Annotated in this window: 41 protein-coding genes and 1 tRNA gene (1 of these 42 running past the window's edge); 21 read left to right on the top strand and 21 right to left on the bottom strand. The window is 37.6% G+C overall.

Translation table 11 applies throughout. The annotated features are described in order from the left end of the window. A protein-coding gene (locus KEM10_RS16465) for a phosphatase PAP2 family protein (protein ID WP_212217127.1) crosses the window boundary here: on the bottom strand, positions 1-317 show its beginning. 466 nt of this gene lie to the left of the window's left edge; the window shows 317 of its 783 coding nt (coding positions 1-317); it begins with the start codon at positions 315-317; its stop codon lies off the left edge, out of view. A 201-nt stretch (positions 318-518) separates the two neighbouring features. Here KEM10_RS16465 and KEM10_RS16460 point away from each other — a divergent pair, with 201 nt between their 5' ends. From KEM10_RS16460 to KEM10_RS16440, 5 genes are all read left to right on the top strand, one after another. Continuing rightward, entirely contained in the window at positions 519-1,043 is a 525-nt protein-coding gene (locus tag KEM10_RS16460; RefSeq protein ID WP_212217126.1) for a peroxiredoxin family protein, read from the top strand. 250 nt (positions 1,044-1,293) lie between these two features. Further along, positions 1,294-2,529, top strand: coding sequence for an ROK family protein (locus tag KEM10_RS16455; protein ID WP_212217125.1), 1,236 nt, complete (start codon positions 1,294-1,296; stop codon positions 2,527-2,529). A gap of 330 nt (positions 2,530-2,859) precedes the next feature. Then, complete coding sequence (locus tag KEM10_RS16450) at positions 2,860-6,267, top strand: SusC/RagA family TonB-linked outer membrane protein (RefSeq protein ID WP_212217124.1); 3,408 nt, start codon at positions 2,860-2,862, stop codon at positions 6,265-6,267. An 11-nt stretch (positions 6,268-6,278) separates the two neighbouring features. After that, a complete protein-coding gene (locus KEM10_RS16445) occupies positions 6,279-8,021 on the top strand; it encodes a SusD/RagB family nutrient-binding outer membrane lipoprotein (RefSeq protein ID WP_212217123.1) in 1,743 nt (580 codons plus the stop codon). A 278-nt stretch (positions 8,022-8,299) separates the two neighbouring features. Beyond that, complete coding sequence (locus tag KEM10_RS16440; protein WP_212217122.1) at positions 8,300-11,449, top strand: LamG-like jellyroll fold domain-containing protein; 3,150 nt, start codon at positions 8,300-8,302, stop codon at positions 11,447-11,449. A 67-nt stretch (positions 11,450-11,516) separates the two neighbouring features. On the opposite strand, the gene murQ is transcribed toward KEM10_RS16440, so the two are convergent. Next, complete coding sequence (murQ, locus tag KEM10_RS16435; protein ID WP_212217121.1) at positions 11,517-12,341, bottom strand: N-acetylmuramic acid 6-phosphate etherase; 825 nt, start codon at positions 12,339-12,341, stop codon at positions 11,517-11,519. 3 nt (positions 12,342-12,344) lie between these two features. Further along, complete coding sequence (locus KEM10_RS16430; RefSeq protein WP_212217120.1) at positions 12,345-13,184, bottom strand: ATPase; 840 nt, start codon at positions 13,182-13,184, stop codon at positions 12,345-12,347. A 245-nt stretch (positions 13,185-13,429) separates the two neighbouring features. Here KEM10_RS16430 and KEM10_RS16425 point away from each other — a divergent pair, with 245 nt between their 5' ends. The 6 genes from KEM10_RS16425 to KEM10_RS16395 all read left to right on the top strand — a co-directional run bounded on the left by KEM10_RS16425 (position 13,430) and on the right by KEM10_RS16395 (position 24,029). Continuing rightward, positions 13,430-16,258: a golvesin C-terminal-like domain-containing protein gene (locus KEM10_RS16425; protein ID WP_244825950.1), complete on the top strand. Its 2,829-nt coding sequence runs from the start codon at positions 13,430-13,432 to the stop codon at positions 16,256-16,258. A gap of 136 nt (positions 16,259-16,394) precedes the next feature. Then, positions 16,395-17,858 carry a glycosyltransferase family 2 protein gene (locus KEM10_RS16420; protein WP_212217119.1) on the top strand — a complete coding sequence of 488 codons (1,464 nt, stop codon included), beginning with the start codon at positions 16,395-16,397 and terminating at the stop codon, positions 17,856-17,858. 80 nt (positions 17,859-17,938) lie between these two features. Further along, on the top strand, positions 17,939-20,215 hold the full coding sequence (locus tag KEM10_RS24320) for a DUF4922 domain-containing protein (protein WP_244825948.1): 2,277 nt from the start codon (positions 17,939-17,941) through the stop codon (positions 20,213-20,215). A 153-nt stretch (positions 20,216-20,368) separates the two neighbouring features. Next, positions 20,369-21,670 (top strand): AmpG family muropeptide MFS transporter, encoded by a 1,302-nt coding sequence (locus KEM10_RS16405; protein WP_212217118.1) that lies wholly within the window; start codon positions 20,369-20,371, stop codon positions 21,668-21,670. Positions 21,671-21,829: 159 nt separating this feature from the next. Continuing rightward, positions 21,830-22,939 (top strand): acyltransferase family protein, encoded by a 1,110-nt coding sequence (locus tag KEM10_RS16400; RefSeq protein WP_212217117.1) that lies wholly within the window; start codon positions 21,830-21,832, stop codon positions 22,937-22,939. 292 nt (positions 22,940-23,231) lie between these two features. Beyond that, the gene (locus KEM10_RS16395) at positions 23,232-24,029 is read left to right on the top strand and encodes a DUF3667 domain-containing protein (protein WP_212217116.1); all 798 of its coding nucleotides are present in this window, start codon (positions 23,232-23,234) and stop codon (positions 24,027-24,029) included. A gap of 557 nt (positions 24,030-24,586) precedes the next feature. Here KEM10_RS16395 and KEM10_RS16390 read toward each other — a convergent pair. The 4 genes from KEM10_RS16390 to KEM10_RS16375 form a co-directional block, all read right to left on the bottom strand. Continuing rightward, positions 24,587-24,730, bottom strand: a complete 144-nt coding sequence (locus KEM10_RS16390; RefSeq protein WP_212217115.1) for a hypothetical protein — start codon at positions 24,728-24,730, stop codon at positions 24,587-24,589. Between the two features lie 178 nt (positions 24,731-24,908). Next, complete coding sequence (locus KEM10_RS16385) at positions 24,909-29,096, bottom strand: glycosyl hydrolase (protein WP_212217114.1); 4,188 nt, start codon at positions 29,094-29,096, stop codon at positions 24,909-24,911. A 218-nt stretch (positions 29,097-29,314) separates the two neighbouring features. After that, positions 29,315-29,398 (bottom strand) — tRNA-Leu (locus tag KEM10_RS16380). A 140-nt stretch (positions 29,399-29,538) separates the two neighbouring features. Continuing rightward, complete coding sequence (locus KEM10_RS16375) at positions 29,539-31,722, bottom strand: S9 family peptidase (RefSeq protein ID WP_212217113.1); 2,184 nt, start codon at positions 31,720-31,722, stop codon at positions 29,539-29,541. Between the two features lie 230 nt (positions 31,723-31,952). Here KEM10_RS16375 and KEM10_RS16370 point away from each other — a divergent pair, with 230 nt between their 5' ends. Genes KEM10_RS16370 through KEM10_RS16360 form a run of 3 tightly spaced genes read left to right on the top strand, consistent with a single transcriptional unit; the run spans position 31,953 to position 36,035 of the window. Continuing rightward, positions 31,953-33,227 (top strand): cytochrome b N-terminal domain-containing protein, encoded by a 1,275-nt coding sequence (locus KEM10_RS16370; RefSeq protein ID WP_212217112.1) that lies wholly within the window; start codon positions 31,953-31,955, stop codon positions 33,225-33,227. Positions 33,228-33,245: 18 nt separating this feature from the next. Next, entirely contained in the window at positions 33,246-33,713 is a 468-nt protein-coding gene (locus KEM10_RS16365; RefSeq protein ID WP_212217111.1) for a QcrA and Rieske domain-containing protein, read from the top strand. Then, entirely contained in the window at positions 33,714-36,035 is a 2,322-nt protein-coding gene (locus KEM10_RS16360; RefSeq protein WP_212217110.1) for a multiheme c-type cytochrome, read from the top strand. A gap of 21 nt (positions 36,036-36,056) precedes the next feature. Here the strand turns inward: KEM10_RS16360 and KEM10_RS16355 are convergent, their stop codons facing one another. Further along, a complete protein-coding gene (locus tag KEM10_RS16355; RefSeq protein WP_212217109.1) occupies positions 36,057-36,926 on the bottom strand; it encodes a ChaN family lipoprotein in 870 nt (289 codons plus the stop codon). 258 nt (positions 36,927-37,184) lie between these two features. Here KEM10_RS16355 and KEM10_RS16350 point away from each other — a divergent pair, with 258 nt between their 5' ends. From KEM10_RS16350 to KEM10_RS16330, 5 genes are all read left to right on the top strand, one after another. Beyond that, complete coding sequence (locus tag KEM10_RS16350; protein WP_212217108.1) at positions 37,185-38,237, top strand: efflux RND transporter periplasmic adaptor subunit; 1,053 nt, start codon at positions 37,185-37,187, stop codon at positions 38,235-38,237. A gap of 19 nt (positions 38,238-38,256) precedes the next feature. Beyond that, positions 38,257-41,316 (top strand): efflux RND transporter permease subunit, encoded by a 3,060-nt coding sequence (locus tag KEM10_RS16345; RefSeq protein ID WP_212217107.1) that lies wholly within the window; start codon positions 38,257-38,259, stop codon positions 41,314-41,316. A 35-nt stretch (positions 41,317-41,351) separates the two neighbouring features. Beyond that, positions 41,352-42,710 (top strand): TolC family protein, encoded by a 1,359-nt coding sequence (locus KEM10_RS16340; RefSeq protein ID WP_212217106.1) that lies wholly within the window; start codon positions 41,352-41,354, stop codon positions 42,708-42,710. A gap of 91 nt (positions 42,711-42,801) precedes the next feature. Beyond that, positions 42,802-43,824, top strand: coding sequence for a sensor histidine kinase (locus KEM10_RS16335; RefSeq protein ID WP_212217105.1), 1,023 nt, complete (start codon positions 42,802-42,804; stop codon positions 43,822-43,824). Between the two features lie 2 nt (positions 43,825-43,826). Beyond that, positions 43,827-44,612 (top strand): LytR/AlgR family response regulator transcription factor, encoded by a 786-nt coding sequence (locus tag KEM10_RS16330; RefSeq protein ID WP_212217104.1) that lies wholly within the window; start codon positions 43,827-43,829, stop codon positions 44,610-44,612. A 148-nt stretch (positions 44,613-44,760) separates the two neighbouring features. On the opposite strand, the gene KEM10_RS16325 is transcribed toward KEM10_RS16330, so the two are convergent. The 4 genes from KEM10_RS16325 to KEM10_RS16310 form a co-directional block, all read right to left on the bottom strand. Further along, positions 44,761-45,528: a TIGR00266 family protein gene (locus KEM10_RS16325; protein ID WP_212217103.1), complete on the bottom strand. Its 768-nt coding sequence runs from the start codon at positions 45,526-45,528 to the stop codon at positions 44,761-44,763. Positions 45,529-45,545: 17 nt separating this feature from the next. Next, a complete protein-coding gene (locus KEM10_RS16320) occupies positions 45,546-46,202 on the bottom strand; it encodes a hypothetical protein (protein ID WP_212217102.1) in 657 nt (218 codons plus the stop codon). A 223-nt stretch (positions 46,203-46,425) separates the two neighbouring features. After that, complete coding sequence (locus KEM10_RS16315; RefSeq protein WP_212217101.1) at positions 46,426-46,755, bottom strand: endonuclease domain-containing protein; 330 nt, start codon at positions 46,753-46,755, stop codon at positions 46,426-46,428. Positions 46,756-46,806: 51 nt separating this feature from the next. Then, positions 46,807-47,532, bottom strand: a complete 726-nt coding sequence (locus KEM10_RS16310; protein WP_212217100.1) for an XRE family transcriptional regulator — start codon at positions 47,530-47,532, stop codon at positions 46,807-46,809. Between the two features lie 162 nt (positions 47,533-47,694). Here KEM10_RS16310 and dinB point away from each other — a divergent pair, with 162 nt between their 5' ends. Both dinB and KEM10_RS16300 read left to right on the top strand, forming a co-directional pair. Then, positions 47,695-48,897, top strand: a complete 1,203-nt coding sequence (gene dinB / locus KEM10_RS16305; RefSeq protein WP_212217099.1) for a DNA polymerase IV — start codon at positions 47,695-47,697, stop codon at positions 48,895-48,897. A 326-nt stretch (positions 48,898-49,223) separates the two neighbouring features. Further along, complete coding sequence (locus KEM10_RS16300) at positions 49,224-52,163, top strand: DNA polymerase III subunit alpha (protein WP_212217098.1); 2,940 nt, start codon at positions 49,224-49,226, stop codon at positions 52,161-52,163. A 356-nt stretch (positions 52,164-52,519) separates the two neighbouring features. On the opposite strand, the gene KEM10_RS16295 is transcribed toward KEM10_RS16300, so the two are convergent. The 9 genes from KEM10_RS16295 to KEM10_RS16255 form a co-directional block, all read right to left on the bottom strand. Continuing rightward, on the bottom strand, positions 52,520-52,951 hold the full coding sequence (locus tag KEM10_RS16295) for a UPF0158 family protein (protein WP_212217097.1): 432 nt from the start codon (positions 52,949-52,951) through the stop codon (positions 52,520-52,522). A gap of 229 nt (positions 52,952-53,180) precedes the next feature. Beyond that, positions 53,181-53,348: a hypothetical protein gene (locus KEM10_RS16290; RefSeq protein WP_212217096.1), complete on the bottom strand. Its 168-nt coding sequence runs from the start codon at positions 53,346-53,348 to the stop codon at positions 53,181-53,183. A gap of 88 nt (positions 53,349-53,436) precedes the next feature. Next, complete coding sequence (locus KEM10_RS16285) at positions 53,437-53,826, bottom strand: sensor histidine kinase (protein WP_212217095.1); 390 nt, start codon at positions 53,824-53,826, stop codon at positions 53,437-53,439. Positions 53,827-53,882: 56 nt separating this feature from the next. Continuing rightward, the gene (locus KEM10_RS16280) at positions 53,883-54,047 is read right to left on the bottom strand and encodes a hypothetical protein (protein WP_212217094.1); all 165 of its coding nucleotides are present in this window, start codon (positions 54,045-54,047) and stop codon (positions 53,883-53,885) included. A gap of 87 nt (positions 54,048-54,134) precedes the next feature. Then, the gene (locus KEM10_RS16275; RefSeq protein ID WP_212217093.1) at positions 54,135-54,452 is read right to left on the bottom strand and encodes a sensor histidine kinase; all 318 of its coding nucleotides are present in this window, start codon (positions 54,450-54,452) and stop codon (positions 54,135-54,137) included. Between the two features lie 124 nt (positions 54,453-54,576). Further along, positions 54,577-54,750: a hypothetical protein gene (locus tag KEM10_RS16270; protein WP_212217092.1), complete on the bottom strand. Its 174-nt coding sequence runs from the start codon at positions 54,748-54,750 to the stop codon at positions 54,577-54,579. 87 nt (positions 54,751-54,837) lie between these two features. After that, positions 54,838-56,889: an ATP-binding protein gene (locus KEM10_RS16265; protein WP_212217091.1), complete on the bottom strand. Its 2,052-nt coding sequence runs from the start codon at positions 56,887-56,889 to the stop codon at positions 54,838-54,840. A 9-nt stretch (positions 56,890-56,898) separates the two neighbouring features. Further along, positions 56,899-57,261: a hypothetical protein gene (locus KEM10_RS16260; RefSeq protein WP_212217090.1), complete on the bottom strand. Its 363-nt coding sequence runs from the start codon at positions 57,259-57,261 to the stop codon at positions 56,899-56,901. 183 nt (positions 57,262-57,444) lie between these two features. Next, positions 57,445-57,671 (bottom strand): hypothetical protein (locus KEM10_RS16255; protein WP_212217089.1); only part of this gene is annotated, 227 nt, incomplete at its 5' end.

The following is a 57,671-nucleotide window of genomic DNA, read 5'->3' as shown; positions in this document are numbered from 1 at the left end:
ATACGTAACTTTTCTTTGATAAAATGCTCGTTGAGTTGGGCAAAACCACCTAGTATGGCTGAAAAAGAGATAAGAGATATAAATAGGAAAAGCATTTTTTTGGCAAGGCCTTTGTATTGAAGACTAATTAATAAGCAAAAACTAATGGTAATCAGAGGTACACCAAAAGTACCTCCTGTATTTGATATAAATAACCAGAGCTCAGCAGCCCAACCATCATGAATAGCAGAAAAACCGTATGGTAATATAAATGTAGTGGACAATGTTAACAAGCAAATAATTGTACTTATTAGTAATATTTTAATTCGTGATTGCATTGTCTATAATTGATAGTAATTGTAACTGATTAAATAGTTTGAAGGCTTAATGTAAGCAATTAAAAATTTTGTGCCTATTAAGATACTCTCAAATTTGGCTGATAGTGAAACTTATTGCTGGTTAGAGGTGTATTAATTGCAGATTGTATGATAATTGTGCGAAAGCATTATATTAGCTTTGTTTTAAACAAGAATTGAAGTATGACTAGGTTTATATTAATATTATCCTTATTCACATTTGTATTAACAGCAAAGGGGCAAAAGTACGAAGTGGGAGACATAGCACCTGATATTGTGCAGGTGACACCAGAAGGTGAAACTCTTGCCTTGTCTTCGTTAAGAGGACAAATAGTATTGATTGATTTTTGGGCCTCATGGTGCAAGCCTTGTCGAAAAGAAAATCCTAGTTTGGTAAAAGCATATGAAACTTATAAGGATACAACTTTTAAAAATGGGGAAGGTTTTACCATTTATTCAGTTTCGTTAGATATGAAAAAGCCTGACTGGGAAGCAGCTATCGAAAAAGATGGCCTAATATGGCCATATCATGTTAGTGATATGAAAGGGTGGCGCAATGAGGCTTCGAAGTTGTATGGGGTTAGAGGTATACCGGCTAATTTTTTAATAGATGGCGAAGGTGTTATTGTGGCCGTAAATCTCAGGGGAGATGAACTTGAGAAGAAACTTAAAAAAATGACAAAAAAGAGTTGGTATATCTTCTGGTAAAGTGATAACAATTACTTTTCAATGAGTGTTTTGTTCAAATTAAACTAAATCTTCTACACTTCTGGAAGTAACATCTTGTTTTTTATCTTCACTATCTAGGTCATTAATACTTTTTAATGTCTGCTGATGTATTTAAAACTGAAAAAATAATTTAAGTGGGTTAACTTTTTGAAAAAAAATTAAAAACTATTGTTAAAAATAATATATAAATGTAAATTTATACTATTATAAAAGTAACCTATCCAAATTTATGAGTCAGTTAAATTTAGATACAGCTGTAATTGATCAATTAAAAGGTGTTGAAAAGAAAAAGTACCTATTAAAAATTCGCATTCTTAAAGCATTGTTTGTGAATGGGCCGCAGACTGTATCTTGGATCTGTAAAAATGTAAAAGTAAGTTCTCCAAATGCAATGAGTATTTTAAATGAGATGCTCGCCCGGAATATCATTGAGAAGAAAGGATTTGGGAAGTCTATTGGAGGAAGAAAACCTGATTTATATGGTTTTGTTTCAACAAGTTTGTTTATAGTGGCGATTGAACTGAGTGTTTATCAAATGCGAATTTCAATATTTAATGCTATTAATGAACAAGTAGTTGAAGCGGAAGAGTATTCATTGTATTTAGATAACAACGAAAGTACGCTGGATACCATCATTGATAGAACTAATTCCTTAATTAATAAAACAAAAATTGACCATAAAAAACTACTTGGTATTGGTATTAGCATGCCAGGATTAGTTGATTCAGAAAAAGGAGTCAACTACACTTTTCTTAATTATAATAACAGACCAATTACTGAAATTATTCAAAATAAAATTGGGTGTCCTGTTTTTATAGAGAATGATGCGAAAGCGATGGCATTAGCTGAACATATATTGGGAAGTGCGAAAGGTGTTAATGATTTTCTTCTGCTGTTTATAGATATGGGAGTAGGGTTAGGCATGGTGTTAAATGGTAAGTTATATCGAGGGGCTATGGGATTTGCTGGAGAATTTAGTCACATACCTATTGTAGAAGACGGTAAGCTTTGTGAGTGTGGTAAATTGGGATGTCTTCAAACTGTTGCTTCGGGAATTAATATTATTTCTATGGTTGAAGAAGGCGTGCAACAGGGAATAACTTCCATACAACTAGATGATGTTGACAAAACGTCGAAATATAAAGAACTCATTAAGGTAATAAATGCTGCAGTAGAGGGAGATCAATATGCTATACGAATATTGGATGAAACTGGTAAAATTTTAGGTAAGGGTATATCTACATTAATTCAGTTATTTAATCCTAAGTCTATTGTTCTAAGCGGTATATTATCTGAGTCAGGTGATTTAATTACCAACCCTATTAAGCAAGGAATAAATACCCATGCTATGAAACAAATTAGTGAACATGTAAAGATTGAAATTAGCAAGTTTGGTAAAGAACTGGGGCTTTATGGAGCTTTGGCTATTGTAATGGATAAAATATTTGAAGAATATATTAAATAAGAATAGTCGATTGTGTTATTGAAATGTTAGTTTGTATTAATTATTTGGAGTGTTCTTATGTCGAATAGATAGATAATGAGTTAATTATATTGATTTTATAAATGATAAAAGTTAAATTTATTAAGCTTTGAGAGAAGGTTATATTTTTAACTAAGTATAGGTGTAGAAATTTCATTCCGTTTTTTGGAATACTCTATATGAGATAAAATTTAATATTATAAATAGATGGATATGGTATTATAAGAAACAGGAGAATGTTGGCCCATTCCCCTGTTAAGATCTAAACATCCAATTGGTAGTTGGATATTTGTTAACCTTCAATACAAAATTATGAAAAAAAATGCAGAAAGTTTCTGTGTGGGGAGTTCATATACTTCCTCTTATAGAGCAATAGGGATAAGTGTATTCTTCTTGTTGCTTTTTTGCACAAGCTCCTTGCCACTCCTGGCAAATCCTTCACTTCAACAAACTTTTAATGTTACAGGTAAAATAGTCGATTCTAATGGCGATCCTTTGCCTGGAGTTAATGTTTTTGAGCAAAATAAGCCTACTCACGGCGTTATTACAGGAATTGATGGAACGTACTCAATTGAAGTAGATTCATCAGATGATATCTTGGTTTTTTCATTTATAGGATTCGATACCCAAGAAATTGGTATTAATGGAAGATCAAAGATAGATGTTGTTTTAATTGAGGAAATTACCGACCTGGATGAAGTTGTGGTAACCGCTTTAGGTATTAAAAGGGAAAAGAAAGCTCTAGGTTATGCAATCAGCTCCATTAAAGCTGATGAATTGGTTAAGAGTGGTATTCCTGTTAACCCCCTTACCTCATTATACGGAAAAGCTGCCGGTGTAAAAATTTCGGGTACAGCTAACGGTCCAACAGGAGGTATGATTATTAATATTAGAAACTCTGTTTCACTGACAGAGAGTTCTTCTACCCGTCCTTTATTTGTTGTAGATGGTATTCCCATTTTTGATGAAAATTCAGGAATGAATAGAAACGACAGAGATGGACGTGATAGAGGTACAGGTATTAATGATATTAATGCTGAAGATATTGAATCGGTTGAAATTTTGAAAGGTGCCAAAGCTTCGGTTCTATATGGGCATGCAGGAGCCAATGGAGTTGTTTTAATTACAACTAAATCGGGTAAAAGCAGAAAAGGTTTTGGAGTCGATGTGTCTTCAAGTTATACATGGGATAATACGGCTTTTCTACCTGATCTTCAAAATGAGTTTGGTACTGGTAATACAATGGCTGTAGATGGTTTAGATGCTGATTTAACAGATGAAGATGGTTTTAAGTATCAAATGATAGATGGAGTTAAAACTCCGGTTTATTGGGGTTCAGGAGGTGCTGCCGGTTGGGGACCGAAGATGGATGGTCGTCGGATATTATGGTGGGATGGTCAAATGAGGCCATACTCTCCTCAACCAGATAATTATTCCGATTTGTTTAGAACCGGACACTTAATGACAAACAGTGTTGCCTTATCAAATGCAGGTGATATTGGTAGTTTCCGTTTCTCTTACACTAACAAAGATTATACAAGTACAATTATAGGTGCAGATCAGAAGAATCATGCACTCAGCTTTAATGGTAATATTAATATCTCCGATAGAATTAAGTTGGGTTATATTAGTAATTACTATTACACATTTAATCATAATGCACCATACCGTATGCAGGATGAGTTAGTGACTTATGGTGTACATCGCGATATGAAGCCCGAATTATGGAAGGATAATATTGTGGATGAAACTGGTATTTACTGGTATTTTAGAGATAAAGAGCGTTCTGAGGCAGCAGGTCAGCAAGCAGGTCAGATTGGAGCTAATTATTTCTGGAATCAAACACAAAACGCCTTTGATGAAGAACGACATCACTTTATTCAATCAGCTAACCTGAATATTGATTTTGCTGATTGGCTTTCACTATCAGTGCGTTCAGGATTTGATATGACACGTAAATTGAATGAAGTCAAAAAGAAAGTAACACGACCATTAGCTGATGACCCAACGCAAGGCTATTATTCAGTAGCTGAAAGAAATGTGTTGAAATTAAGCAATCAGGCATTGTTGAATTTTGATAAGAAATTATCTGATGATTTTCGACTTTCGGGATTTGTAGGCGGAGTTTATGAATATAGCATGGATAGAAACCTGAAATCTATTACGCAGGAATTTTTGATTGAAAATCATTTTGCATTAGATAATTCGCGAAAAGATGTCAAATCGGAAGGAAGTGGGGGAAGAGAATCTTATAAACTTTATGGTTTTTTGGCTTCAGCTCAGATTACTTTTAAAGACTACTTGTATTTAGAATTACAAGGAAGAAATGACTGGTCAAGTATATTACCTCCAGCTAACAATAGTTACTTTTATCCTGGTGCAAGTGTGTCATGGATAGTTAGTGAATCGTTAAGCCTGCCGGATGTAATTAAGTACGCTAAGGTTCGTGCATCGTATGCGGATGTGGGTAGGCCAGGGCCTCCGTATTTCGGAAACCTGAATTTTAATTTGAGTAGTTATAACGGAATTCCATATCAAACTGTATCAAGCAGTATGCCTCCGGTTGACTTTGAAAAAGCAATTGCAGAAGGAAAATTCCCGGAAGAAAACCTAAAGCCAGAACGGAAAAGAGAAATTGAATTAGGTTTTGAGATGAGTTTCTTTCAGCGTAATCGTTTAGGTCTTGATTTCGCATGGTTCAAAGCCAATACATACGACCAAATAATGGGACTTCAGGTTCCGGCTTCCTCTGGTGTAGATAGAATTATTACCAATGCAGGAGATATTCAAAACAATGGTGTTGAGTTGCAATTGACAGGTAAGCCTGTATTGACAAACAATTTTGTGTGGGATATGACTCTTAACCTGGCGAAATATAAAACAGAGATTAAAAAACTTGCCGAAGGTATTGATGTATATCCGCTGTGGGGAGTAACTGGTGCAAGTAGAGAAGCGCGGGTTGGAGGAGAATATGGAGAGTATTTTATCAATCCTTGGTTAAGAGATGATGATGGTAATTTGGTTGTTGGTTCAAATGGTGTTTATGAATTTGATACTGAGAATCAGAAGAAAGTAGGAAAAGAATTACCAGATATAATCGGAGGATTTAGTTCTAATTTCGAATATAAAGGAATATTTCTGGGAGTAGATTTTGACTTCCAGTTTGGAGGTACTCTTATTTCTCAAACAAATATGTATTTGCGTGGAAATGGTACGGGAGTAGAGTCATTACAATACAGAGATGAGGCCAGAGGAGGTTTGCCATATTATATTGATGTAGATGGTAACAGGCATTTGCTTGACTCGCATGGCGCGCCTGCTCCTGCAGACTCAAAATATGGGTGGATCTTTCATGATGGAGTCATCTTACCAGGTGTTAAGGCAGACGGAACAGCTAATGATGTTTTGATTAATGCGCAGCAGTATTACGAAAGAACCTATTGGCAGGGCTATATGGATATTACCGAAGATGTTGTATTTAAAAGTGATTATTTGTCATTACGACGTATAACCTTGGCATACACCTTACCTAAAAATTTATTGAATAAGACTTTCTTGAATAATGTTAGGCTGGCTGTTTTTGGTAATAACATTGCTTATTTATACAAAGATATTCCAAACGTTACTCCTGAGTCATTTGCCGGAACAAACGAATTTACTGAGTATTCGGGTTTACCAGGGGTAAGAAGCTTTGGTGTTGAAGTTAAATTAGGTTTCTAAAAATGTTAATCATGAAAAAGAATAATATAAAATACCTATTTCAAATAGTCAGTCTTCTCTTTGTAATAGGCATGTCAATTGGATTTTCATCTTGCGAAGATGAATTAGAGAAAGAATTTTATGATCCGGATAAAGTTACGCAAGCTGATTTTGCAATGCTTTTCACAGGTGCTTTACAACCTACAGAGTTATTCCGACTAGAGTACGGCCCTGGATACCATCAATCAAGAGCTTTTAACCGCTTGTTTGGTTTGGGAACTTTTCCTTATGCGGGTTTTAATGGTATGGAGCCCAACTCATATACTCTTTGGACAGGTTGGTCTGGAGCAACCTTGCGTAATACGCAATTTAATAAGACTTATATCGATTTTAATAAGAATATTCCGGTAATGAATCTGCTTCTGAATAATCTTCCTGAAGAAGAAAAAGAGGATTATTCAATATATGTTCATTGTATAAATATTGTAAAAGCATATATGTTTCAACGTTTAACAGATATATATGATGATGTGCCATTCAGTGAGGCAAATGGAGCTTATCAAAAGCAATTCTGGGCTAAGTACGATACCCAGGAATATATTTATACAACATTGTTGGAATCATTAGATGAAATACAAGATGCGTTAGATGGATATGAGTTAAATAGCTCAGTGGCTCATGAGAAGTTTTTAACACACGACATACTAAATAATGGTAATGTTGAGCAATGGAGAAAGTTTGCCAATTCAATGCGTTTAAGAATGGCTATGCGTATGTCTATTGTGTCACCCAATGAAGCAAAAGCAATTATTTCAGATATTATCAGTAATGACTTACCTGTAGTTAGCGAACCGAATGATTTTATTGGTTTGGCAGAAACAGATTATGCCCATGTTATGGAATGGTACTGGCCAAGAGCAATGTCGGAAATGTGGTATAACTTTCATGCACCACGTTTTATTGTTCAGGATATTTTGGGATATACAGGTCCCGATACTCCCCAAGACCAAGTTGATCCGCGTATGTACGTGATGTTTCAACCCAATCAGTTTGGCGATTATGTAGGATGCCCAAGTTGGGGTCCTAACCAATTTGATTCGATTCAAGTTGATATGGAGGCTCTGGGGTACGATCAGGAACGAATAGATATTGCCAAAAACTGGGCTTATGACGATCACCTGGAGCCATACTTCTCTTTTTATAACAAAATGACTTACTTTAATTTTGATATGGAATACCCTGCGTTTAGTCCAACAGAAACACATCTTCTTTTGGCTGAAGCAGCTATTCGATTTGCGGATGTAGCAGGTTCAATTGATGTAGCAACAGAATATCGAACAGCCATATCTCAATCTATTGACTGGTATTACAATGTAAACGCAAGTAATACATTTAATGAAACATCAACGCCTGCCATTCCGGTTGCCATTATGGATGGTTCAAAGCCAACAAAACCAGAGGCAACAGTAATTGATGCATTTTTAGATAATAAGGTGGCTGCTTTTATGGCAATGAGCGATGAAGATAAGATCAAGGAAATCTTTTATCAGAAAATGGCGCATTTGAATATCTTAAACTATTGGGAGATATGGAGTGAGACCCGTAGATTACAGAAAGATTACGGTATACTAACACCTACCTCCAATATATTTGTTTGGATGGAGCGTTTCTATTATCCAAGTGACGAGGAAACAACCAATCCGGATAATTTTGCAGAAGTTGCCCATAAAAATGATCATGATACACCTGTTTGGTGGACCGGAAGAGAAAAATAGTCCTCAAAAAAAAGTAAAATGAACTCAAAGGCTGTCCTATCACGACAGCCTTTTTTTATTACCAGTCTGAAAACAGATGAATGATTTGTGATATTTGTAATTAATTAAATACTAGTTGGATAGAGTGGCTGATCGCATAATAGGATCAACTAATTGATGTGATTTCTTCAATGTTCTGGCGAATTTGTGATTCCTTATTGACGATATACAGATCATGTGTAACATTATTTAAAACTAATTTCGATTTATTAATTCTAGTTTAATTTAATCAAGTTGTTATGAAAAAAAGAAGTTTACTTTTTAAAGGAACTATCTTATTGTTGATGGTCTTTGTTGGATTGTCAACAATAAACAGTCAAACATTAATGCATTCATATACCTTTGAGGATGGTACGTATGATGATACAAATGTTTTTGACCAAACCGGTACATTAAATGGAGTAATTGGAGGAGATAACATTTCCATAGCGGATGGTAAGTGTACAGTATCAGGTGCTACAGTAAACACTGATGGATGGATTTCTTTTGATGGAGCATCTCTTGCTCTAAATACCTATTCGTCCCTTACTGTAGAGTTTATGATTGAAGCTGGGAATGCCGAAAATGTGGATGATTATACTATGTTGGCTTATTTTGGAACATCAACTCCAGGTAATGGATGTTTATGGTTTCAACCTACCAGACAGCCAAATGATGAATCTAAATTTGAAACGAATAATACTTCCTCAAGTATTGCAGCCTATAGTGTAGGTAATGAACTGGATGATGGAAAAATGCATCATGTTGTTGGTGTACTTACCGGCACTAGACTGGTTTATTATCTTGATGGAGCATTATTAGTTGAAACAGCAACAGGTGATGCTGATTATATTTCTACTATTGGTACCGATGTTGCCAATCTTTTCCGAGGAGTTGACGGTTGGAATGATCCAAATTATAATGGATCTATTTTAGAGTTTAACATCTATGAAGGTGAGATGGATGAAGCAACCGTATATAGTAATTATGTGAATTTTGTTGGTGAAGACTATGTAAATTCTAATTTAGCGGACTTATCTGCAAACCCAGGTGATTTAGCTCCTGCTTTTAGTACAGATGAAATTTACTACGATTTGTATGTTCCATTTGGTCAGACAGAAACTCAACTTAATATTATTAAAGACACTGAAGTTTCTTCATATGTGATTTATGATGGTCAGGGTAATCCTGTAGGAGATGAAAATGACATTGTTACATTTGGTCCTGATGGAATTGATTTAGAAATAGAAGTTACAGCCTTAGATGGAACAACCACAAAATCATACTATGTTTCAATTTACCATTATGATGAAAAAACATCCGATAGACTTTCTGATATAGTTGTTACAAATGGTTCTCTTGGTTCAGAATTCCATCCTGATACAACAGGTTATTATTTAATTGCTGATTATGGCGTTACATCAGTTACCATTGAAGGAATTGCAATGGGTTCTAATGCTGTGGTTACAGGTAATGGAGAAGTTCAGTTGACTGATGGTGTTGGATCAGCAACCATACATGTTGTTTCTGAAGATGGATTAAATGAAAAAGACTATAATCTAAGTATCTCAACTTCAGATATAAGAACAGGTCAGGATTTTTATATCGTAAATGAAGAATCAGGATTAGTATTAGAAGGACAACCTGATAGTTATATTAATCAACAAAACGCGACAGTGGGTAACACAGCTCAGTTATTCCAGTTAGAAGATAGTGGAGTTGATGGTCAATACTATTTAAAGAATGGAGAGAGTCAATACTTAACACTTACTCCAATCTCAGTTTCGGAATGGGATATGGTTATGACTCCGACTTTAACAAATGATTTAGATAGTTGTAGGTTTGGAATTAAAGAATTTGAGCCAGGAAGATTTAAGATATTAACAGTAGCCAGAGCCAGTCAGGATGTTAAGAAATATGTTGGTGCATGGGATCCTAATCCAGGTGATGGTATTTTCTCCGACCTTCCAATTAACCAAGGCAATACAACCTGGAATATTAAGTTGCCAAACGATGTGGTTGATCCTTACGAAACACATTTAAGTTCATTAACTTGCGATCAGGCAACACTTAAGCCTGCTTTTGATAGTTTCTTGACTGAATACTATATGACAACTCCAAAGGCAGCATCAACAATTGACATTAATGCTATTCCAATTGATGAAAATTCATTGATTAGTGGAGCTGGCAATGTGGAAGTAACCGAAACTGCTGGTGATTTCATTATTAAGGTATCCGGAGCTGATCCTGCTTATTTCACAGAGTATGTTATACATTATGTGCAAGATACAGAGTTGACGTTGAAGCATTCATACACATTTGAGGATGGTTCAGTTAGAGATATGCAAGGAAGTGCTGATGGTGTAGCAATGGATGGTTATGTCGACAATGGTATGTTTGTAAGTGATGGTGACGGTGGTTATATTACTTTACCAGCCGAAGAAATAGCTATCAATACGTATCCTTCAATCACAATGGAAGCATATGTTAAAGCAGGTGCTAATGACGGTTGGTCAATGTTAAGTTATTTTGGCGGATTAAGTGGATATAAATCTTATTGGGTTTCAGTACAGAATAATGATAATGTAACCAGAGCTGTTATTGATGAGTGGCAAGGAGCAAACAGTGTACAAACTGTTCCGGAAGCCTCAGATGGTGAGATTTATCATTATGTTACTACTCTAACAAATGATTCAATATCACTGTATATTAATGGACAAGCTGTTCCTAAAATAGCTATTCATGAAGATTATTATATTAATGACTTAAGTACCGAAAATGCATGGATTTGTAAGGGTGGATATCCTGATCCAACTTGGTTAGGATCTGTATATGAGTTTAATATATACTCAGGTGAAATGGATGAGGCTACTATCCTAAGCAGAGCTCAGAATTTACCGGAAGAAGATGCCACAACGGATGCTACATTAAGTGACTTAACAATTAATGGAACTACCATTGAAGGATTTAATCCTGTAAACATTAGTTATACAATTGCAGTTGATGAGGGATCAACACCTGTGATTGATGGTACTGTAAAAGTAGCGGGTGCAACATATGTTGTGAATGCTCCTGATGCAATCCCTGGAATTGGAACAGTGGTTGTTACAGCATCTGATGGGTCTACTCAACTTACTTATTCAATTGAGTTTGAAATAGCAACTGGAATTGGTAATGGAGTTAAAGAAAGTAATGTAAAGGTTTACCCAACAATTTCTTCAGGTGAGTTCACTGTTGAAGTAAATGGTCAATCTTCTATCATTACTGTATTTGATCTTTCAGGAAGACTTGTGACACAAGTTGAAACAAATAATAAACGCGAAGTTATTTCAATTGAAAATAGAGGAATGTACATTCTGAAAGTGGATGTAGATGGAGAAACAGAGCTATTTAAAGTAATTAAAAAATAGCCTTAGTTAGCTAAAATGTAAAAGCGGCTCATTCGAGCCGCTTTTTTTATTACTGTTTATTGAAAAACTATTGCTTATAATTGTCAATAACCTTTTTCACCGATCCATGTTTTAAAAGAAGGGATTTGGCTTCACTATAAGAAATTCTTAATGCTTCAATAATCATTCGGGTTCCCCTGTCAATCAGTTTGTTGTTGGTTAATTGCATGTTCACCATCTGGTTGTCTTTTACACGTCCTAACTGAATCATAATGGTAGTAGTCATCATATTTAAAATCATCTTCTGAGCAGTTCCGGCTTTCATTCGGGTACTTCCGGTCACAAACTCAGGTCCAACAATGGCTTCAATAGCGAATTCTGCAACTTCAGCTACTTGACTGTTGGGGTTACAGGTAATGCATCCTGTTAATAATCCATGTTGGCGTGCTTGTTCAATACCGCCAATAACATAAGGCGTGGTACCGGAGGCAGCAATGCCAATAACGGTATCCAACTCATCCACCTTGTATTCGCAAAGTTTCTTCCATGCCATTTCTGTATCATCTTCAGCTGATTCTACAGCCTTTCGTAAGGCGGTGTCACCACCGGCAATCAGTCCAATTACCATATTGTCAGGAACTCCGAATGTGGGTGGTAGTTCAGATGCGTCCAGTACTCCCAAACGTCCACTGGTGCCGGCTCCCAAGTAAAATACTCGACCACCTCTCCTCATTCGTTCAACAATTTGTTCAGTCAGAGCAATTATTTGAGGAAGCGCCTTTTGAACAGCCAGATGAACGCTTGCATCTTCATTATTTATATTTGTTAATAACTCTTCAACCGACATTTTTTCAAGATGATTGTAATGCGATGAAGATTCGGTGATATTAATGGGATTATCCTTTTTTTTCATTCTTTATCTTTCTAGATGATAGCGAATCAAACCTTCCATGGGAGATTGACAAATAGTACCAGGCTTTAAATTGAAACTTGAAAGAGCATCTTTCAACTGTTCTTTAAAATAAAAGGCAATGCTTCCGGTAAAATGAATGGGAAGCTGTGCAATATTATTGTATTGCAATAGGTTTCGCTGTATAAACTCTTTAAAAGATTGGATGACCAAGTTCTGTAATTCATCATTTCTGATGTTTTGCGACAAAAACTTTGTGTATTGAGCCAGATACCTGTTCGGGAAAGGCCTTTTGTAGATATGATCTAATATTTCTACCCTATCAGTTTGGTAGGTGCTGAAAAATAAATCGATCAATTCTTTAGGTAGTTGATTTTTTAAAATGTCACCCAATAACTTTTTACCCAGAACAGCACCACTTCCTTCATCTCCAATAATAAAACCCAGTGGTGATATGTTTGATGTAATCTTCTCTCCATTGTAATGACAAGAATTGGATCCCGTACCCAAAATGCAGGCAATTCCTTCTTCCTTCTGACATAACGATCGTGCTGCACCAGTCAGGTCGCTTTCGATCAAAACCTGTTTCGCATTGAAAAATGATTTTAAAGCATCTTCAACTATTTGGTTTTTATCTGTATTGGCACATCCGGCACCATAGAAATAGATGGATTGAGGTACTAAATCTCTCAGTGTTGATGATTCTTCTAAACTTTGAACGATGTCTTCTGTGCTTTGGTAAAAAGGATTTATTCCCTTTGTAAAATAGGGTTCAATTGTTGATTTATCATTCGAAATAAGTCGCCATTCTGTTTTGGTAGATCCGCTGTCTGCAATTAATATCATTATTCTACTTTGGTTTTATTAATGTAAAAGTAAGCTGTTTTAATTAGATGAAGGTATTAATTAGGGTAAGTTGAGTACCTGGTCCTAAAATTTGTGTTTGTTCCTCGCAATAGTTAATTAAATTTGGTAATTGAACAGAATTAATGGCATTCATGAGTTTTATAAAAAGAAGGGAGCTGGTTGTTTTATTTTTGATGTTGATATTAATTTCGATGTCTAATGCGCAGGATAAAAAGTCCGAGAGAATGCAGCATCGACTAAAAAAGTCAATGGAAAAATGGCAGAATCCAATGAAAGAATGGGGCGGATTGGGAGCCATTAAGTTGGATTCAATTCAGATTGACGAGTCTTCTGCACAGATAAATTTTTATTACAATTCTACCTTATCATATATTCCATGGAGAAACGATGATGTTGAAAAATTTGTCAATAGCTTGTCTGGCTTGCAAAAGAGAAAGCTTAAGAATTATTCAACCGTAGTTTATACCAATGGCTACGAATTATCTGAATTGATACCCAATATTTATCGCACTAATCAGGAGATTGATAAAAATCGATTCGCAGAAAAGAAGCAATCAGAAAACTTTATAACAAGAGAAGATCAATTATATTATTCAAAAGGTTTATCAGATCATTTGATAGCTCTTTGGCATAGTCATGGTTATCATTTCGATCAAAAACTGAATAGATGGGAGTGGCAGCGGGCTCGCCTTTACGGAACTGTTGAAGATATTTATACCATGTCGTATGTGTTGCCATACCTGTTGCCCATGCTTGAAAACGCAGGTGCTAATGTTTTCTTGCCTCGCGAACGTTGTTTGCAAACAAACGAAGTGATTATTGATAATGACTTTTCCACAGGTCATTCTGTATTTCAACTAAAAGAAGGAATAGATACTTCTTGTAAAAGCGGTTTTGCATACAAAGACACTTTGTTTGCAGGTGATAATCCTTTTCAAATGGGTACTTCTTTACTGGTGAATAATGCCAACGGTAAAGTGGCTGAATATCGATCACAAGTTTCTGAAACAGGAGATTATGCCGTTTATATTTCGTATCAACAGGGAGAAGACTATTCGAAAAAGGTTCAATATACAATTCATCATAGCGGAGGGAAAACTAGCTATACGGTTAGCCAGACAATGGGAGGTGGAACCTGGATTTATTTGGGCACATTTCATTTTAAATCAGATGAAGATGCCGTTATTGAAGTTTCAGGCGAAGGAACTATTTCGTTGGATGCTGTTCGTTTAGGAAGTGGTATGGGCAATGTAGCTCGTCAGGCAACATCAACTGTTGCAGCAAAGACTTCCGGTAAACCCAGATATATGGAAGCTGCCCGATATTGGATGCAATATGCCGGTATGCCCGATACTTTGGTATTTAGCCTGAATGATGAAAAGAATGATTATAAAGATGATTACATGAGCCGTGGTGAATGGGTGAATTACTTATGTGATCAAAATGTATCGGGCTTGAATCTACCCATTGATTTGGCTTTTGCTTTTCACAGTGATGCAGGGGTAACTCCTAACGATTCTGTTATTGGCACTTTGGGAATTTTCAGTACGGTGCGTGACGAAGGCAAATTTCCTAATGGTCAATCCAAGTTGGCGAGTCGCGATTTGGCAGATATTATTCAAACACAAATTGTAGAAGATATTCGCGTTTTATATAATCAGGATTGGACTCGAAGAGGCCTTTGGGATAAGCAATATTCCGAAGCGTGGCGTCCTAATGTACCAACTATGTTGTTGGAATTACTGTCGCATCAGAATGTCGCTGATATGCGATACGGCTTGGATCCGAATTTCAAGTTCGATGTTTGTCGGGCTGTTTATAAAGGGATGCTTAAATTTTTGGCCTATCAGGAAGGACGGGGTTATGTGGTTCAGCCTTTGCCTGTTGATCATTTGGCAATAAAAGAAACAAGTAGCGGATATGAATTAAGCTGGCAGCCGGTTGATGATCCTATGGAGCCATCAGCCAAACCAACAAAATATAAAGTGTATCAACGGATTAATGATAATGGTTTTGATAACGGAGTGATTGTGAACGGAACCTCATTTCTGTTTCCAGAACCTGATGCGGGACAAATAATCAGCTATAAAGTGTCGGCCATAAATGAAGGTGGAGAAAGCTTTGCAAGCGAAATATTGTCAATGGGTATAGCCACAGAGGATGCTGAAAAAGTATTGGTGGTAAATGCTTTTAACCGGGTGAGTGCCCCTGCTTTTATCGATGAAGGAGATTTTGCTGGTGTTGCCTGGTGGGATGATCAGGGAGTGCCAGATAGATACGATATTGCTTTTACGGGTTTTCAGTACGATTTTAATCGACAATCGCCATGGCTTGATGATGACAGCCCTGGGTGGGGAGCAAGTTATGCCGATTATGAAGGAAAGATTATCAAGGGTAATTCCTTCGATAATGTTTATTTACACGGTCAATCAATTCTAAAAGCAGGTTATTCCTTTGTTTCGGTGAGTGATGAAGCATTTAATCAAAGCTACTATGATGCGTCAGCTTATAAGGCAGTTGATATCATTTTAGGAGAAGAAAAAACAATGGTGTCGTACAAAAACAATACGGTTCGCTATCAAATATATACGCCTGAATTTATGGCAAAGCTGAGCAGCTTGACCCAGAATAATCAGAACGTTTTTATAAGTGGTGCTTATGTGGGATCTGATATTCATCTTACAAAGGATACGTTGGCGGCTCAGTTTGCAATGGATGTGCTCAAGTTCAAATGGCGAACCAATCATGCCGTAAAAAGCGGGGATGTTTATACAAGTAATTTTGCAATGCCTTATTTTTCAGGAGAGCTTAGTTTTAATGCAGCTTATCATCCTGATTTTTATAGTGTGGAAGCACCTGATGCCATTGAGCCTGTTGGAGAAAATGCGGTAACGGCATTCAGATATAAAGAGAATAATTCAAGTGCAGGAACGTTGTATGAGGGAGAGTATAAAACGGTTGTTTTAGGCTTTCCGTTCGAGACAATAATTTCAGAACAGGAACGTGATCAATTGATGAAGGATATTCTGGATCTCTTTTATAATAAGAATTGAAAGATGACGAATGATTATAATAATAGTTTAATGGGCTCTTTTAGGAATTTTGATGTATAAATGGATTATTATCTATTCCAATTGAGTAGTGAATGAACTACTGCCTACTGCCTAAAAACTAACGAACTAATAAATTATGAACAAAAATATAACGTGCATTCTACCATATGCACCAATAGATGAATTAAAATCAACTATAAAGAATCTAAAAGACTCTGCTATGGTTGAGAAGATAATAGTTGTTGCACCTGAGGTTGTAGATGTTGAAGGAGTTGATGTTTTAGTTGCAGAAGGTGGAATCTATGTATCATCCACATGGAAAGCCTTGGTTGAGAGAATGTTGGGAGGATGTGTGGCTGTTTATACCAAACCAATGGCTTTGGTATTGGGGCAAAATGCATTGGAACGAATGAGTAAAGCTTGTGCAGATACCGGTGCCGGAATGGTTTATTCCGATTTCTATGAGCGAAAAGAAGGGCAATTAGCAGCTCATCCTGTAATTGATTATCAGGAAGGCAGTTTGAGAGATGATTTTGATTTTGGATCGTTAATGTTTTTCAAGAAGGAAGCTTTTGTAAAGGCGATTAACGAAATGGATGCCGATTATAAATTTGCTGCTTTATACGATGTACGTCTTCGGGTTTCGCAAAATTATGAGTTGTTTCATTTGCCTGAGTTGTTATATACCGAAGTAGAGTTGGATACACGTAAATCGGGTGAAAAAATGTTCGATTATGTCGATCCTCGTAACCGCGATCGTCAAGTTGAAATGGAACTGGCATGTACTGCCCATCTCAAAAAGGTTGGAGCTTATTTGAAACCCGATTTTAAAAAGATAGATTTTTCTGAGTCGAAATTTCCTGTTGAGGCTTCGGTGATTATTCCTGTCCGAAATAGGGAGAAGACGGTTGCTGATGCCATTGAATCGGTGTTGAAGCAAAAGACCATTTTTGCATTTAACCTCATTATAGTTGATAATCATTCTACAGACAAAACAACTGAAATTATTCAGTCATTTAAGGATGATCGAATCGTGCATATCATTCCTGAGCGTGATGATTTGGGAATAGGAGGCTGCTGGAACAGAGCAGTTGAGGATGAGCGATGCGGTAAGTTTGCTGTTCAGCTCGATAGCGATGATTTATATATTGATGAAACGGTTCTGGAGCAGGTTGTACAAGCTTTTTATGAGCAGAATTGTGCCATGGTGGTGGGTAGCTATCAAATGGTTAATTTCAAGCTGGAAGAGATTCCTCCCGGATTAATCGATCATAAAGAGTGGACAGCTGATAACGGGCGAAATAATGCACTTCGGATAAACGGATTGGGTGCTCCGCGAGCTTTTTATACCCCGGTTATTCGTGATGTAAAAGTGCCAAATACGAGCTATGGAGAGGATTATGCTTTAGGTTTGAATATCAGTCGAAATTATCAGATCGGGCGTATCTACAATCCGTTATATCTGTGTCGTCGTTGGGAAGATAACTCTGATGCTTCGCTAGATATCAATAAAATGAATGTGCATAATTTGTATAAGGATAAAATCCGGACGATGGAATTAAAGGCACGTCAACAAGTGGTAAAAAGGCAGAAGATTTAAGGCAGAAGTTGTAAGTTTATTTAATAACGGCAGTTTAAACTTCTGCCTTCTGGCTACTGCCTGAGAACTATTAATTTAATATGGAAACATCATATAAGGTAAATCAGCTGATTAAATCTCAGCTTATCAATTGGGAAGCGGCAAAGAAGAATTATGCCGGTTTGGATAAAGTGAAAACACGCAGCTTAACTTTATCGGGAGGTAGTGAGATTAAAGTGCAATTTAATTCCGAGCGTATTCGATCGTCGGCAGCAAAGGTTGATGCCCAATCAATTGAAGCGAGGCCTTGTTTTTTATGTGAAAGTAACCGACCCAAAGAGCAGGAGGGTGTTAGTTTTGATGATTATACCATCCTGATTAATCCGTTTCCTATTTTCCGGAGGCACTTAACCATTCCACACAATAATCATACTCCACAGTTGATTCAGCCTTATTTTCAATCGATGTTGGAATTAGCATATGAGTTGCCGGATTTTACTTTGTTTTATAACGGACCTAAATGTGGAGCATCGGCACCCGATCATTTTCATTTTCAGGCAGGGAATAAGGATTTTATGCCGATCGAAGCTGATTTTAGATCAGGTAAATATGCAAAGCTAACAGGGCTGGTTGATGAGGTGGCTATTTATACCTGGGAGAACTATAACCGGGGTGTAATAACTTTTATGGCTGATGATATGGAGGCTTTGGTTACTTTGTTTAATGACTTATATGTGTTGTTGCAAAAGAACCAACCGGATGAGGTGGAGCCAATGATGAATGTGCTAACTTACTTTGAAGAAGGTGAACTGGTTGTTCATATTTTTCCACGCATTCTGCACCGACCTGATTGTTATTTTAAGGATGGACTAGATCAAATTTTAATAAGTCCCGCTTCGGTTGATATGGGCGGAGTTTTTATCACTCCTAGGTTCGAAGATTACGAAAAGTTATCGTCATCAGATGTGGAAGAAATATTAGATCAGGTTTGTATGAGTTCTTCCGATTGTGAGCAATTCGCACAGTTGTTAATCGAAAATCATAGCAATGAATATATACCCGTAATCAATGTTGGGATTCTTTTTAAACCTAAAGTTGAATTTACATTAGAAGGGATTTATCAAACCGAAAAAGGTGAAAAACTATCCGGAAGATGGAAAGTTCAGATAAAGGGGGCGGATCAGATATTAAGTAATGGTGAAATAGAGCTTGAAGTTTTATCTGGGGCCGTTCTGAACCCGATGAATGAAGATTGTCAGTTTACACTCCATAATGTTACCATCGGTATTAATTTTCATTGGCAGCGCGATGAAGATCAGGTTTTCAGGGGTGGTTTAAAGTTGCTGATTGAAGATGAAAAAATCACTGCAATCAATATTCTTTCGGTTGAGGATTACCTGATGAGTGTGATTTCATCGGAGATGAGTGCAACCTCGTCATTACAGCTATTGAAGGCTCATGCGGTTATTTCACGAAGCTGGCTGTTGGCACAGATCGAAAAGAATAAAGCTTTAGAACAAAAAGTGGAGAAATACAGTTCGACATATCAAACCGAAACCGAATTAATCAGATGGTACGATCGGGAGGATCATGCCAATTTTGATGTGTGTGCCGACGATCATTGTCAACGTTATCAAGGAATAACCCGGGCCAATACACCAATGGTTGTGCAGGCAGTTAAAGAAACCTGGGGCGAAGTTTTGACATACGAAGGAGCTATTTGCGATGCCCGTTTCTCGAAGTGTTGCGGAGGTATGGTTGAGGTATTTGAGAATGTTTGGGAACCTGTTAATCATTCTTATCTGCAAAAGCTTGTTGATAATGAATTTGATCCGAAAGGTTTTAGTTTGGATCTGAAGACTGAATCATCTGCTCAAAAATGGATTTTAGGTGAACCCGATGCATTTTGTAATACCAACGATAAGGAGGTATTGAGTCAGGTGCTGAATGATTACGATCAGGAAACTAACGACTTTTATCGATGGACGGTTGAATATACACAGGAAGAAATCAGTACGTTGGTAGCAAAACGGACAGGTATTGATTTTGGTACTATACAGGAGTTAATACCTGTTGAGCGGGGTGATTCCTCACGTTTAATCAGATTAAAGATTGTTGGTGATAAAAAGACCATGATTATCGGTAAAGAGTTGGAGATTAGAAAAGCATTGTCTGAATCGCATTTATATAGTTCTGCCTTTGTGGTTGAAAAAGTGGAAGAAAATAACGCTGTGAAGTTTATTCTTAAAGGTGCAGGATGGGGCCATGGTGTTGGACTTTGCCAGATTGGAGCAGCCGTGATGGGAGCTAAAGGTTACGATTATAATACTATCTTGATGCATTATTTCAGAGGAGCGGGGTTAGAGAAGAGATATTAGTCAGTAGAGAGTAGTCAGTGGTCAGTACTTCTAAGGAGGCAGAGGGAAATCATATAGCTATTAGCTTGAATATAAAATGGCGTCACGGACTTCGGACCTTGCGCTTCGATCTAAAATTAGCACTGTGCACTTAGCACAAAGCACTATAATAAAATGAATAAAAAATCTACATCTCCCTGGGCGTGGGTGCCCACACTCTATTTCGCTGAGGGCATACCCTATGTGGTGGTGATGACTTTGGCGGTTATCATGTATAAGAAGCTGGAAATATCAAACACAGATATTGCCTTATATACTTCGTGGCTTTATCTGCCTTGGGTAATTAAACCCATTTGGAGCCCGATAGTTGATATTTTGAAAAGTAAACGCTGGTGGATCGTTAGTATGCAACTACTGATAGGTGCTGGTCTGGCTGGTGTAGCTTTTACCATTCCCACTACTTTTTTCTTTCAGTCAACGCTGGCATTTTTCTGGTTGCTGGCCTTTAGCTCAGCTACGCACGATATTGCTGCCGACGGTTTTTATATGTTGGATTTGGATGAGCATCAGCAAGCCTATTTTGTTGGAATCAGAAGTACTTTTTATCGAATAGCCATGATTACCGGACAGGGGTTATTGGTTTATCTGGCCGGTCAGTTAGAAGAGATGACGCTGTTTGGAAAGGATGCTCCCAGCATTCCACTGGCATGGTCGCTTACTTTTTATGTGATCACAGCTCTGTTTCTTTTGCTGGCTGTGTATCATAAACTGGTATTGCCTCATCCTACCAAAGATGAAGATAAGGAAGTGAAGAGCCTGAATGAGATCATGGATGATTTCGGACATACCTTTGTTACCTTCTTTGCAAAAAAAGATATCTGGCTAATAATGGGTATGCTGTTAACCTATCGATTGGGCGAATCGCAATTGGTAAAGATGGCTTCTCCTTTTTTGCTGGATAAACCAGAAGTTGGCGGCTTGGGATTAAGCACCAGCGATGTGGGTGTGGTATACGGAACCATCGGAGTAATTTTCCTAACAATTGGAGGAATCCTCGGAGGGTTGGTTGTATCAAAAAAAGGATTGAAATACTGGTTATGGCCCATGGTATTTGCCATTAACTTGCCCAACCTCGTGTATGTGTATCTTTCGTATGCCTTACCCAATTCTATTGTGTTGATAAGTGCGGCTGTTGCTGTTGAGCAGTTTGGTTATGGCTTTGGGTTTACTGCCTTTATGCTTTATCAGATATATGTATCAGAAGGAGAGCATAAAACGGCACACTTTGCTTTTTGCACCGGTTTTATGGCATTGGGCATGATGATTCCCGGAATGATTTCGGGTTGGTTACAGGAAATGATCGGCTATCAACACTTCTTTATTTGGGTGATGATTTGTACTATCCCTGCCTTTGTTATCATTAGGTTTTTGAAGATTGATCCGTCGTTTGGAATAAAAAAAGATGCTAGCCGTTAGCTATTAGCTGTTAGCCTTTTTTGCATTTATTTTATGTATGTTTAAAGGTGAAAATTCTAAGAACAGAGTAGCAATGTTACAAATTATAGTGAAAATACAAACAAGCTATCAGCCATCAGCTAGCGGCGAGTAGCTAATAACAATTAAACCCAATTTAAAATGACAAAATCCCCGCGTTACTTAGCTCTCGATGTATTACGAGGCATTACCATTGCCGGTATGATATTAGTGAATACCCCCGGCAGTTGGTCGTATGTTTATCCTCCGCTGCGGCACTCGGAATGGAATGGCTGTACACCAACTGATCTGGTTTTTCCATTCTTCCTTTTTGTGATGGGTGTTTCTATGTTTTTCTCCTTTGCCAAGTACGGAAGCGAACTCAATAAGCAATCGTTGTATAAAATAGCAAAACGTACGTTACTCATCTTTGCCATTGGCTTATTTATGAATTCATTTCCTCAGTGGAAACACGACTTTTCGGAATTGCGCATTATGGGAGTCCTGCAACGTATTGCCATTGTTTATGGAATCAGTGCTGTGTTGGTTCTTTCGTTTAAATACCGAACCATACAGTATATAGGCGGAGCAATTCTGCTTGCTTACTGGGCAATCCTTTATTTCTTTGGAGGAACAGAACCATATAGCCTCGAAGGCAATATAGTGACTAATATTGATCGATGGATTTTTGGAGAGCAGCATATGTATCATGGTTTTGGTATTGCTTTTGATCCGGAGGGATTGTTAAGTTCTTTACCGGCTGTGGTAACCACTTTAATAGGTTATTTGGTGGGACGATCGATAAAAACCATCGAAAAAGTAAAATTACCACTTCATCTGCTGATTGTAGGAGCAGTATTAACCGCTGCAGGTTGGTTGTGGGATTTTGTTTGGCCCATCAATAAACCCATCTGGACAGGTTCATATGTGGTTTATACAGCCGGATTAGGTACCATCTTTTTAGCCATTCTGATATGGATTATCGACATCAGGGAATATAAAAAATGGACTTCATTTTTTGTAGTGTTTGGTATGAATCCATTGTTTATTTATGCATTATCTGGCATTTGGGTGAATCTTTTGTATAGTTTCCAATTCTCCGATCCAGTTAAAGTGGAAACGATGAGTGGATATCAGGCCTTGTACGAAAAGGTATTTGTTCCACTGGCAGACAATATGAATGGTTCACTTTTATTTGGCTTGGCCCATATTATTTTCTTCTGGTTTATTGGCTGGATACTTTATAAGCGCAAGATATTTATTAAGGTATAGCAATGCATAAGTACTAATTATTAAGCTCTCGGAAACTGATTCGGGAGTTTTTTAGGCTTGTAATGATATAAGATAGTTCGCATTTATTTTTAGTTTCTTGTATGTTTGGGTAGTTGAGGTAATGATGATTATAAATATAGGGTACTCAACAATATCGTAATAAATTCCTATATTGAATGCCTTTAACCATTGTAAATTAATTGGTTGTTTGGGTTGTCGAGAGCCTTTCAAGCATTATGTGATTTGAAATTTATTCTGATAACCCAAAGAGTATTGAAAAAAACAAACAAGAATGAATTGTAAAAACTGCCAAACCCCAATTAACACAGAATATAAGTATTGCAATGAATGTGGAGCTAAGATTATTAGTCAACGAATAACAGTAAAAAGCCTTATTTCAGGTTTACTGGTTTCATTAGGCTGGGACAGCCAATTTTTTGTCACATTCCGGGATTTATTGTTGAAACCTCACTTGGTATTTGAGAGGTATCTGAGTGGAACACGAAAGAAGTATACTAATCCATTTACTTTTTTTGCCATTGGAACCGCACTTTCTGTTTTTGTACTAAGCTTTTATTCTAATGAGTTAGTTGAAATTTCTTCCAAGGCAAGTTCAAAATCTTCTGAAGCTATAGTTTATCAGCAAAAAGATAAAGCTAATACTGATAAGGCTGATTTTATTAAGAAACAACAAGAGTTTAACAAGAAGATCTTCGTCTTTATGTTTAAATATTACTACTATTTGTCGTTTCTTATATTGCCAATATATGCTCTTATTGCACTAATGGTTTATGGTAAACCTGAATACTACGGAGAGCATTTGGTAATAAATGCTTACATACAAGGAATGCTCTTTTTCTTTGGATTGCCTTTATTTTTTCTAACACAACTATTACGCTATGACGTTTATAGTGTCGGCTCTATTTTATTAACAGGAGTTTTTTATTTGTATGCTTATAAAAAGTACCGAAAGCATTCGTTTGGAAAAACATTGCTTAAGCTGTTAAAATTTATTGCTATTCTCTTGGGGTTTGTTCTACTCATTGCAGTCGTTGGAGTAGTTGTCGGCATTTTTCTTAAAGTAAGATAAAAGCTTCATCTAATTATTGTATTATTTTAACTCCATATTTAAATTATACGGTTGTTCTGCTGTTGGAGTAGTATGTTATTTATAAATAAGTTGTTAGATGAGGACTGATATGCAAATCATAATCCCGAATACCTGTCTTAGAGTTAGACCTTCAGTATTCTTCAGCCTCAAACATTGTGTCTATCTTTATTGATAATTCACCTCTCCTCTAATCCTCTCCTCAAGGAGAGGAAGACATACCGTAAACAACTCCTTCTTCTTAAAGGAGAAGGCCGGAATGAGGTGATTATCAAAATCACCCCTTGCCATAGCCCTGCACACTATTTATGCTTTCCTGCAGGCTTTTTTATCGCCCTGTACCAAATTTGAGTTCTCCTGTAGGCTTTCTTATTATCCTGTTATGTTTTTTTGGCTTTCTGTAGCAAATTTTGAAGACCTGCATCATTTTTACGAGTTCCAGTGGTACAGGAAGATGTAAAAATGGTACAGGGAGGTATGGAAACAAACAGGGCGCCCTGCATGTGATACAGGACGCACCTAATTAGTACAGATTAATATTACTCAGATACAGTGCTGTTGCTATCCTTCTTATTTTGATTTTGTTTTCGCCAGTAGGCGCTTGAATAGCCATTTAGTCTTTTAGGATTTTTACGGAATACATATTTTCCGGCTTCACGAATCTCGTCTACCAGATTTTTCATATATGTATATGCTTTATCGCGAATAATTTTCGACTCATTAGAATCGGCTTTATTGTCGTTGGCTTCGGCCCACAAATCAGCAAATTTATCGGTATAGGAAGATTTATAAAAGAAAAACCCCCAAGGCCTGAAGGTCCCGGGGGTATTAATCTATAGCTAAAAATCAATCTTGGTGTAATTATTCAATAATCAGCTTTTGGGTATCTGTTTTATTGTCTGATACTACTTTAATAAGGTAAATTCCACTTGTAAGATCAGAGCAGTTAATAACTCCTTCTGCATTAACAATGGTAACCTTCTTTATCAATTGTCCGCTGTTATTATAAATATATAACAAGGCCTCATCCAGACTATTTTCAATGGAAACATTGAAGTAGTTCTTAGCTGGATTTGGATAAATGGTAACACCGTTGGAGCTGCTTTCAACGTCTCCAATAGCTGTTGAGGTACCCTCTTCAATCTGCAGCTCAGTAATACTCACCCAGTCACCAGAATATGAATTTCCAACTCCGGTTACCGTTAGGCGGGCATAGCGGGCATTAACAGCATTAAACGCGTCGCTTATTGGTTGAGTGGTTGATGTGTTTGCTGTGCGATCAACAGTATACGGATCAGAGAAGTTAACATCGTCATCTAGCTCTATGGTATATTGGTAATTTCTATTGGAGTAGGTATATACCTTGGTTCCGATAATGGATTTTATTTCGCCATAATCAATAACTAATGATTGTGGGAAATACTGAGCCGACCAACGTGTTGCAGTGCTTCCATCCAGAATATTAGAAGCATAATTACCCGTTTGTTCGTTGGTATAAGATAATATAACCGGATATGATGCTTCGCAATCGGCAGGTGTTCCATCCGTAATCTCAATATAATCGATATTCGGAAGACCTGCTGATGTAGTTGCTTCTATGCGAATATCAGCTATTCCAGGTTCAGCAGGGAAGCTCAATGAAACAATTTGGTTATAGTCAAGGCTACCTGATGCACTGATTTCTAAATCTTCCACAACCGTTACGCCATTAACAATTATATTGGCAGTTGTTGCTTCGGTTGATGCATACACAATATTAATTGTTTTTAGTCCATCAGATTTATATATCACCTTGTAATCAATACCACTTCCGGTTGCATCAGTAGTGTTAGCATAGCCATTTTCAATGGTTCCATCAATGCTGCAAAATCCTTTCGCATTTTCTTCTATTTTGGCTATATCCTGATCGTTATAGAAATCAGCAGTATAGGACATGGTTGAAACAAGATTTTGATAAGCTTCTCCTGCCGGATACAACTCACCTGTTCCTGAATTGGTCATTCGCAACTCCTCGTTACATCCATCCCAAACATAATAGCGCTCAACAAATGAAGTAGTATCCAGCATATTGATGAATTCTTCAATTACTGCTCCATTCTCTTCAATGCTTGGTACATTGCCGTCATAGGTCCAGTTACAACCATTGTTAAACTCGGTAATCCAGATTGGGCGCTTGTAAGTGTCATAAATAGATTTTAAAGCATCGTAATAGCCTTTTGCGGTGTATCCGGCTCTATAGAAGTGCCATGCAATAAAGTCAACACGATAATCCAAAGCTTCAGCCTGAGCCATAAAATCAGCTAACCAACTTAATCCGCCATCTGTAACAGCCGGTGATCCTAAACGTAATCCTGACTCCATCATGTTAGGCCAGCTGGCAATAGCCCCTTCAACTGTACTATAACCATCATCCACCGAGTTGTCAGGCTCGTTATAACCTAAAGCACTGGTAGAAGAATATTTATCGTAGAAGTTACTATATGCATTCCAGTTTGGATTATGACGCATTGGTACATATTCAACATCAATAGTAGAATAAGCAGAATTATTGTAGTCGTAGTGCGATCCGGCATTAAAACGATCAGCTCCGGCCGAACTGCCTCTCCAGCCTTTTTTAACGGTCCATCTCCATGGGCGAACTACAATAAAAGATACAGAATTGTCAAGTCCCTCAGGCATAATATTGATGGTTACATCATAGTCGTCGGCAATGTATACCCTGCTTTTTCCTGTACCATCAGTATTAGTGGCAAAGGTTGCCATGTAACCTTTTTTCAGAACAAACGATTCAATGTCGTTATCCAATTCACCCAATTGGCTTCCGGTATAATGATAGCCGCTAACAAAGTCCATTGACGATCCGCCTAATGATTGATTGCTGTATACAGTTAAAGCTGCATACGAAGTGGAATGAGGGATAACCATTGCTCCGTTTAAGTATGGAGCCACTCTTACGTTCACTCCATGTTCGGCAACTTCGCCATTAACCGTAATGTAGGTAAGTTCTGAGTTAATTACTTCAGAAGGTTTTAAGCTGGCGAAATAAATCCACGCATCGGTTGAAACCAGGTTAATGGAACTGCCGCTTAGAGGGTTTGTATTTCCGGTGATGGTTAATTGACCGTTACCACTAATTTCAGCAGCTTGATTCTGGAAAGTTTCTACTGTAGCGGTATAATTCTCAAGGCTGCTTAACTGTACAAACTCAAAATGTATCGAATAAGTTATTTCAGATCCATTACCGGCAGTAACAGTAACCTGAGTTGTTCCTGGTACCTGGGTAGCTGGTGTAATAGCCGGCTCAGCTGCGTATGAACTGTTTTTAGTGGCAGTAACAACTGGTACATCAGGTGTTTGAACCGTTGATGAATAAATATTGTAAGTATATTCCAATGTTTCTGCATCAAAGTCTCTGATGGTTATTCCATCAACCTGTAAATCGGCCAATGAAGCATCGATGTTTTGAGCAATAACTTCTTTTAATGAATTGATGGTTGATTCTAATTGAATGGTCAATTCAGCTTCATTTTCTGAAGTTAAGTCAGTTGATAACAAAGTTTCTGCTTCCGTGGTATCGAAGCTATCCGGTAAATCAGATGAGTCTTTTAATGCTGTAAGCTCTGTTTTTAAGGCTTCAGCCAATGCAGCTGCTGAGCCAAAATAAGTAAGCTCAAAATTATCTACACTCGACCATCCACAATCACCATCAAAATAAATACCAATTGAAACTGAGGTTTCCCCCTCCGGTATTATCACATAGGGTGTTTGGTAAGGATTAAATCCATAGTTTAAAGCTCCTCCAACATCACCTATACGGTTGACTTCAACATTAGCGATGGCTGCAGAGCTTAAAGTACTACCTGGTTGTGCTCCAATAAACATTTTGCCTGATGATTCAACTCTACCACGAGCAATTGCATCTACTTTATAGGCACCAGCCGGAATACCAGCTATTGTTTGGTAGTTGATGGTTGATGAATTTGGATCACCATCCATCACATGATTAGGAGATGGAGCGCCGTCAAACACAGCATTAGCACCGTTAAATACCCCAAATGTTGAAATCCAACCGTCGGTTGATCCGCCATTCGCTTCAAAATCGGGATTTATTATTTTTTCAGTGATATTGATCGGATTTTCATAACTGGCTCCTTGCAATTCGTATAGGTAAATAGCCGCCTCAACATCTGAAATAGCATCCGTTAAGTCCTTCTCTGCCTGTATAACTTCAACGGTAGTGGCAGCCTCGTTATCGTATATAGTTTGAGCAGTTGAGATGGCAGCAGATAAATCGGTATAGGCAGTTGATCCGTCAGGTATTGGTTGTTGATTTGCCAACATATCTGAAGCAGTTGCTAATAGGGCTTCCAAATCTGTTTTGTCGGCTTCCAGTTCTAAAAGTTGAACATAGTCGATAAACAACCTGCCATTTGCAGTTGAAGTAGAACCATATGCCTGCATGCCCACCTGAATTGCACCGGTTGTTGATTCGTAAGTCTTAAAGCGAATGGTGTCCAGTACCCACTGTCCGCTTGTTGAGACAGTTGTTAAATCAGAAAGGGTGCTCTCACCGCTTTCCGGAACCCATCCTGTATGGTTAGCAAAAATATTGTCGGCACCCTGTATAGTGGTTGCCACAACTAATCCATAATTACCCACGGGAAGTGTTACCTGTTGAGTATAGGAAATAATTCCACTCCATCCAACCGAGAATCCAACTGTTCCATGACCCGATCCGGTTGATCCGTCATATGAAGTTGCAGGTATACTAACACCATTAAAGGTGCCATTCCATCCAAATTCGAAGTCGCCGGCAGCACTCCAAGCCGGGCGACTACCTATGCTCCATCCTGTGATGGTAACCATGTTGCCGGGATCGGCTGAACCGATAGTAGCAGTGCCTCCGGTCAGATAACTACAATCTTCATCAAATCCTGCATTCGTAATGTAAGAACTTGTTACATCTGTTTGTGCTTTTATTATCGGAAAATATGTGATTCCAATAAATAAAAGTACTGCCCAAGTATACTTAGGTACATTTTTTATCATAGGTTGTTCTTTAAAGAAAAGATTAATAATTCAGATAGTAAAAATAGAGCGTGTGATCTGAAATTTATGTAAGAGAATTTAAATCAATTAGTAATAGAGTGATTTTTATAATAGAAATTCTACAAAAATTGTTAAAAATTTGTTCAAGGGAGGCGGTTTTAGGTTTTCTTGTGTGCTATAAAAAAAATCCCGACTGAATCATCAATCGGGAGTTGTTGTGCCCAGTAAAGGACTCGAACCTTCACGACCTTGCGGTCACTGGTCCCTGAAACCAGCGCGTCTACCAATTCCGCCAACTGGGCTTGCGGAGAGCAAATATACTATTTCAGTTTGATAATTATATGAAAGAACCGATCAGAATCATCCAATCGGTTCGTTTTATATTGTTATGTTTTGATCTGTAGGTATGTTAGAAACCTGGATTTGCTTTATTAGTTTAATCTTACAGATTGCGGAAAATATAATCGGCTTTCATTCTGTAAAGATGTGAGCGTGTGTTACCTCCGTAAATACTATGGTTGCGGTTGGTGTATGAGAACATATCAAACTGTATGCCTGCCTGCACTAAACGATCAACATATTCAATGGTATTTTGGTAATGAACATTGTCATCTGCTGTTCCGTGAATCAGGAATAAGCGACCCTTTACATTTTCAGCCAGATTCATTGGGCAGTTCTCATATCCTTTAGGATTTTCTTTAGGTGTACGCATATATCGCTCAGTGTAAATAGAATCATAATAGCGATAGCTGGTTACCGGAGCAACAGCAATACCCATTTTAAATACATCTGATTTGCTTAAGCACATGGCTGTCATATAACCACCGTAACTCCATCCCCAAATACCAATGCGTGAGGCATCAACATATGGAAGGCTACCAAAATATTTAGCCGCTTCTATCTGGTCATGCGACTCAATCTCACCTAAGTTAAGATAAGTGCATTTACGAAATTCTTCTCCACGGGCTCCTGTGCCACGAGGATCGACACAAGCAACCATATATCCTTCCGAAGCAAGGTATTGTTCCCATCCAATGCTCCAGTTATCAAGAACCTGTTGCGAGTTAGGACCACTGTATTGAACCATTAATAAAGGATACTCTTTGTTGGCGTCAAAGTTTAAAGGTTTCACCATCCAGCCGTTTAATTCAACTCCTTCGGATGTTTTAAAAGTGAAGAATTTTTTAGGACTTAAATCAAATCCTTCAACACGTTTTTTCAGATCGGCATTATCCTTGAGAGTTCTTACCAATTTTCCATTACCATCGTGAAGGGTTACCAGAGTGGGAGTTGTGGTATTGGAGAAGTAATTAATGTAATACTTGAATCCCTTGCTGAAAGACGCTCTGTTGGTTCCTTCTTTTTTCGAGAATGAAATTTTCTTTTTGCCATCAGCACTTGCTGCATAAACTTCACGTTGAAGTGGAGATTTTGCAGCGGCTTCATAATAGAACAGCTTTTTCTTAACATCATACCCAAGGTATTTGGTAACGTCCCAGTTTCCTTTAGTTACTTGTGCCACTTTTGCTCCGGCTAGTGTGTAAATATAAATGTGGTTGTATCCATCCATTTCTCCAACGTACACAAAGTGCTTATTGTCATCTAGGAATTGCAGATTATCCAACACATTCTGATCCACAAAATAATCGTTACGATGCGTAAAAATAGTGTTGCAAATGCCTGAAGCTGTATTGGCTATCATCAGGTCAAATTGGTTCTGATGACGATTAAACTTCATTACACCCAATTTACCTTCGGTTTTTGTGAATCTAACACGAGGGATGTAAATGTCGGTTTCTTCACCAATATCCATTGTTTTGGTGGTACGGTTCTTAATGTTGAAAACATGAACACTAACAATAGCGTTTTCTTCACCGGCTTTCGGGTATTTGAATCGGTATTGATCAGGGTACAACGCGTTTTCTTCGTGAGTAGGATTAGATCCCTGATAAACGGGGAATGAATATTCCTTTACATTAGACTCATCAAAACGGATGAAAGCAATTTCTTTACTATCCGGCGACCAGTCATAGGCTTTGTTAAATTCAAATTCTTCTTCGTAAACCCAGTCGGGTGCACCATTGATTATAGAGTTGTATTCACCATCCTCGGTGATGGCACTCTCGGTTCCGAACTTTAGTTTTTTAAGAAATAGATCATTGTCGCGCACAAAAGCTACCATCTCGCCATTGGGAGAGAAAGATGCAACTTGTTGTTTACCATTTTCCGACAGAGGGCTTAATTCTTTATGAACTAAATCGTAGATGTAATAGTCGGCTCGGAATGAACGACGATAAATCTTCTCACTATTGGTGTAAAACAACACTTTGGTTTCGTCAGCATTTAATTCATAACCCTGCATATGTGTTACCGGACAATCTTCAATGGCTTTTAAATCCATGATGGTACCTGCTTTTTTGCCGGTTTTATACTCATATTTCTCAATTTTAGATCCTTCTTCTAAAGTAGTAAAATGAATACCATCGTTCATGGATGTTAAACCATATACCGATTGAGCATAAAAAGTACCTTTTTTCGTAAAATCATCTAGTGTTACGGTCTTTTTTTGAGCAAATACCATAGCTGGTAGTGCTAAAAAAGCCATTAAATAAAAAAGCTTACGCATGTTATAATTAGTTTTAATTATTTCTATTAGCCGTTTTTTCGGAGACTCAAAACTAATAAAATTGAATTTGAGAGGATACAGGATTTCTCTATTTGTTTAAAAATTAATAGTAATGTTTAAAAACGCCACTAAAATTCCAAGATTGTTTTTAAAATTTATAAAATGGTTACTTTTGAATTACAAAATAATACCAAACACTCAGTACTAAGATTCTAAATACTCGAATTATAATGAATACAGCCGGGCATTCCAAGGCAATTACCAAGCTTTTGTTGCATTTACATCCTAATAAGGTTGATGAACAATCCATAAAATTTACCCGCACCTTTGGTTTGGGAGGTGTGGCAGCTTTATTGTTTGTAATCTTGTTTATAACCGGAATGTTACTGCGTTTTGCATACGTACCTTCAGTTAAAGAGGCTTATGATTCTATTATAGAACTACAGAATAATGTAGTGTTTGGTCAGTTACTGCGTAACCTGCATTATTGGAGTGGGATGGGATTGGTATTGGTTTCGTTTCTGCATGTGATTCGTGTTTTTTACTCGCAATCGATTTATTACGAGCGCCGTAAAAACTGGATCTACGGGTTGTTAATGATGTTCCTGGTTTTGTTCTCTAACTTTACAGGTTATTTGTTACCCTGGGATCAGTTGGCTTTTTGGGCCGTAACCATCATGACGAATATGCTGAGTTATATTCCATTTATTGGAGATGCATTAGCTGATATGGTGCGGGGAGGAGACGAGGTGACAGAGATTACACTATTAAGGTTTTATCATTTTCATACCGGATTACTACCCCTGTTGATGGTGTTCTTGATGTCGATTCATTTCTGGTTGGTACGAAAATCAAAAGGTGTAACCGTTCAAACCAGTGAAAAAAGAGAGATGGTTCCTACGCACCCTAATTTGCTGTATAAAGAGATTGTGGTTGCGTTGATTGTGATAGTAGCCTTGTTTTTGTTTTCGATGTTGGTGAATGCGCCCTTGCAAGATAAAGCCAATCCACTTATTAGTCCTAATCCAAGTAAAGCACCATGGTATTTTATGGGCTTTCAGGAGTTGTTATTACACATTCATCCGGGGTTTGGTATATTTGTAATTCCGTTGCTGGTAACAGCTTTTCTTGTATATATACCATACATGAAATATACCGATCTGAAGGTAGGAGTTTGGTTTAACTCTGATAAAGGTAAGAAGTTAACCCTTATAACTTTTGTATTTGCAGTGTTATTAACGCTGGTAGTGATAGTAACCAGCGAGTATTTTCTGGATTTACGTGACTGGATGCCTCAGGTACCCGTTTTAATTAGCACGGGTCTGCTTTTATTATTGTTGTATATGGTTCCGGCTGCTGCCTATCTGTATTACATAAAATCGAAATTCGATGCTGCCAAAATAGACATTGTAATGGCAATGTTTACTATTCTTATTACTGCATATATTGTTATGACTATAGTAGGCAGTTTGCTTAGGGGAGAAGGAATGCACTTATTTGCTTAATTGTTTAGAATGCGATTGATGAAACTGAAATTTACCCGACGAACATTTATAAAACGAGCTATTTACGCATTGTTATCGCTCGAAGTAGTATATATTTTTTATAGCTTATTAGGTAAAAAGAAGGATGGAGATGTAGTGGATGGATGGTTTGATGCAGGCAACATCAACTTTTTTGAAAATAACAAAGTATACCCATTTGGCTCGGCTCATTTTTATTTATCCAGATTAGAAGACGGAGGTATGTTAGCTATTTCTATTCATTGCACTCATCTTGGATGTGCCGTTCAATTTAATCAGAATAAAGATCGGTTTGTGTGTCCGTGTCATGCTTCAGCATTTAATAAACATGGTGAGGTGCTGTCGCCACCAGCAACGCGAGCTTTAGATATTTTTCCTATCAGTATTAGAGATAATAAAGTATTGGTCAATATCAATAATCCTATCAGACGAGATAAATATGAGGCTTCACAATTAACTTATGTTTAAATGACAGATATATCAAAATACAATAAGCTAATACGTATACTGGGAATCCTGGCTGTTTTGCTTTTGCCCTTCTACCTGGTTATTAAAACATATGTGAGTGCTGATGTGAGTAAAAGTACAAAGGCTGAATATACGGGAGTTGAAACCTGTATTGAATGTCATCAGCCTGAATACAATGACTGGTTGCAATCACATCATAATAAAGCCATGGATCATGCCAATGATGAAACGGTATTGGGCGATTTTAATGATGTGACATTTGAGGCACAAGGTTTAAGGCATCGTTTCTTTCAAAAGGATGGTAAGTTCATGGTTAATACCGATGGAGCCGATGGAACTATGCAGGATTTTGAAATAAAATATGTTTTCGGATATTATCCTTTGCAGCAATATTTGGTAGAGTTTCCGGGGGGGCGATTACAAACACTGGCGCTAACATGGGACTGTGACCGAAATAAGTGGTATCATATGGCCGACTATGTGTATGCCGATCAGAAACCTATCCAATCTGATAACTGGTTGCACTGGACCAATCAGGCGCAAAATTGGAATAGTATGTGTGCCGATTGTCATTCAACCAACCTGAAGAAAGGTTATGATCATGTTACAGATACATATAATACTACCTGGTCGGAAATTAATGTGAGCTGTGAGGCTTGTCACGGACCGGGTTCAAAGCATCTCGAATGGGCTGATTTACCTGAATATGCGCAGGAAGATATACCTAATTACGGATTGGTGGTGAAAACCAGCGGTATCGATCATACCGAGTATGTGAATAACTGCATTCGTTGCCATAGCCGAAGAGCTTCGTTACAGGATTTTGATCATCATGCTGGTAGTATTTACGACCATGTTATACCTAATTTACCCGAAAACCCAACCTGGCATATCGATGGTCAGATTTTAGAGGAAGATTATGTGTATGCTTCATTTATGCAGAGTAGAATGCACATGAAAGAAGTGCAGTGCAACGATTGTCATAATGTGCATAGTGGTAAGTTGTTATTTGGAAACCAAGGAACGCAATACAACCAATTGTGTGCTCAATGTCATGTGCCTGATATTTATGATACTCCTGAGCACCATTTCCATAAGACAGAAGGAATGGAAGGCGAGGCGTTGATTTCAGAAGCTGGTATAAAAATGGATGTTGGATCGGGTGCTTTATGTGTCAATTGCCATATGCACGGGCAAAATTATATGGGAGTGGATTATCGTCGCGATCATAGTTTTAGGATTCCTCGCCCTGATTTAACCATGAAATATGGCGTTCCTAATGCCTGTAACCAGTGCCATACGGATGAGACGCCTCAATGGTCGGAAAATCATATCACCGAATGGTTTGGAAAAAGCCGACGTTTTCATTTTGCTCAGACTTTTAGTGCCGCTCAGGATGAAGATACGGCTGCCGTTAAACGATTGGAGATTATTGCCAACGATGAATTGTATCCTATGAATATTCGCGCTTTGGCAGTGCAACATTTGGGAACCTATTTTCAGGATTCATTAAAAAATCAGTTGGATAATTACCTTCATAATCTTGATCCTACAATGAGGGTGGCGGCTGTGCGAGCTGATCAGTTGCAGTCGGAAGACGACATTAAGCGATTATTGCCTTTATTGAGCGATGAGACTAAAGCTGTGCGCACCGAAGCTTATAGGATTTTAATGGGCGTAGGTAAGGATAATATTCCTGTCAATTACCAGAAGACCTATGAGAAAGTAAAGGAAGAGTACGAGGAAGTGTTAAAATATAATGCCGATTTTCCTGTTGGTAAATTCAATCTGGGTAATTTCTATTACAATCAAGGGATGACTGAAAAAGCAGTTGAGCATTATAAAAAAGCCTTGAAGCAGGATAAAGAATTGCATTTTGTAAAGCTTAATCTGGCTCATTGTTACAATCGTTTAGGTGATAATAATAAGGCAGCACTTTTATTCTCCGATTATTTAAAGAATGAACCAACAGATGCCAATGCGATGTATTCCTTTGGATTGTTGTTATCAGAAATGAAAAGGTATGATGAATCGTTAGAAATGCTTGAAAAATCGTACCAAGCTGATGCTACTCGTCCGCGTGTAGCCCATAATATTGGTATGATGTACGATTTCAAAGGTGATAAAGTCAAAGCTGAGGCTTATTTGAAGAAAGAGGTACAATTAATGAATGATTATAACAGCAATGCGGGATTATTACAATTCTATCTGAATAACAGGATGCAGCAAAAAGCACTTCCTCTTGCACATAAAATGCTAACAGATTATCCGGAAGCATCGCAGGATTTGAACCCGGTAATTCAGCAGCTGGAAAGGAATTAATCTTTTTGTATTGATGATGTTTTAATAAGTAGTGGGCATATTATCATCAACAACTATAATGAAGTCAGCTTTTCCTTTAGCATCATCATTTAGTTTTTTAAGCTGACTTTGATTAACTGTTGAAATACTTACAATATTAAGTTTTTGATTGGTTTGACGAAGCTGCCAGATAATGCCCTCGTAGTAATCGCTGTGGTAGGCACCATTGAAATGTAGAAAAAGCTTATCAGCTTTGTGGTTTTTGAGTATAAAATGGGCCATTGTAGCATCTTTTAACGCCTGGGCTTTAGGAAGGTTATCGCCGCCATGTCCGGCACCCATACTTAACATTTTTTTATAACAGTTTACTTCAGCATCATATGCAAAAGGCAGAGGAGCTATCCATGCTTTTTCTTTAGTACTGAGTGTATCCAGCGATTTAACGCCTTTTTTATAAACCATACTGGCATATCTTCGAGGTACATTTGTGGCAATAAAAGGGAGTTGATTATTTTTAGCAATTTCAACTAAGGGTTTATAATCCGTATTATAATTAGGCCAAAGTCTTACTTTTTCACTCAATTCTTTTTCTGTAATTGAACCTTTCAAATATTGGTTTAATGCATCCTGATTATCTGCTTCTATCATTTCGGCACCCAGAATCAGTTCTCTTTTTTGCAGTAAATCATTTGTTGTCTCATATTGCAGCCAATGCGCAATAGCATTGTTATGAAGTTCACCAAAAAACACAATATCTGCTGCCGATAGTTTCTTCAGTATCTTTTTATATGTTACCTTTTTCCCTTTAGAAGTAAATATCTGATAGGCTTTCTTCTTTTGAGCGAAAGCCGGATTGATCATTGTAAAAAGGAGGAAAACGAAGATGGTTGGTTTTACGTGTGCTAGATTCATAATTTAATATTCAAAGGTGCAGTACTTATCAAACCAACTTCTTTGTTGAATGTTTACAGGCTTTTTGACCTCCGATATTAACCCTTTGATCCAATTTCTTTCCTGTAGAGGAGTTTAATGGGTTTGGTTGATACTTATAATGAACAGTTTCATACTGAATATTCTCCGTTTCCTGCAATTATACTGAATATTAGTTGTTTGCTGATCTAGTTTTGTTGTAGAGTTTTAAAACATTAACTACAATTTATTCAACAAATCATGCAAAAAAAGTTTAAACAGGTTTTATTGTTCTCAACCTTTGTTTTAGTTCTAACAGGTTGTGGTAATAAAACAGAACAGGCAATTCAAAAAGCACGCTATGTAAAAGTGATGCAGCTGGATAGTAATCAGTCAGGTAATCAATTACATTTTAATGGTCAGGTAAAAGAAAAACGTGATGTAAATGTAGCGTTTAAAGTTGGCGGTCAGGTAGTTGATTTGTTGGTTGATGAGGGAGATTATGTGAATGAAGGCCAATTAATTGCACAGATTGAAAAACGTGATTATGTCATTCGTTTACAAGGAGCTAAAGCTCAATATAAGCAGGTAGAAGGAGAATATACACGCTACAAAGAGTTGTATGAAAAAAACAAACTTCCGGCTAATACATTGGAAAAATTAGAAGCAGGTTATCTGGGAGCTAAAAGTCAGTATGAGGCAGCAGTTAATGCGCTGAATGATACTGAACTGAAGGCTCCTTTCTCTGGATATGTTTACAAGCGTAATATCCATAAGTTCGAAAATGTTGGACCCGGTCAACCTATTATTTCACTATTGGATGTAAGTCAGTTGGAGGTTCATTTTAGTCTTTCGGAAAGACAGGTGGCACAAGCTAAGGATTTTAAAGTAATCACCTGTGATGTGGCCAATGCCGGTGTTTCCGGAGTAACGGCTGAATTATTGTCGGTGAATGAAAAAGCCAATGGCAGCGATATGTATGATGTTCGTCTTGCATTGTCCAAAGGGCAAAGTACAAAGCTCCGTCCGGGTATGTCAGCTAAAGTAAATGTTCAATTATCCAGTGCCGGAACGCACCATATGCTGGTTCCGGTTGAGTCTGTTTTTCGACAAGATGATGATTCATATGTTTGGATATATAATTCAGATAAATCACAGGTAAGTAAACAAAAGGTTCAAATCAGTCAATTAGAAAATAAAGGTTACGTGGTGGTTGATAAAGGACTGCAGGGGAATGAAGTCATTGTGACAGCCGGAGTGCACAGCCTAAGCGACAATCAGGAAGTAAGAGTCCTGGAAAATAACACACTTTAATCTGAAACAAAGCCAGTATATGTTAGATAAAATATTAAGTCAAAAAGCTTTTTTAAGCTTCTTCTTTGTGGCTTTGATCATTGGTGGGATTGGATCATTCAATGGAATGGGAAAGCTCGAAGATCCTGAAATTCCTATCAAAGCAGCTGTTGTTATAACTACTTATCCGGGAGCTTCGGCCGAAGAGGTAGAAAAGGAAGTGACCGAGGTATTAGAAAAAGCTATTCAACGCTTAGAGAATATCGATTTTATCGAGTCTCGTTCTATTCCGGGCATGTCGGAGATTACCGTTAATATAAAAACGGGCGTGCGTTCCAACGAAATGCCTCAGTTGTATGACCACTTGCGGCGTAAGGTACACGATGCAAAAGGATCATTGCCGCAAGGTGCCGGAGAGCCCATTGTAAATGATGATTTTGGTGATGTGTCAGGTATCTTCTTCGCTATAAGTAACGATGGTTATAAATATCGCGAGTTTCAGGACTATGTTGATTATGTGAAGGAGGAAATGTTGTTGGTAGATGGAGTGAAACGAATTGAAGAGTTTGGTAAACAAACCGAAACCATCAACATTACTTTCGACAATGAATATTTTGCTTCATTGGGTATCAATCCAATGATGATCTTTCAAAAGTTTCAGGATCAGGGAACAGTAATGGCTCCCGGGAATTTTAAGTCAGGAAGTGAACGTATTAGTATTGATATAGGTAAGAAGTTTCAGGATTTGGACGAAATAAAGGATTTTGAAGTAGTCTTACCCAATGGAGGTCGTTATAAATTAGGCGAAATTGCTAAGGTGGAGCGTGCTTATTATGAGCCTACCATGCAAAAATTGAAGTTCAATGGAATGGAGGCTATCAGTTTGGCCATTTCAATGGAAAAAGGTGGGAACGTTATTGAGTTAGGAGAACGGGTAGAGCATCGTTTAGCTCAGTTGCAAAACGATTTGCCGGTAGGAATGGAGATTCATCCCATCTTTTATCAGCATAAGAATGTAGATGATGCCATTAGCGACTTTATGGTCAATTTGGTTGTGTCTGTACTAATTGTTATTGCTGTTCTATTGGTTTTTATGGGAATGAAAGCCGGATTGTTAATTGCCAGCGGATTGGTGTTTACTATTCTGGGTACTTTTATTGTAATGGAGAGCATGGGCATTGAACTTCACCGTGTGTCGTTAGCTGCCATCATCATTGCCATGGGTATGTTGGTTGACAATGCTATTGTGGTTGCCGATGGTATCTTAATCGATCTTCAAAAGGGGATGAAAAGAAAAAAGGCCTTTGTTGATGCTGCTAAAAAATCGGCCATGCCATTATTAGCTGCTACCTTAGTAGCCATCCTTGCTTTTATGCCGCTAGGGTTTAACAGTACAGGCGCCGGTGAGTTTTTAAAGCCCTTGTTTTTTGTGTTAGCTATTTCATTGTTCGTTAGTTGGATCTTTGCCATGATACAAACACCTTTTATGGCTCAGTTTTTTTATAAAAAAGGAGTTTCGAATAAGGGTAAAGATAATGAGAGTAAAGATCCGTACGATACACCATTTTATCGTTTCTTCGAACGAATTGTTAGGTTCTCTTTATGGCATAAGTCATTGGTAACCATAGCAACCTTTGTTATTCTGATTTTGTCATTTATGTCATTTCGTTTCGTAAAGCAGAATTTCTTTCCTGGTGCAAACTACGATCAGTTTATTCTTGAATATAGATTGCCTGAAGGAACCGATTTGTCGCAAGTGGAGACTGATTTAGAGATTATTCAGAAGGAAATAGTAAACTGGGATGAAATCAATTACGTAGTAACTGGTTTGGGTAGTACTCCAACTCGTTATACCTTATTACGTCCTATGAATGGTTTAAGTCAGAGTTATGGTGAGCTTATAATTAGTGTAGAGGATGCAGAATATGCTGGACCTGTTATGGAGCGCCTTCAAACATATGTAAATGAGCATAATCCACAAGCATATGCCAGGGTTAGAGAATACATTGCTGTGGGTGGAGATGCTAAGATTGAAGCAAAGTTCTCGGGGCCTGATGAAATGGTATTACGTAACCTTGTTGAACAGGCCAAAACTATAATGACAGAGGAGCCCACAGCAGAATTTGTAACGGATAACTGGAAGAATGAGGTGAAGGTGCTAAAACCTGTTTATTCTAATGTAAAGGCACGTGAGATAAATGTTAATCGTCAGGATGTGGCTCGCGCATTAGCTATTGCTTCCAATGGAACACCTGTTGGATTGTATTATGAAGGTGATTATCAGTTGCCGGTTATGCTCCGACTAAAAAATACCTTATCTGATGATGTTGGACTGGTAACTTCTGTACCTGTTTGGGCGCAATTACCTAATAGTGTACCATTAAATCAGGTAGTTGATTCAATTACTATTGAGTGGCGTAACAACCGTATTATGCATTACGATGGCCAAAAAGCCATTAAGGCACAGTGCGATCCTGTTGTAAGTTCATCAACCGGAGAGGTAATGGCCAAAATCAAAGATAAGGTAGAGGCAATTCAATTGCCTGAAGGTTATCAGTTAGAGTGGTTAGGTGAAACAAAAACAAGCGAAGATGCCAATGCCGGATTGGCTGAGAATTTACCTTTGGCTTTATTTTTAATGGTAATTATCATCATTGGCTTGTTTGGCAACTTCCGCCAACCTGTTATCATTTTCTTATTGGTTCCATTGGCTTTTATTGGTGTGATATGGGGATTTGTGGTGACACAAACCTACTTCACATTCTTTGCTTTGGTTGGATCATTAGGGTTAATGGGTATGATGATTAAAAATGCTGTTGTACTACTCGATGAAATCAACCTGGAGATAAAGGCCGGTAAAGATACACTTCAAGCTATTATTGATTCTGCCATATCAAGGGTCCGTCCTGTGATGATGGCTTCATTAACCACTATCTTGGGTATGTTGCCATTGGTGTGGGATAAGATGTTTAACAGCCTGGCTATTTCCATAATGTTTGGATTATTAATTGGGTCGCTCATCACTTTAATTGTGGTACCGGTGCTGTATGCAGTATTCTATAAGGTCAATACCCGATCATTACATAATAAAGAAGAATAGGACAGATAGAGGTGGTTGCCAAAAAAAGGATAAATATGAAATTGAGAAACATATATATATTAATTTGTATTCTAACAGCTTCAGCAGTTAATGGGCAAGAGGTTCTTACCATTGATAAGGCAAGGAACATGGCTTTGGAGTATAATCGAACTTTGAAAGTAGCGGACCTGAGAGAGAAGGAGGTTATTTCGAATCAAAAAGAAGCTCGTACCGCTTATTTACCAATGATTGATGGAACAGGTACGTTAACTTATCTGCCTGATATGGATGACATTGAAATACCCGGCATGTTTATGCCAACGGCTGATGCTAATGGTAATATTACGGGAGAAAGTGATGTTTATTTTCCGGGCATGGCTCTTGAAACAGCCGGCTTAAGACTGTATCAGGCTCAGGTGGCGGCTGCGGTTCCAATTTACGCCGGAGGTCAGATACGCTATGGTAATAAAATGGCCGATAAAGGTGTTGAAATCGCTCATCAGGATTATCAACTAAAAACAGATGAGGTGATTTTAAATACCGATAATGTGTATTGGCAATTGGTTGCTTTGAAAGAAAATTTGATTGTGGCAGATAAGTATGTTGAAATGTTAGACTCATTGCAAAGTCAGCTGCAAACCATGTATGATGTTGGTTTAACGCCAAGAAGTGAATACTTAAAAGTTAAAGTACAAAAGAATGAGGCTGAATTAAACCTGATAAAAGCACGTAACGGATATAAAATACTGCAAATGAATCTTTGTCAGTTAGTTGGATTGCCTCTTTCTACACAAATCGAACTCAGTGAGTCGCTCCACGATAACCCTGAGATGATCAATGTGGGAGATGCATTAAATTTGGCATTGGATAACCGGAATGAACTGAAGATGCTGGATGGACAGGTGGAAATAGCTGAACTTCAGAAAAAGTCAACAGCTGCAGAATATCTTCCTCAATTGGGAGCTCAGGTTAGTTATGGATACATGGATATCCCAACATTTGAAACGAGTCGTTATATGACTCAGGTAAATGCTCAATTATCCATTCCCATTGTACATTGGCGCGAGCGTAAGCATAAGATGGATGCAGCCCGATATAAAAAACAACAGGCGCAACTTCAATTGGATGATACCAAAGAATTGGTGCAACTGGAAGTTCAGCAATATATGCTTAATCTGATGGAGGCATATGAGACAATTGTGTTGGCAAAGAGTGCCAAAGAAGAAGCGGAAGAGAGTTTGGAAGAGGTAAAGATCAGTTACGAAGCCGGATTGAATTCCACTACCGATTTGTTGGATGCGCAAGCCAGCTGGCAAAGTGCTCATGCCCAATTGCTAACTGCTTTGGCCGACTACGAAATTGCCAAAACCAGTTACTATAAAGGAATTGGTCAGTTAAACCAGATGTTAAATTAGCATTGGTATAAATGCATTCCTGATTATTTTTAACGGATAGCGGCAAGAAAATCCATACTTGTCGCTACCTTTAAAGCCAATATTAATAATGATGATGAGAAACTGCCAGCCAAAGAAAATAAGATACAAAGCCCGGCTTCTTTTTGAGGTGATTATCGGTATTGTTTTTAATATGATTGTTGTAAAAACATTCTTTGCGGGGGCAGTCTTTTCCATAGAAGGTGTTGCGTTTACCATCTGCCTTTTTGTTACTATTTCTGAAGGAATTTTTGCATTTAATAAGCTCCTTGATTATAAGTACACCTGGCATCAACATACCTTAAAACGCCTTATTTTGTTGCTGCTTTTTACCATATTTTGGTATGCCATAGTAGCTTATGTTGCTAATATAACAAAACCTTTAATTGAAAAGGAAACAGAGATTCCTAAGACACTCTTTCTGGCCAGTATGGTCATTTCCATTTTGTTTGTTTCTATTTATGTCAGCTTACTAATTGCGTATAACTATCACCAAAGTCTTGCTATGTTTATTAAAGAGAACGAGGCTTTAAAAAACGAAAAACTGCAGTTGGATTACAGAGCATTGCAAGATCAGATCAACCCTCATTTTTTGTTTAATAATTTAAGCACACTTATTGCTATTATCCGGCACGATCAGAAAGCTGCTATTCGTTTTGCAGAAAATTTTTCTGATGTGTACAGGTATGTATTAAAAAGTAAAGATGATATATCTGTTACTTTAGAAGAAGAATTGGGTTTTATAAAGTCGTACCTTGATTTGCACAAAGAACGTTTAGGTGAAGGACTTCAACTATTCTATAAAGTAGATCAAAATGCCAATGCGAAAAAATTACCTGTATTGAGTTTACAGTTTTTAGTAGAAAACGCAATCAAGCATAATGTAGCTACTATTGGAGATCCTTTGAAAATAACTATCGAGGCCAGTAATGATATGGTTAGAGTGACTAATAATCTTAACTTGAAAAATACTACTTATTCGACCAATACCGGACTTAAAAACCTAAAGAAGAGAATTGCTTTTTTAACCGATCGTCAAATGCATGTTGCACAAGATGAAAATGAATTTATAGTAGAATTACCTTTAACGGATTAGATATGCAGATAAACGTTATTATTGTAGAGGATGAAGTACACAGTGCCGGTATGCTAAAAGAAATGATTCTTTCGTTACGTCCTGAATGGAATGTGATGGCAATTTTACAAAGTGTATCTGAAACGGTTGAATGGTTGAAGGAGAATACCGAAAATATCGTAATTTTTCTGGATATTGAATTAGCTGATGGTAACTCATTCTCTATTTTTGAGCAGATGAAGGTGGAACACCCTGTAATATTCACCACTGCCTACAACGAATTTGCATTAAAAGCTTTTCAGCTGAATAGTATTGATTATCTGCTAAAACCAATTAAAGAATCGGAATTGTTAAAAAGCATTGAGAAGTTTGAACGCGCCATAGAACTGTTTGAAACCAATGTGGTGCAATCAGATAAGAGTGTTGATTATCAGCAATTGGCAAAAAATATTATGTCGGCAAGTGGAGGGTATCGTAAACGCTTTCTTATTTCAAAAAGAGATTCTTTCTTTAAGTTACCGGTTGAAGATATTGCCTATTTCTACTTTGAGTCACGCGTTACTTTTGCTGTGAGTTTTGATGGAAAACAGCATATAATCAATCAAGCTTTGGATAAGCTGGAAGAGGAGCTGGATCCGCAAATGTTCTTTAGAACCAACCGTCAATCCATCGTAAACATTGAAGCCATCGATCATTTTGAGGCTTATTTTAGTGGCAAACTGGTAGTTAAGCTAGTTAATAAACTCAACGATAAAATAATGATCAGCCGAGGTAAAGCGGTTCAGTTTAAAGACTGGGTGAATCAGTAAAGTATTGAGGTGGAGTTTTCTTTACTGTGTTAATGTTATCCACATCGTCTTTCTTAAGTGAAAGAGGAAATGTTTAGGTATTTAGTTTGTAGTCAGTAGAAAATATACGGCTTATATGGTCTACTGACCACAAAATACGGGTTGAGTTTTACTCAAAAATATTATTCAACAAACCGCCACTTTCTTCCTTGCCTGAGTTTTTTCCATAAGGAGTTACAGCTTTGATTAATTTGCTGATTGGCATCGACTGAATCCAAACCGTTCCGGTACCTCTTAAGGTAGAAAGAAACAATCCTTCACCACCAAAAATCATCGATTTAAGATTGCCGGCTTTCTGAACGCTGAAATCAATACCATCAGTAAAACCAACTACACAACCTGTATCTATACGCAATGATTCGTTATTCAGTTGGCGTTCAATTAGTGTTCCTCCGGCATGAATAAATGCTTTGCCATCACCTTCCAATTTCTGAAGGATAAAGCCTTCGCCACCAAAGAAACCTGCGCCCAATCGTTGATTAAAATGCATGGATAGCTTAGTGCCCAAAGCAGCACATAAGAAGGCATCTTTTTGCACAATCACTCTTCCTCCTAACTGAGTCAAATCTAGAGGAACGATGGTGCCGGGGTAAGGAGCCGAAAAAGCTACCTTTTTCTTGCCGTAACCACGATGCGTAAAATGAGTAAGAAATAACGATTCGCCGGTAATTACACGTGATGCTCCGGCCATGATCTTACCAAAAAAGCCTTGCGAAGGATTTGAACCATCGCCCATCTTAGCTTCAAAGTCAATGCCATCTTCCATATACAACATGGCTCCGGCTTCGGCAATGACGGTTTCCTGAGGATCGAGCTCAATTTCTACAAACTGAACATCATGACCTTTAATTTCATAATCAATTTCGTGTGAATTCATAGGGTATGATTTATAGGTTAAAGTACTTCTTTAATAGTTGTTTGAAGTACTGATTTATTGCTTACTTTATAATTTTCAGGATGCTTTTTCCAATCGATGTAAACATTGGTAATGGGGTTTTTCATGATGGCTTTTATATTATCATGGCTCAAAAAACCACCTCCCAAATAATAACTTTGATTGAATTTATCCATCCATTTTTGACTGATATTCTCCGTAATAGGAATCACGATATCAACATCGTTACTGAGTTCTAATGTAATGCTTCTTTCAGCCAATGTAGGTCCGAAATAACGGTTGGCATCACCCACCGGTACATTAATCTCAAACGAAATCAGAAACTGTCCTTTGTGATTGCTGATGGTAGCATGGGTTCTTATTTTTCCTTTCTCTTCACCGAAAAAACGAGCCATACGTGGACTCACCTCATAAAACAGTTCATGCCGATCTGAAGTGACTTCTTTTGTTACATCGATATTCAATGCCGGAGCTGTAACAGCCGGTTGAGTAGGTGTTTCTTGTTGAGTAGATTCCTCCATACCTGCTTCATAATATTCCCAGGTGCCGTTTTTATGTAGTATTACCGTATTACCTGTTTCGGTAGTGGCTTTAATTTGTGCCTTTAGTTGAGTGGCGCCCAATAGTACAAGGGCTAATAAAAATAGGTTCTTCATGCAAATTAAAATTAGAGCATACAAGATAGTAAAAAGCGGATAGCCTATAGCCATTAGCTGATAGCTTTTTTAAGATTTCTTAATGCACTTAACAGGCCGTCAGCTAAAGGCTAACGTTTATTAGTTTTGTTTACCCCTAAATCCCCTAAAGGGGATTTTGGCTTTGGGATAGTCTATGTTTGCATTCAATATTTATTTTCCTTACAACATACTCAAGGTTAGATTATATCTCTAGATTAGAGAAGCGAATTACTTTAATGCCCCCATTATTTAATTCAGCCTCTCTGCCAATATCGTATTCTATTTGTTGTTGTTTTAAATGTATATCACCATCAACTTCAATAACTAGTTTTATCCGATGACAATAGAAATCGGCTATAAATATATCGATTGGATGTTGAGTCCTAAAACGTAAGTTTAGTATTTGTTTACCTTTTAATTTACCCCATAAGATGAGTTCTGCTTTAGTCATGTTTTTACGTAAAGCTTTTGCCTTTTCAAATATATGCGGTTTAGCATTGTAAAACATATTAACCTGATCACTCACGCTCATTGTTCTTTGTGTTTAAGCCCCTTTAGGGGTTTGGGGTGAATAATGGTATTGCTATAATGTTGTACCTCTCTCCACCTCAAAACCATTATAAGTAACGAATTGCCATACCTCAATTATTTTATTGGCTTCTATTTGGTAGGGTTTATAGTTCCTGTTGGTTGATACCAGTAATAAGGTTTGGTTTTTCTCAAATTGATTGTATACTACTTTAAAAACAATTCCTTCGTCGCGGGTAACAATAATGCATGGAGTGCCGTCTTTAATGGTTTTCCAGTTTTGCACGTAGCTTCCCGTAATCCACGATCCTTCGGGAATGGGTAACATCGAATCTCCTTTGATCTGAAAGGTGCGATAGGTTCTGTCCTGAGGTAAAAAAGGTAACGAAAACTTGGGTAGAGATGAAATAAACTCCATATCACCATAATCTGATGTATAACCAGCCTGCGCTTTAACAGGCACCATTTCTATATTCTCGTTTCCGTCTTTATCTACCGACACTGTCAGTAAACGTAGCTTTTGTCCTGTAACATCAATATCAAAACCATCTTCTATCTGCGATAACTGAAATTCGGATAGCTCTTGCAGGTTATAACGGATTAAAGCATCAAGTGATATCTTGAAATAATCGGCAAATTTAATTAGTGTTTTAAATGGTGGTTGCACACTTTTTTCGTACCCCGCCAATGTGGTTCGTGTCAATTCTAAGTTGGTGGCCAAATCGCTTTGAGATAGTTTTCGTCGTTGGCGTAGGAACTTGATGTTTTCTGCGAAATACATATGTTTTAGCTTTTAACAGGTAGCTCTTAGCCGATAGCTTTTTTTGTTCTTAATATTCAATTTCTTCTGCCTTCTGACTAAAAACTAACTACCTATTTATTTCATAAAGATAAATAAAATGATTAAATTATAGTCAGGAAAATGACGAAAATATCGACATAAATGCAAAAGTCAATTTTACATCTGGATTTAGACACCTTTTTTGTGTCGTGCGAGCGCCTGATGGATAGTAAACTAAACAATCGTCCGGTGCTGATAGGAGGAACTTCCGACAGGGGAGTAGTGGCTGCGTGCAGTTACGAGGCGAGGCAATACGGTATTCATTCGGCCATGCCCATGCGTATGGCAAGGCAGTTGTGTCCGCATGCTACGGTGATAAGGGGAAATAGTGGAGTGTATAGCAAGTTTTCAGATGCTGTGACAGAGATTATAAAAGATCGCTCTCCTTTGTTTGAAAAATCATCAATTGATGAGTTTTATGTGGATGTGAGTGGGATGGATCGCTATGTAAAGCAGACCTACATGTGGGCTCAGGAATTGCGTGATGAGATTATTCGCGAAACGCATCTGCCTATTTCCTTTGGCTTATCAACCAGTAAAACGGTGTCGAAGGTAGGAACGGGTGAGGCTAAGCCTAATAACTATATGCGTATCGAAGATGGTTATGAAAAACCCTTTCTGGCACCTTTATCTGTGAAGAAAATACCAATGGTGGGAAATCAAACTTATCGTTTGCTGCGAAGCATGGGAGTGGAGCGTGTAAAAACGGTTCAGGAGATGCCAGTTGAATTGATGGAGCGTGTACTGGGTAAAAACGGTAATGTTATCTGGAAAAAGGCGCAGGGCATTGATAATTCACCTGTGGTAGCTTATCACGAACGTAAATCGCTTTCGATGGAGCGTACTTTCGATAAAGATACTACCGATGTATATAAACTGCGTGCCATTGTTATGGGGATGGCCGAGAATCTGGCATTTCAGCTACGACATGGAAATAAGCTTACAGCCTGTGTAACGGTAAAAGTGCGTTACAGCGATTTTCAAACGCATAGTAAGCAAAAACGCATTCCGTATACATCGTTGGATCATACTCTAATTGAGGTGGTGAAAGATTTGTTTGATAAGGTATACGATCGTCGGGTACTGGTACGATTGGTGGGCGTTCGTTTTAGTCATTTGATTGGCGGAAGCTACCAGATAAGACTGTTCGAAGACTCGTTTAAGCTGATTAAACTCTATCAGGCTATGGATAAGGTACGCGATCGTTATGGACAACAAGCAGTGGCTCGTGCCATTGGAATGAGTTCTAAAACCATTGCCCGACCCAACCCTTTTAATGGACAACCGGCAGTACTTAATGGTTAATTATTAATGATGAATTGTGAATTAAGCTAATGGCTGATAGCTACTAGCTTGTATGTTTAATTGTAATAAAATCAACTTAACAATTGGGCAGTTCTGCAATTCATCATCTATTTTGGAGTCCCAGAGGGACGACTGTACCAGCATAGTACGTAAGTGCTATGATTAAAAATAATGTAAAACCAAAGCCCGGAGGGCTGTCTGTATTGAGAGTTGATTTGCCGATTCGTTGAATCGTTTATTTGTAAAAAATCAATTTAACAACTCGACAATTCAACAGTTCTACATATTTATCAGTCTAACGTCTAAAAAGTCTAATCTCTAAAAAAGTGCTACTTAATTGTCATACATATTATAGTTTTAAATACGGGACCATCTCCTCCGAAGATTTGCTGAAGGAAGCTTCTGAAAAAGGCTACAGTACACTTGCAATTACTGATATCAACAGTACTTCGGCCTGTATTGATATGGTTCGTCGCTCGGCTGAGTTTGGGATTAAGCCTGTGGTGGGCATCGATTTCCGGAATGGAGTGGAGCAGATGTATGTGGGCATTGCCCGCAACAACGAGGGCTATCGCGAGTTGTGCGAACATCTTACCGATTATCGTCATTCGGGAGAAGAATTGGACACCAAGGCGCCTGAATTTAAACATGCCTATGTTATCTATCCGTTTACAAACAAAAAGCGTGAGTTGCGTTATAACGAGTTTGTAGGGATACGGCCCGATCAGTTGAAGAACCTGCCTTTCTCGGTATGGAAAGATCAGAAAAGTAAGTTGGTAATCCAGCATACGGTGACTTTCCGGAATAAGCACGATTATAATGTGCATCGTTTGTTGCGTGCCATCGACCTGAATATGTTACTGAGCAAACTACCCAAAGAGGAGCAGGGAACGATGAATGAAAAGCTTCTGTCGAAAGATGAGTTGATTAGTTTGTTTGGCAGGTATCCGGCCATATTACACAATACGCAAAAGCTGATGGAGTCGTGCAATATTGATTTTGAGCTGGGAGTAAATAAGAATAAACGCTATTTCTTGGGCTCCGACGAAAAAGATTTTCTGTTGTTGAAAGATGAGTGTGAGAAAGGCTTGAAATATCGTTTCCCCAATCGTCCTAAAGAAGTAATTGAACGGATGAATAAAGAGCTGAATACCATCCGCGATTTGGGGTTCTGTGCTTACTTTTTAGTGACTAACGATATTGTGAAGTATGCCCGCAATCAGGGCTATTATTATGTGGGGCGGGGTAGTGGAGCCAATAGTTTGGTGGCTTATTTGTTGCGACTTACCAATGTTGATCCCATTGATCTGAACCTTTATTTCGAGCGTTTTATTAATCCTTATCGTACTTCACCACCCGATTTTGATATCGACTTTTCGTGGACTGATCGCGATGATGTGACACGTTATATTTTTGAGCGATACGGCTATGATCATGTTGCTTTGTTGGGAACTTATATCACTTTTAATCATAAATCAGCTTTCAGAGAGATAGGCAAAGTGTTTGGTTTGCCCGATGAGGAGATTGTGGCCCTGCAAAAAGATCCATCACCCAAAAATTACGGGCAGTATGGTAAATGGGTGATCCAGTATAGCAAATACATCGACGGATTTCCCAGTCATTGCAGTATTCATTCCAGCGGTATCATTATATCCGAAAAGCCCATATCGTATTATTCTGCTACCGAGATGCTGCCTAAAGGCTTCCCGTCAACACAATTTGATATGTATGTGGCCGAAGATGTGGGCTTGCATAAATTCGATATTCTTAGTCAGCGTGGGTTGAGTAAGATTAAGGATGCATTGGATATCATCAAAGAAAACAAGGGAGTGGAGATTGATATTCACGACATCAATAAGTTTAAAGAAGATGAGGCAATTAAAGAGCATCTGAAGGTGGGAAAGGCCATTGGTTGTTTCTACGTTGAATCGCCGGCCATGCGTATGTTGTTGACTAAGTTAAAGGCTGATGATTATCTGCGTTTGGTGGCGGCTAGTTCTATTATTCGCCCCGGAGTTGCAAAAAGCGGTATGATGCGTGAGTATATCCTAAGATTTCAGGATGAGAAACGAAGAGAGAAAGCCAGGCAGGATCTTCCGCAGTTATACGAAATATTGGATGAGACTTATGGTGTGATGGTGTATCAGGAGGATGTGATTAAGGTGGCGCATTATTTTGCGGGTCTCACTCTGGATGAAGCTGATATCCTACGTAGGGGAATGTCGTGGAAGTTCAGGCAACGTAATGAATTCTGGAAGGTGCGTGATAAATTCTACAGCAATTGTCGCAAAAAAGGGTATGCTGAGCAAACTGTCAAAGACATCTGGATGCAGATTGAGAGCTTTGCCAACTATGCTTTCGCCAAAGGCCATTCGGCCAGTTATGCCATTGAGAGTTATCAGGCGTTGTATCTCAAAGCGCATTATCCGCTGGAATATATGGTGGCAACGCTCAATAATGGTGGAGGTTTTTATCGACCCGAGTTATATCTGCACGAGGCTCGCATTAATGGGGCAGAGGTGGAAGCGCCTTGTGTGAATCGGAGTGATTGGTTCAATCGTATTTCGAGTAATCGAATTTATTTGGGTTTTATGATGTTGTACAATCTGGAGAAAGGAACGATACGGAAAATATTGGAAGATAGGGAGCTGCATGGTCAGTTTAAAAATTTGTCTGACTTTGTAACACGTACGGGAATTTCGCTGGAGCAACTACTGATTCTGATACGGGTAGGAGCGTTTCGTTTTACTGGTAAAGGCAAGAAAGAGTTATTATGGGATGCCCATCATCTGTTAGGATATACTAAAAAGGTAAAAGCGGAAGCTAGCTTATTTGCACCTGCTGAGGTGAAAGCTTTTGAGTTGCCCGAGTTGTGGAGTCACGATTTAGAGAATGCTTTTGATGAAATTGAGCTACTGGGCTTTCCGCTAATTAGCCCGTTTAAACTATTGGCTGAGAAGTTACCCAGTACCTTGCGTGCTCGTGATTTACCTATACTGATTAATAAATATGTGTCGATAGTAGGTTATCTGGTAACGCGCAAACCCACCCGAACAGCCAATGGATCAGCTATGTTTTTTGGTACCTGGCTCGATATGCAAGGAAGATGGATTGATACGGTTCATTTTGTAGAAGCGGCAGCGCGGTATCCGTTTCGTGGTCCGGGATGCTATCATATCTTCGGGACTGTGGTAGAAGAATATGGTTTTCTTAGCATTGAGGTGAGTAAGATGTATCGTTTACGCAATCGTAATTTGGATGAATAGTCTAAAAAAGGCTGATAGCTTATAGCTGCTGGCTACTAGCTAGAATGTCTATTAAGGGGGCAATGTGTAGGCCAACAATCATAGTCGCCCCTCCGGGGCTCTGATTTCCTTCTCGCTCATCACAGCACTCACTTACTGTTTTAATACAGTCAGGGCTACGCCCTTCAACTATATAGGTAGTCCCGGAGGGATGCCTGTACTAGCATAGCACGTAAGTGCTATGGAATAATGAAGCGGTATGTAAGTCCCGGAGGGACGTTTGTAACAGCATAGTACGTAAGTGCTATGTTAATAATAAATGAATAGAAAGGCTTTTGTTCTAGCATAGTATGCAAATGCTAAGATTTGTATGTTTTCTAATTAAACATCTGGCGTTTTCGCATCAATTTATTTTTAATAAAACGTTGCAGCTTTTCGTCGCGGTATTCGAGCCATTCCATTTTAATATCAGGCATTTGTTTTATGGCACTATTAAAATGTCCAATACCATCCGATTTACGCAATGCTTCAACCAGCTTTCGGGTAACACTCATATCTTCCTGTTCCTGTGCAAAATCCATCATCAGGTTAAACATCTCACGCGAATTCATTCCCTGAACCTGCAGGTAATCATCCGGATTAGCTTCTACATTATTCACTTCAGAGTTGGTATCATCATTAAAGTCAATAAAACCATCAAATTCAGGAATTGCCGTAACCTTACCAGTTGATTTATGAATATAAACCAGGTAACCGTTGTCGAGCAGACGTACAATGTTTTGTATGGCTGAGGTAGAAGTAACAATCATAGCTCAAGCATTAAGGTTTAACAATATGTTAGCTGAAAGGAGTGTGCTTTGTACTTGATAAATTTATCGATTTTTCAAGAATTATCAAGAGAAGAAAATGTTAAATTATCTGATTCTTGACTTTTAATGTAATTGCTCTGATTTATCTCTTATAAAATAGATGGGCTTTACTTTTTTGCAAAAACAAAAGAGGCAACCTATGATAAGATTGCCTCTTTTGTTTTATTACTTATGGTAATTCCGGATCTTCATATTCGATAGATGTTCCCCCCTCATCTCCATCGGCTCTTAAATTGGTATCAATTGTTTTGTCCTCTGGTTGCACATCATCCTTATCGCAAGCTTGAAATGCAAATGCAGTGGCCATAATAGCCATTAATAAAAACAATTTTTTCATGATTTATAAAGTTTAAATTAGAATTAAGGCGAATGTAATAATTATCTATAGTTATGCATGTAAATTAATAAGATAAACTAAATATAATCTAATTCATCGCCGGAGTATGCTTGTGAAGTACGCTCGTAGTTTTGGGTTGCTCGATATTTAGCGGAATGGTAAAATAAGCCTTTGTGCCTTTGTTAGGAATAGAGTCGGCCCAAATTTTACCTTTATGCTGTTCTACAAACTCGCGGCACAGTACCAAACCTAAACCCGAACCTTTGGCATTGTAACCGGCTTCAATAAAATAGGTTTCTTTCTTTTCAAACAGGGCCGACGATTGTTCGGCGGTCATGCCATAGCCTTGGTCGGCAATGCAAATAAAGGTCTCTTCATTGTTTTGGGTGGCCGAAATGGTTATGCAACTTTCGGACTTTAAAAGACCCTTATTTTGAACTTGTATTTCTATAATGAAGGTACAGGGCAAAAAAAGCACATGAAATAGTAAAACTTACTATTTCATGTGCTTTTTTATGTTGTTTAAAAGATGTGTTAAACATCACCACCTTCAAAATCTATCAAAGTTCCCCCCTCATCTCCATCGGCTCTTAAATTGGTATCAATTGTTTTGTCCTCTGGTTGTACATCATCCTTATCGCAAGCCTGAAAAGCAAAAGCAGTCGCCATAATAGCCATTAAAAAAAATAATTTTTTCATGATTTATAAAGTTTAAATTAGAATTAAGGCGAATATAATAATTATCTATAGTTATGCATGTAAAATAATAAGATAAACTAAATAAGTCTAATTCATGGCAGGAGTATGCTTGTGAAGTGCGCTCGTAGTTTTGGGTTGCTCGATATTTAGCGGAATGGTAAAACAAACCTTTGTTCCTTTGTTAGGAATAGAGTCGGCCCAAATTTTACCTTTATGCTGTTCTACAAACTCGCGGCACAGTACCAAACCGGAACCTTTAGCATTATATCCGGCTTCAATAAAATAGGTTTCTTTCTTTTCAAACAGAGCCGACGATTGTTCGGCTGTCATGCCATAGCCTTGGTCGGCAATACAAATAAAGGTCTCTTCATTGTTTTGGGTGGCCGAAATGGTGATGTAGCTCATAAACTTTAAAAGACCCTTATTTTGAACTTGTATTTCTATAATCAAGGTACAGAGAAAAAAAAGCAAATGAAATAGTAAATTATACTATTGCTCAAATGCTTCTTTATATTCTTTAAAAGATGTGTTAAACATCTCCTCCTTCATATTCAATTATTAGACCACCACTTTCTTCCGGATCTCCACCAGCTCTTAAATTAGTATCAATTGTTTTGTCCTCTGGTTGCACATCATCCTTATCGCAAGCCTGAAAAGCAAATGCAGTGGCCATAATAGCCATTAATAAAAATAATTTTTTCATGAATTATAAAGTTTAAATTAGAATTAAGGCGAATATAATAATTATCTATAGTTATGCATGTAAAATAATAAGATAAACTAAATAAGTCTAATTCATTGCAGGAGTATGCTCATGAAGTGCGGTGGTAGTTTTTGGTTGCTCGATATTTAGCGGAATGGTAAAACAAACCTTCGTTCCTTTATTAGGAATAGAGTCGGCCCAAATTTTACCTTTATGCTGTTCTACAAACTCGCGGCACAGTACCAGACCTAAGCCCGAACCTTTAGCATTATATCCGGCTTCAATAAAATAGGTTTCTTTCTTTTCAAACAGAGCCGACGATTGTTCGGCGGTCATGCCATAGCCCTGGTCGGCAATGCAAATAAAAGTCTCTTCATTATTTTGGGTGGCCGAAATGGTGATGCAGCTTTCGGGTGGCGAGTATTTTACCGCATTAGATACCAGGTTACGAATAATGGTGCGTAACATGTTAAGGTCGGCAGTTAATTTAATGGCAGGCGATATATCGTATTTAAACGAAACATTGCGTGTGTTAATTGAGCTATCCAACAGATCGATACTATTTTTTGCCAATGGTAAAAGAGGTGCGGTTAACGGTTTAAAATCAATTTGACCATTTTGTGAGTTGGCCCAGGTTAATAGGTTTTCAAGTAGGTAGTACGAGCCTGTGGATGCTTCGCGGGCTGCCTTTAGCAGACTTTTAAAATCTTCTTCCTCATAGCCCGGCATATCCATATATAGTTCAATCAATTCTTTTAAGCCACCAATTGGGCCGCGTAAATCATGACCAATAATAGACAGAATACGATCTTTGGCCAGGTTCGATGTTTTTAAATCGCTGTTAATTTGCTTAATTCTTTTTTGCTGCTTTTTAAGATGGCTCTCCGATCGTTTTAGTTTTACCCGTTGCTTATTTATAAAGTAGCCCAATACAATCAATAGCAGCAAAACAGCTCCAATAGAAATAATAACAATCAATTGATTGCTTAAACGGGCTTCTTTTAACTCATCTTCTTTTTGTAGTAAGGCTATATCTTTATCCCGCTCCTGTATTTCAAAGCTTTTTTGCATTTCGATAAGTTTGTCGGAGAAGGCGATGTTAGAGAGGGAGTCTTGAAGTTTATCATATGCGCCAAGTTCTTTTCCAATAAGTTCAGTTTTACCTAGTAATGCATAATATCTAATCTTGTTATAACTAAAAAGTCGTTGATCGGCAATATTTGGTGGAGACATTTTGAAAATTTCAGAAAGTTCCGACAGAATTAACTTAGATTCTTGTTTGTTGCCATTTTTTATTTCAATATGAAGTAAATTTAATAATGTGGAAGCTATACCTTTATTATCCTTTAATGCCCTTCTTATTTTTAGAGCACTATTAAAATACTCTTCAGCTTTTTTAAATTCTTCATTTTTTAGATATATAGTTCCAATGTTATTATTGACTAAAGCTATAACAGATTCCTTTTTAATTTTCTTAGCTTCTTTCTCAACATTTATATAATGCTTTAAGGCTATATTTCTTTTCTCAACTTTATTGAAATGATTGGCAAGATTTAATTCAATTGCAATTTTTGTTGAGTGTTTTATATTCTTCTTTTGAGAAATATTGTATGAAGTTAAATAGTATTTCTCTGCTAGTTCATTATTCTTCTTCATTGAAAAATAACTACCTAAATCCATATATACAATACAACAATTGTCCCATTTCCCAAGTTCCGTATATTTATTATACGCCACTTCAAAATGGTATAAAGTTAGTTCAGAATTATTTTTCTTACTGAAATTCTTAGCCAAGTAATAGTGACAATCAGCTATACATTCTACTTCTGCAGATGAATTATCAAGAATAGGTTTTAAATGATTTATTGATTCATCAAATCTTTGTTTCTTATATAATAACTTACCGTATTGAGAATTATATATAATTTTCTCGTGATTATTTAAATTATCAATAATGTAAGGTATAGAATCTATGTTTGAAATAAGTAAATTGCTATATGCGATTTTCTTATTCACTGAATAACTACAAGTGTCGCATAGATTTAATGTTGGAAATGGATTTGCATTAGTGTATAATACAAATAAAAGTAAATAGAGTATACAAGTCACTCTTTGCGCAATTTTTCTTGTATACTCCATATTAAAATTTTAAATATCACCTTCTATATAGTCAATAGAAACTCCACCTTCATCTTCAGGATCACCATATGTTGCCGATTTTAAACTACTGGTTGTAGATTTAACTTTAACATTCACTCCTCTTTCCAACAAACCAACATCTTCGCGTTTAATGGTAAAGTCGGCGCCAAAATAATCAAAGTCTGTTGAGGTACCATCGTAAGAGATGGTTAAAGGGCGATATAAAACATTATCAGCAACGGGGCCTTCGCCGCTGGTAGTAATTTTGCTGTCTTTAGGCAGGTACGATACGGTGCGTACTACAAATTCTGTAATTTTTCCGTTGCTGTCTTTAACCGTTTCCAGGTTAGTATACGGTACTAGTTCTTTCATAAATTAATAGGTATAAATTATTATGGATGCTAATATATAAAAAGTACTTTAAGGTATGGTATTATTATCGAATAAAAATGATTAAAATTCAATATTATCAGGTTAATTATTAATTCAATAGGCACAGATTATTGGGGTTTATAAAAAGGTATTACCCAACGATTAAATTTCTAATTAACCTCACTAAGGTTGATTATCAGATGGTATTGATGAGAAAAGTTGAATTTGGTATAGAAATATAATTTCAATATGAAATTGAGTGGGTGAAAATTCTCGAGTAAAAGTTAGCCCTAGATCGGCCTTGTCTGGTGAGCCATAAAGCAAGGTGAAGTTGCCGTAAAAATCGGTGCTGTTTGAGCGTAGCGAGTTCAGCGATTTTAGGCAATGAACCGTAGCTTTATGAGTGAAGC

Origin of the sequence: Carboxylicivirga linearis, from assembly GCF_018271995.1 — a bacterium.
GTDB classification, from domain to species: domain Bacteria; phylum Bacteroidota; class Bacteroidia; order Bacteroidales; family Marinilabiliaceae; genus Carboxylicivirga; species Carboxylicivirga linearis.
This window is presented reverse-complemented; position numbering and strand designations above follow the sequence as displayed.

Coding starts and splice junctions, on each gene's coding strand:
- dinB (WP_212217099.1), top strand. CDS start 47,695: ATGCAAAAGTCAATTTTACATCTGGATTTAGACACCTTTTTTGTGTCG.
- KEM10_RS16325 (WP_212217103.1), bottom strand. CDS start 45,528: ATGAATTCACACGAAATTGATTATGAAATTAAAGGTCATGATGTTCAG.
- KEM10_RS16330 (WP_212217104.1), top strand. CDS start 43,827: ATGCAGATAAACGTTATTATTGTAGAGGATGAAGTACACAGTGCCGGT.
- KEM10_RS16375 (WP_212217113.1), bottom strand. CDS start 31,722: ATGCGTAAGCTTTTTTATTTAATGGCTTTTTTAGCACTACCAGCTATG.
- KEM10_RS16370 (WP_212217112.1), top strand. CDS start 31,953: ATGAATACAGCCGGGCATTCCAAGGCAATTACCAAGCTTTTGTTGCAT.
- murQ (WP_212217121.1), bottom strand. CDS start 12,341: ATGAAAAAAAAGGATAATCCCATTAATATCACCGAATCTTCATCGCAT.
- KEM10_RS16295 (WP_212217097.1), bottom strand. CDS start 52,951: ATGATTGTTACTTCTACCTCAGCCATACAAAACATTGTACGTCTGCTC.
- KEM10_RS16315 (WP_212217101.1), bottom strand. CDS start 46,755: ATGAGCGTGAGTGATCAGGTTAATATGTTTTACAATGCTAAACCGCAT.
- KEM10_RS16320 (WP_212217102.1), bottom strand. CDS start 46,202: ATGAAGAACCTATTTTTATTAGCCCTTGTACTATTGGGCGCCACTCAA.
- KEM10_RS16425 (WP_244825950.1), top strand. CDS start 13,430: ATGCAGCATCGACTAAAAAAGTCAATGGAAAAATGGCAGAATCCAATG.
- KEM10_RS16270 (WP_212217092.1), bottom strand. CDS start 54,750: ATGAAAAAATTATTTTTATTAATGGCTATTATGGCCACTGCATTTGCT.
- KEM10_RS16455 (WP_212217125.1), top strand. CDS start 1,294: ATGAGTCAGTTAAATTTAGATACAGCTGTAATTGATCAATTAAAAGGT.
- KEM10_RS16280 (WP_212217094.1), bottom strand. CDS start 54,047: ATGAAAAAATTATTTTTTTTAATGGCTATTATGGCGACTGCTTTTGCT.
- KEM10_RS16310 (WP_212217100.1), bottom strand. CDS start 47,532: ATGTATTTCGCAGAAAACATCAAGTTCCTACGCCAACGACGAAAACTA.
- KEM10_RS16450 (WP_212217124.1), top strand. CDS start 2,860: ATGAAAAAAAATGCAGAAAGTTTCTGTGTGGGGAGTTCATATACTTCC.
- KEM10_RS16430 (WP_212217120.1), bottom strand. CDS start 13,184: ATGATATTAATTGCAGACAGCGGATCTACCAAAACAGAATGGCGACTT.
- KEM10_RS16350 (WP_212217108.1), top strand. CDS start 37,185: ATGCAAAAAAAGTTTAAACAGGTTTTATTGTTCTCAACCTTTGTTTTA.
- KEM10_RS16395 (WP_212217116.1), top strand. CDS start 23,232: ATGAATTGTAAAAACTGCCAAACCCCAATTAACACAGAATATAAGTAT.
- KEM10_RS24320 (WP_244825948.1), top strand. CDS start 17,939: ATGGAAACATCATATAAGGTAAATCAGCTGATTAAATCTCAGCTTATC.
- KEM10_RS16440 (WP_212217122.1), top strand. CDS start 8,300: ATGAAAAAAAGAAGTTTACTTTTTAAAGGAACTATCTTATTGTTGATG.
- KEM10_RS16260 (WP_212217090.1), bottom strand. CDS start 57,261: ATGAAAGAACTAGTACCGTATACTAACCTGGAAACGGTTAAAGACAGC.
- KEM10_RS16385 (WP_212217114.1), bottom strand. CDS start 29,096: ATGATAAAAAATGTACCTAAGTATACTTGGGCAGTACTTTTATTTATT.
- KEM10_RS16290 (WP_212217096.1), bottom strand. CDS start 53,348: ATGAAAAAATTGTTTTTATTAATGGCTATTATGGCCACTGCATTTGCA.
- KEM10_RS16405 (WP_212217118.1), top strand. CDS start 20,369: ATGAATAAAAAATCTACATCTCCCTGGGCGTGGGTGCCCACACTCTAT.
- KEM10_RS16460 (WP_212217126.1), top strand. CDS start 519: ATGACTAGGTTTATATTAATATTATCCTTATTCACATTTGTATTAACA.
- KEM10_RS16390 (WP_212217115.1), bottom strand. CDS start 24,730: ATGAAAAATCTGGTAGACGAGATTCGTGAAGCCGGAAAATATGTATTC.
- KEM10_RS16340 (WP_212217106.1), top strand. CDS start 41,352: ATGAAATTGAGAAACATATATATATTAATTTGTATTCTAACAGCTTCA.
- KEM10_RS16355 (WP_212217109.1), bottom strand. CDS start 36,926: ATGAATCTAGCACACGTAAAACCAACCATCTTCGTTTTCCTCCTTTTT.
- KEM10_RS16365 (WP_212217111.1), top strand. CDS start 33,246: ATGAAACTGAAATTTACCCGACGAACATTTATAAAACGAGCTATTTAC.
- KEM10_RS16400 (WP_212217117.1), top strand. CDS start 21,830: ATGACAAAATCCCCGCGTTACTTAGCTCTCGATGTATTACGAGGCATT.
- KEM10_RS16275 (WP_212217093.1), bottom strand. CDS start 54,452: ATGAGCTACATCACCATTTCGGCCACCCAAAACAATGAAGAGACCTTT.
- KEM10_RS16420 (WP_212217119.1), top strand. CDS start 16,395: ATGAACAAAAATATAACGTGCATTCTACCATATGCACCAATAGATGAA.
- KEM10_RS16335 (WP_212217105.1), top strand. CDS start 42,802: ATGATGAGAAACTGCCAGCCAAAGAAAATAAGATACAAAGCCCGGCTT.
- KEM10_RS16445 (WP_212217123.1), top strand. CDS start 6,279: ATGAAAAAGAATAATATAAAATACCTATTTCAAATAGTCAGTCTTCTC.
- KEM10_RS16265 (WP_212217091.1), bottom strand. CDS start 56,889: ATGGAGTATACAAGAAAAATTGCGCAAAGAGTGACTTGTATACTCTAT.
- KEM10_RS16345 (WP_212217107.1), top strand. CDS start 38,257: ATGTTAGATAAAATATTAAGTCAAAAAGCTTTTTTAAGCTTCTTCTTT.
- KEM10_RS16360 (WP_212217110.1), top strand. CDS start 33,714: ATGACAGATATATCAAAATACAATAAGCTAATACGTATACTGGGAATC.